This is a genomic window from Helicobacter sp. 23-1045, from assembly GCF_053654655.1.
Genome location: NZ_JBSIUR010000011.1, coordinates 1 through 41,448, shown reverse-complemented (window position 1 = coordinate 41,448; position 41,448 = coordinate 1). Strand labels below are relative to the sequence as shown.

At 41.2% G+C, this 41,448-nt stretch carries 40 protein-coding genes, 1 tRNA gene and 1 other RNA gene; 17 read left to right on the top strand and 25 right to left on the bottom strand.

Annotation, left to right across the window (positions count from 1 at the left end):
* Positions 1-272: 272 nt before the first annotated feature.
* The 6 genes from aroC to tpx are packed head-to-tail and all read right to left on the bottom strand — an operon-like array spanning position 273 to position 5,049.
* Positions 273-1,346: a chorismate synthase gene (gene aroC / locus ACWIUE_RS10000; protein ID WP_454136608.1), complete on the bottom strand. Its 1,074-nt coding sequence runs from the start codon at positions 1,344-1,346 to the stop codon at positions 273-275.
* On the bottom strand, positions 1,343-2,527 hold the full coding sequence (rnc, locus tag ACWIUE_RS09995) for a ribonuclease III (protein WP_454136607.1): 1,185 nt from the start codon (positions 2,525-2,527) through the stop codon (positions 1,343-1,345). The genes aroC and rnc overlap by 4 nt, the downstream gene beginning before the upstream one ends.
* On the bottom strand, positions 2,524-2,967 hold the full coding sequence (gene rnhA, locus ACWIUE_RS09990) for a ribonuclease HI (RefSeq protein ID WP_454136606.1): 444 nt from the start codon (positions 2,965-2,967) through the stop codon (positions 2,524-2,526). The genes rnc and rnhA overlap by 4 nt, the downstream gene beginning before the upstream one ends.
* Positions 2,964-3,986, bottom strand: coding sequence for a tetratricopeptide repeat protein (locus tag ACWIUE_RS09985; RefSeq protein WP_454136605.1), 1,023 nt, complete (start codon positions 3,984-3,986; stop codon positions 2,964-2,966). The genes rnhA and ACWIUE_RS09985 overlap by 4 nt, the downstream gene beginning before the upstream one ends.
* 46 nt (positions 3,987-4,032) lie before the next feature.
* Positions 4,033-4,542 (bottom strand): hypothetical protein, encoded by a 510-nt coding sequence (locus ACWIUE_RS09980; RefSeq protein ID WP_454136604.1) that lies wholly within the window; start codon positions 4,540-4,542, stop codon positions 4,033-4,035.
* 3 nt (positions 4,543-4,545) lie between these two features.
* The gene (tpx, locus tag ACWIUE_RS09975) at positions 4,546-5,049 is read right to left on the bottom strand and encodes a thiol peroxidase (protein WP_454136603.1); all 504 of its coding nucleotides are present in this window, start codon (positions 5,047-5,049) and stop codon (positions 4,546-4,548) included.
* A 99-nt stretch (positions 5,050-5,148) separates the two neighbouring features.
* Here tpx and ACWIUE_RS09970 point away from each other — a divergent pair, with 99 nt between their 5' ends.
* The gene (locus ACWIUE_RS09970) at positions 5,149-6,549 is read left to right on the top strand and encodes a PhoH family protein (protein ID WP_454136602.1); all 1,401 of its coding nucleotides are present in this window, start codon (positions 5,149-5,151) and stop codon (positions 6,547-6,549) included.
* Here ACWIUE_RS09970 and ACWIUE_RS09965 read toward each other — a convergent pair.
* Positions 6,496-6,723 carry a hypothetical protein gene (locus ACWIUE_RS09965; protein ID WP_454136601.1) on the bottom strand — a complete coding sequence of 76 codons (228 nt, stop codon included), beginning with the start codon at positions 6,721-6,723 and terminating at the stop codon, positions 6,496-6,498. The genes ACWIUE_RS09970 and ACWIUE_RS09965 overlap by 54 nt on opposite strands.
* A 78-nt stretch (positions 6,724-6,801) precedes the next feature.
* Between ACWIUE_RS09965 and ACWIUE_RS09960 the strand changes: the two genes are divergently transcribed.
* From ACWIUE_RS09960 to ACWIUE_RS09930, 7 genes are all read left to right on the top strand, one after another.
* Complete coding sequence (locus tag ACWIUE_RS09960; protein WP_454136600.1) at positions 6,802-8,187, top strand: glycosyltransferase family 8 protein; 1,386 nt, start codon at positions 6,802-6,804, stop codon at positions 8,185-8,187.
* A gap of 150 nt (positions 8,188-8,337) precedes the next feature.
* Entirely contained in the window at positions 8,338-11,169 is a 2,832-nt protein-coding gene (locus ACWIUE_RS09955) for a type I restriction endonuclease subunit R (RefSeq protein WP_454136599.1), read from the top strand.
* Positions 11,170-11,357: 188 nt separating this feature from the next.
* Positions 11,358-12,689, top strand: coding sequence for a restriction endonuclease subunit S (locus tag ACWIUE_RS09950; protein WP_454136598.1), 1,332 nt, complete (start codon positions 11,358-11,360; stop codon positions 12,687-12,689).
* On the top strand, positions 12,686-12,811 hold the full coding sequence (locus tag ACWIUE_RS09945) for a hypothetical protein (protein ID WP_454136597.1): 126 nt from the start codon (positions 12,686-12,688) through the stop codon (positions 12,809-12,811). The genes ACWIUE_RS09950 and ACWIUE_RS09945 overlap by 4 nt, the downstream gene beginning before the upstream one ends.
* A 95-nt stretch (positions 12,812-12,906) precedes the next feature.
* Positions 12,907-13,977 carry a Fic family protein gene (locus tag ACWIUE_RS09940; protein ID WP_454136596.1) on the top strand — a complete coding sequence of 357 codons (1,071 nt, stop codon included), beginning with the start codon at positions 12,907-12,909 and terminating at the stop codon, positions 13,975-13,977.
* 94 nt (positions 13,978-14,071) lie between these two features.
* Entirely contained in the window at positions 14,072-15,604 is a 1,533-nt protein-coding gene (locus ACWIUE_RS09935) for an N-6 DNA methylase (protein ID WP_454136595.1), read from the top strand.
* A 31-nt stretch (positions 15,605-15,635) separates the two neighbouring features.
* Complete coding sequence (locus ACWIUE_RS09930; RefSeq protein WP_454136594.1) at positions 15,636-15,785, top strand: hypothetical protein; 150 nt, start codon at positions 15,636-15,638, stop codon at positions 15,783-15,785.
* Here ACWIUE_RS09930 and pbpC read toward each other — a convergent pair.
* The 7 genes from pbpC to ACWIUE_RS09895 all read right to left on the bottom strand — a co-directional run bounded on the left by pbpC (position 15,717) and on the right by ACWIUE_RS09895 (position 23,662).
* Positions 15,717-18,680 (bottom strand): penicillin-binding protein 1C, encoded by a 2,964-nt coding sequence (pbpC, locus tag ACWIUE_RS09925; RefSeq protein ID WP_454136593.1) that lies wholly within the window; start codon positions 18,678-18,680, stop codon positions 15,717-15,719. The genes ACWIUE_RS09930 and pbpC overlap by 69 nt on opposite strands.
* Before the next feature lie 163 nt (positions 18,681-18,843).
* Positions 18,844-19,803, bottom strand: a complete 960-nt coding sequence (locus ACWIUE_RS09920) for a glycosyltransferase family 61 protein (protein ID WP_454136592.1) — start codon at positions 19,801-19,803, stop codon at positions 18,844-18,846.
* Positions 19,804-20,116: 313 nt separating this feature from the next.
* Positions 20,117-20,350, bottom strand: a complete 234-nt coding sequence (locus ACWIUE_RS09915; protein WP_454136590.1) for a hypothetical protein — start codon at positions 20,348-20,350, stop codon at positions 20,117-20,119.
* Positions 20,351-20,494: 144 nt separating this feature from the next.
* Positions 20,495-21,439, bottom strand: coding sequence for a thiamine pyrophosphate-dependent enzyme (locus ACWIUE_RS09910; RefSeq protein ID WP_454136589.1), 945 nt, complete (start codon positions 21,437-21,439; stop codon positions 20,495-20,497).
* Positions 21,440-21,456: 17 nt separating this feature from the next.
* Positions 21,457-22,680: a 2-oxoacid:ferredoxin oxidoreductase subunit alpha gene (locus ACWIUE_RS09905; protein WP_454136588.1), complete on the bottom strand. Its 1,224-nt coding sequence runs from the start codon at positions 22,678-22,680 to the stop codon at positions 21,457-21,459.
* Positions 22,680-23,090 carry a 4Fe-4S dicluster domain-containing protein gene (locus ACWIUE_RS09900; RefSeq protein WP_454136587.1) on the bottom strand — a complete coding sequence of 137 codons (411 nt, stop codon included), beginning with the start codon at positions 23,088-23,090 and terminating at the stop codon, positions 22,680-22,682. The genes ACWIUE_RS09905 and ACWIUE_RS09900 overlap by 1 nt, the downstream gene beginning before the upstream one ends.
* Before the next feature lie 11 nt (positions 23,091-23,101).
* Positions 23,102-23,662: a pyruvate flavodoxin oxidoreductase subunit gamma gene (locus ACWIUE_RS09895; RefSeq protein ID WP_454136586.1), complete on the bottom strand. Its 561-nt coding sequence runs from the start codon at positions 23,660-23,662 to the stop codon at positions 23,102-23,104.
* Between the two features lie 140 nt (positions 23,663-23,802).
* Between ACWIUE_RS09895 and ACWIUE_RS09890 the strand changes: the two genes are divergently transcribed.
* From ACWIUE_RS09890 to ACWIUE_RS09870, 5 genes are all read left to right on the top strand, one after another.
* The gene (locus tag ACWIUE_RS09890) at positions 23,803-24,654 is read left to right on the top strand and encodes a DNA ligase (protein ID WP_454136585.1); all 852 of its coding nucleotides are present in this window, start codon (positions 23,803-23,805) and stop codon (positions 24,652-24,654) included.
* The gene (locus ACWIUE_RS09885) at positions 24,608-25,006 is read left to right on the top strand and encodes a hypothetical protein (RefSeq protein ID WP_454136584.1); all 399 of its coding nucleotides are present in this window, start codon (positions 24,608-24,610) and stop codon (positions 25,004-25,006) included. Before ACWIUE_RS09890 ends, ACWIUE_RS09885 begins: the two co-directional genes overlap by 47 nt.
* Before the next feature lie 149 nt (positions 25,007-25,155).
* Positions 25,156-26,307, top strand: coding sequence for a hypothetical protein (locus tag ACWIUE_RS09880; RefSeq protein WP_454136583.1), 1,152 nt, complete (start codon positions 25,156-25,158; stop codon positions 26,305-26,307).
* 91 nt (positions 26,308-26,398) lie between these two features.
* An RNA gene (rnpB, locus tag ACWIUE_RS09875) (RNase P RNA component class A) lies at positions 26,399-26,916 on the top strand.
* Positions 26,917-27,017: 101 nt separating this feature from the next.
* Positions 27,018-27,881, top strand: coding sequence for a tetratricopeptide repeat protein (locus ACWIUE_RS09870; RefSeq protein WP_454136582.1), 864 nt, complete (start codon positions 27,018-27,020; stop codon positions 27,879-27,881).
* Here ACWIUE_RS09870 and ACWIUE_RS09865 read toward each other — a convergent pair.
* Positions 27,868-28,137 carry a hypothetical protein gene (locus ACWIUE_RS09865; protein ID WP_454136581.1) on the bottom strand — a complete coding sequence of 90 codons (270 nt, stop codon included), beginning with the start codon at positions 28,135-28,137 and terminating at the stop codon, positions 27,868-27,870. The two genes, ACWIUE_RS09870 and ACWIUE_RS09865, sit on opposite strands and share 14 nt — an antisense overlap.
* Between ACWIUE_RS09865 and ACWIUE_RS09860 the strand changes: the two genes are divergently transcribed.
* From ACWIUE_RS09860 to ACWIUE_RS09845, 4 genes are read left to right on the top strand one after another with little or no spacing between them, the layout of a single operon-like run.
* Positions 28,131-28,322: a hypothetical protein gene (locus ACWIUE_RS09860; protein ID WP_454136580.1), complete on the top strand. Its 192-nt coding sequence runs from the start codon at positions 28,131-28,133 to the stop codon at positions 28,320-28,322. The genes ACWIUE_RS09865 and ACWIUE_RS09860 overlap by 7 nt on opposite strands.
* 19 nt (positions 28,323-28,341) lie before the next feature.
* Positions 28,342-29,250, top strand: a complete 909-nt coding sequence (locus ACWIUE_RS09855; RefSeq protein ID WP_454136579.1) for a hypothetical protein — start codon at positions 28,342-28,344, stop codon at positions 29,248-29,250.
* A complete protein-coding gene (locus ACWIUE_RS09850) occupies positions 29,247-29,765 on the top strand; it encodes a hypothetical protein (RefSeq protein ID WP_454136578.1) in 519 nt (172 codons plus the stop codon). The genes ACWIUE_RS09855 and ACWIUE_RS09850 overlap by 4 nt, the downstream gene beginning before the upstream one ends.
* A complete protein-coding gene (locus ACWIUE_RS09845; RefSeq protein WP_454136577.1) occupies positions 29,762-30,325 on the top strand; it encodes a hypothetical protein in 564 nt (187 codons plus the stop codon). Before ACWIUE_RS09850 ends, ACWIUE_RS09845 begins: the two co-directional genes overlap by 4 nt.
* Before the next feature lie 9 nt (positions 30,326-30,334).
* Here the strand turns inward: ACWIUE_RS09845 and ACWIUE_RS09840 are convergent.
* From ACWIUE_RS09840 to ACWIUE_RS09795, 10 genes are all read right to left on the bottom strand, one after another.
* Positions 30,335-30,412: transfer RNA gene (locus tag ACWIUE_RS09840), tRNA-Met, on the bottom strand.
* Positions 30,413-30,587: 175 nt separating this feature from the next.
* Positions 30,588-31,319 carry a sugar phosphate nucleotidyltransferase gene (locus ACWIUE_RS09835; RefSeq protein ID WP_454136576.1) on the bottom strand — a complete coding sequence of 244 codons (732 nt, stop codon included), beginning with the start codon at positions 31,317-31,319 and terminating at the stop codon, positions 30,588-30,590.
* Positions 31,316-32,422: a 2-aminoethylphosphonate aminotransferase gene (locus ACWIUE_RS09830; RefSeq protein ID WP_454136575.1), complete on the bottom strand. Its 1,107-nt coding sequence runs from the start codon at positions 32,420-32,422 to the stop codon at positions 31,316-31,318. Before ACWIUE_RS09830 ends, ACWIUE_RS09835 begins: the two co-directional genes overlap by 4 nt.
* Position 32,423: 1 nt before the next feature.
* A complete protein-coding gene (gene aepY / locus ACWIUE_RS09825) occupies positions 32,424-33,518 on the bottom strand; it encodes a phosphonopyruvate decarboxylase (protein ID WP_454136574.1) in 1,095 nt (364 codons plus the stop codon).
* Complete coding sequence (gene aepX / locus ACWIUE_RS09820) at positions 33,505-34,422, bottom strand: phosphoenolpyruvate mutase (protein WP_454136573.1); 918 nt, start codon at positions 34,420-34,422, stop codon at positions 33,505-33,507. Before aepX ends, aepY begins: the two co-directional genes overlap by 14 nt.
* A gap of 4 nt (positions 34,423-34,426) precedes the next feature.
* Entirely contained in the window at positions 34,427-34,831 is a 405-nt protein-coding gene (locus ACWIUE_RS09815; protein ID WP_454136572.1) for an adenylyltransferase/cytidyltransferase family protein, read from the bottom strand.
* A 10-nt stretch (positions 34,832-34,841) separates the two neighbouring features.
* Entirely contained in the window at positions 34,842-36,110 is a 1,269-nt protein-coding gene (locus tag ACWIUE_RS09810) for a sulfatase-like hydrolase/transferase (RefSeq protein WP_454136571.1), read from the bottom strand.
* The gene (locus tag ACWIUE_RS09805) at positions 36,050-38,062 is read right to left on the bottom strand and encodes a YidC/Oxa1 family membrane protein insertase (protein WP_454136570.1); all 2,013 of its coding nucleotides are present in this window, start codon (positions 38,060-38,062) and stop codon (positions 36,050-36,052) included. The genes ACWIUE_RS09810 and ACWIUE_RS09805 overlap by 61 nt, the downstream gene beginning before the upstream one ends.
* Entirely contained in the window at positions 38,059-39,828 is a 1,770-nt protein-coding gene (locus ACWIUE_RS09800; RefSeq protein WP_454136569.1) for a CDP-glycerol glycerophosphotransferase family protein, read from the bottom strand. The genes ACWIUE_RS09805 and ACWIUE_RS09800 overlap by 4 nt, the downstream gene beginning before the upstream one ends.
* A 65-nt stretch (positions 39,829-39,893) precedes the next feature.
* The coding region (locus ACWIUE_RS09795; RefSeq protein ID WP_454136568.1) for a sulfatase-like hydrolase/transferase at positions 39,894-41,448 on the bottom strand (1,555 nt) is incomplete at its 5' end.

The window sequence follows — 41,448 nt, the reverse complement described above, 5'->3', positions numbered from 1 at the left end:
CAATCACTCGCATAATCCCCGCTTTTAATATGCAGACGCATTTCGCGGAGGACTATCAATGGAGCGGTTTGTGCGAATTTGTGAATATGGCAAATGCAAAAGTTGTCATCCAAAACGCCTACCACAAAATCGAGCGCGTGAGAGTGTGCTACATTATCACACTGAAATAGGGGAGATTCTGCGTTTTCACATATTTCGCAGAATCTAAAAATCGCAGAATCTCGCACGAAAATCGCAGAATCTTAAAGCAGATTCTGCGAAAAATCGCACTTTTATCGATAAATTTTTTTCAAATGCTCCATTTTGCTACTTGCATTTAGCAGTAGCATATCCGCCAAAATTAGCGCGAGTTGAGACTCTGCCACCACACTCCCGCGAATCGCAATGCAAGGGTCGTGCCGTCCTTTGAGATTTAGCGTAACTTCGCGCCCATTTTTATCAATCGTCCTTTGTGGTTGAAAAATGCTAGGCGTGGGCTTAAAATGCACTTTGATTACAATCTCATCGCCATTGCTAATGCCACCCAAAATCCCGCCACTATGATTGCTGACAAATCCGCGCTCATCGATAAAATCATTGTTTTGGCTACCTAAGCGCGCACTAGATTCGATACCACTGCCGATTTCTACCGCCTTTACGCCATTTAGCCCCATCATCATCGCACCTATCGCCGAATCCAACTTATAATAAAGCGGTTCGCCAAGCCCTTTTGGCACATTTTGCGCTGAAATTAGCGCAACGCCACCAATGCTGTCGTGATTTTCGCGCGCAGATTCAATCGCCTTTTTTTGCGCGTTTTCTACGCTTGAATCCAAACTAAAAATCTCGCTTTTTAGGGCATTTTCAAAGGATATTTTTTGCGCTAAAATCCCGCCGATTCCAAAAATCCCGCTTTGCACTTTTATATTAAATTCGCGCAATAGCATTTTAGCAAACGCCCCAGCAGCTACGCGCACCACGCTCTCCCTTGCACTGCTACGCCCACCACCGCGATAATCGCGCACTTCATATTTGTGATAGTATGTAAAATCCGCGTGGCTAGGGCGAAAAATGTCCTTTATATTTTCATAATCCTTGCTTTTTGTATTTTGATTTGCCACAATTAGCGCAAGTGGCGCACCTGTGGTGAAACCATCAAATTCGCCACTTAAAATCTCTGCGCAATCCGCTTCTTTTCGTTGTGTGGAGTAGAGATTTTGCCCACCCTTGCGCCGATTTAGCTCACTTTGTAGCAAATCCAAATCGACTTTTAGTCCCGCAGGTAATCCGTCAATTATGCACCCAATGGCGTGTCCGTGTGATTCGCCAAATGTGGTTACGCGAAGGCGCACTCCAAAGGTATTCACGAGCCACCCTTTCTTTGCTTTATGCGATTGTAGGCGATTTTGGCGCATTCTTGCTCTGCCTCTTTTTTGCTTTTGCCTGTGGCTTTGGCAAATTCTTGTGCGTTTATTAGCACCCGCATTGTGAATTTTTTGTTGTGGTCTGGTCCTTTTGAAGCAATCAAATCATATTCGGGCAAATCCCCGCAAATCGCCTGTGTCAGCTCTTGCAAAGCGGTTTTGTAATCCACAAAGAGACTCTCCAACTCCACGCCCTTATATTCGCCCTCCAAAAGTGCTAACGCCACGCCACGCGCACTCTCCAAGCCTCCATCAAGGTAAATCGCGCCGATTAACGCTTCAAAGGCGTCTGATAAAATCGATGGCTTCTTGCGCCCCTTGTTGCGCGACTCCGAGTGCGAGATAAAGAGATATGCGCCTAAATTTATGCGGTTTGCGAGATTTGCGAAGCTATTTTCATTCACTATCGCCGCACGAATGCGCGTCAAATCGCCCTCGTTGCACCGCACCAAGCTTTTGAATGCGTATTCGCCGATGATTAAGTCCATCACCGCATCGCCCAAAAACTCCAACCGCTCGTTATTTGTGCGCTTATCAAAGCTCTTGTGAGTGAGTGCTAGGCGCAGTAAATTTTCATCTTTGAAGTTATATTTGATTGCCTTTTGTAGGGCGAAAATGTCGCCTTGCGTGTAGGGATTTTTTAACTTTTGGGGCGTAGAATCTAATGTGTGCTTTGGCGCAGAATCTGTGATTTTTGATTTAGATTCTGCGTTTTGTGTGCGATTCGTAGAATCTTTCTTTTGTCCCCCCTCCCTTGCAAGTGGGGACTTGTTTGAATCTTCCCCCTCCCTTGCGGAGGGGGTTAGGGGGTGGGTTTTTTTTGCATTAGATTCAGCGAATTTTTGATTTTTTTTATTAGATTCTGCATTCGCAGAAACTACCCACCCCCTTAATCCCCCTCCGCAAGGGAGGGGGAGAGATTGAGATTTATCCTCTCGCATTTGGGATATGGGATTTTTAGATTCTGCGATTTTTTTGCGATTCGCAGAATCTTTTTTGTTTTTTTTGAGATTCTTCGCTACGCTATCGCTTCGCTCAATATGACAAGTTGAAGTGCGATTCGCAGAATCTTTCGCCGTATCCACCCTTTTTTTGCCTATTTTGTTTGTTTTGCCCATTCTCATAGCGTGTCCTTAATGTGAATCCCTTTGAATTTTTCTGCTTCGATTTTGGCGATTTTGTCGCATTCTTCATTTTGCGGATGTCCGCTGTGCCCCTTTACCCAAGTGGTTTTGACAGCGTGAATGCGCGAGTGTGAGATGTATTCGCGCCACAAATCGGGGTTTTTGACTTCTTTGAAATCCTTTGCAATCCACTTTTTTAGCCACAAGTTTATGCCATCGCACACATATTTTGAGTCGCTGACAATCTCCACTTCGCAGGGCTCTTTGAGTGCTTTTAGCCCTTCGATTACCGCTCTTAACTCCATTTGATTATTCGTAGTGTTTGCTTTGCCGCCGCTGATGGTTTTTTGCGCGCCATTGTAGTCTAAAATCGCGCACCACCCGCCAGCACCGGGATTTTCTAAACACGCCCCATCGCAAAAAATTATTACTTTTTTCATCGCTCAATTATCTCCAAAATTACCGACATTTCGCCTATTTCAGCGCAGTTTTGGCATCTATGTGATTCAAAGGGGAAGACAGCTTGGCAAGAAGTGCATTTGTATTTGAAACTCAAATCCGCCCTTTTGTGCGAGTGTTTGCGTAAGATTCGCAGTGCTTCTAGCTCGAAAATCTCGCACTCTACGCCATCATCGATAATCCCTTTGGCGCGATAAATATCGGCGATTTGCTTATTTGCATTTATCGCCCCGCTTTTGCTTGGCACTCGCCACAGCAAATCGATGAAATTATGCAAATTTTGCTCTGCATTTATAATCTCCCAAAACCGCCCTTCATTATGCGCCAAAAAATACTGCAATGCGAGCTTTTTCGCGCCATCATTCATCACCCGCAGAATCTCGCCTTCGCGCACGGCAGAGCTCATCAAGCTATCATTTATCAAAACTAGCATTTTTATGCAAGTCCTTGTCTTTTGCAGGGACTTTTCGCCCTTAATCTCTTCAATACAGCTCACCACTTCAAGCGCATTTGCGTATTCGCCAAGCGTCTCATAAGTTTGCATTAGAAGCGAAAGGGCGTTTGCGTTGCGTGGATTGTGTTTTAGGATTTCGATAAAAATATCTTTGGCGCGTTGCATAAATCCTGCCCTGTAATACGCCACTCCAAGCAACTCAAACACTTCGATTTTATCTTTCAAATCGCTAATCTTATCCAAAATCGCCAAATAGATTTTTATCGCGTCATCAAAATTGCCACTTTTGATGTAGATTTGCGCGATTAAAATTAGCGTTTGGTGTGGGACTTTGGATAGATTCAGGGCATTATTTAGATTGCTATCAATCTCATAAAAGTTGAAATTTTCGGCGAAATTTTTGAGTGCGTCCGCCTTTTCTTTTTGCTTGAATCGATTGCGTGTGTAGTCTGCAACCGCCACTAGCACGATGATAGAGACGATTATGATAATGCTAAAAAGCGGGTCTTTGTAGAAATCTACGAAAAATGAAATGAATTTATCCAAAGGCTACCTTTAAAATTTACTCCCGCCACTTGCGGGATAGCACAATTCAATCTCTCCCCTCCCCTTGCGGGAGGGGCTGGGGGGGGGTGGGGTAATTTGCTAAATTTTGCGATACTATTATTTTAAACATTTTACCTAATTTTAAGCATTTTACCCACCCCCTTAATCCCCCTCCGCAAGGGAGGGGGAAATACAATGTAAATCCCACACTCACGCGCTTGGGAAGGGGGAGAATTTGAGATTCTTCGCTACACTTCGTTCCGCTCAGAATGACAAATACTTTGGATTGCTTCGGCGAATCTACGATTCGCCTCGCAATGACGAAAGTCGCACTAGATTCTGCGATTTTCGTGTTTTTTTCAAATAGATTCTGCGATTCGCAGAATCTCAATCCGCAGGATTTGCGAACGAAGTGAAGCAACAATCGAAGTATTTTGCGGTATGGCTTTCGTAGTTTTTGGTGAATCGACACAAGGATAGCGGACTTAGCGTCCGTGCCTTGTGGCGATTCACCAAATCTGCGAAATCGCATACCCAAAGACAAATTGCCACCCAAAATCTATCGATTTTTTATTGCGTCTAGCGCGTCTTGATAATTCGGCTCATTTGTAATCTCTTCGCAAATCTCTTTATAAATGATTTTACCACTCTCATCCACCACAAACACAGCCCTTGCCAAAAGCCCGCTCAAAGGCGAATCATCAATCAAAACGCCATATTTTTCGCCAAACTCTTTGTTGCGAAAATCGCTTAGCGCCTTTACATTTTTAATGCCTTCAATCGAGCAAAACCGCCCCTGCGCGAAAGGCAAATCCATAGAAATCACAAAAACTTCGACATTTGGCAAGTTACCCGCTTCGGTGTTGAATCGCTTTGTTTGCACTTGGCACACAGGCGTATCAAGGCTTGGGACGACATTTAGGACTTGAATCTTATCCTTTTTGCCACCCACAAGCACATAGCCCAAATCATTGCCTTTTAGCTTCACACTTGGGGCAAAATCGCCGACTTTTACTTCATCGCCCACGAGTTTTACGGGGCTTCCTTTTAGTTTTACACTCATTTGAATTCTCCTTTAATCAAAAATATTTTACAATTCCATTTTTGGAACGCGAAATTATATTTAAATTTCGCATTTTTACGCTTAAAAGGGGGCAAATTTTTGGCAAGAATCACAAAAAAGAAACGCTACATTTTGGATACTTCAATCATTTTGGATGACATTGCGAATCTATCATTTATATCGCAAGGCGGGGAAAATGAAGTCTATATCTCCGAAATCGTGCTTTACGAATTGGATAAAAAAAAGGATTTGCAAAATGAGCTAGGATATTTTAGTAGAGAGTTTTTTCGTGCGCTTAATTCAAGTGCGACAGAAATCGCCAAAGGGCGCACCAAAAACGGCGATAATATTTATAAGATTTGCTTCAAAGACGCGGAGTTTGATATTTTTATTATTTATCGAAGTGCGTATAAAACGCAAAATTTGGAGTATTCGCTAAATGACAGCCGAATCTTGGAGGTTGCAAAGGATTATGATTTTATTTTGCTGACAAATGACATTGCATTAAAGATTCGTGCCATTTCGCAGGGTGTGCGCGCTGAATCAATGTTTCGCAATATGGTTGAAAATCCTAGCGATATAAATTTTGCCTTTGCGTTTAATTTGCATAAGGATTCATCGCCCCAATCTTTGTCGCAAAATGCGGATTTTAAAAAGCTAAAAGATTGGAGCATAATTGAGCTTTTGGAGCAGGACAATACGGATTCATCGCTTTATCTAACGGGCAAAAAGAAGTTTGGCTTTAAAATCGATGGCAAATTTGAAGAGCAAAATTTAGACGCTATAATCGAAGAAAACGCGCCCTACATTCGCCCCATAAATTTGGAGCAAAAGCTACTTTACGCAATGCTAATCCACCTAAAAAACAAAGTAAGCATCATCACAGGTAGCACAGGCAGCGGCAAAACGCTAATCTCACTTCAAGCAGGGCTAACGCTTGTAAAAAATGGCGCAGTTGAGGGCATAATCTATATGCGAAACACAATCACATCAAATGACAAAGAGGCAGAGTTAGGCTTTCGCAAGGGCGATGAGAGCCAAAAACTTAGCTACTTTATGTATCCGCTTTATAGCGCGATAAATTTCACCATCGACAAACTCCAAGAAAGCTCACTAGCCAAAAAAATCGAATATAGTGGCGATGTGAATACTATCGAAAAAAAGGACGCAACGGAGTATTTCATCAAAAAGCACAATATCGAAGTGATGGACATCGCACACGCTAGGGGTGTGAGTATTGCGCGAAAATTTGTCATCTTTGATGAGGCGCAAAATGCCTCCGATGCGACAATCAAACTCATAGGCACACGAATCGCACAGGATTGCAAAATCGCATTTTTGGGCGATTGGAAGCAAATTGACCATCCATATCTAAGCAAATTTCGCAATGGCGCAGTTACGCTACTCCAAAAGGCGCAAAATAGCGACTTTTTAAGCGGAATTCAGCTAAAAAATACGATTCGTAGCGAAATCGCCGAATGGTTTGAGGAAAATATGTAGATTCTGCGTTTTTCGTGCGAAGTGCAGAATCTCACAAAATTCGCAGAATCTAGCGCGTTTATTTTCTGTCATTGCGAGATTCACAACGCGCATCGAAGCAATCCAAAAATCAAAATAGAATCGCCACCCGCCGTCATTGCGAGGGCTTTTTTTGAAAAGCCCGAAGCAATCCAAACATTATCGCAAATCCCCAAAATTTTCACATTTTTCTGCTAAAATTCGCATTCACATAAATACACCCAAAGGACGCCAATGTTTCACATTTGCCTTTGTGCCAACGAGCCTTACGCCAAATACACCGCTGTGCTTATTTCTAGCATTGTGAAAAGCACGGATTGCACAAAATCTTTTAGCGATTTCTTTGCGCCACGAGAGAGAGAGAGAGAGAGAGAGAGTAATTCGCGCGAAATAGGCACTTTTACGCCCCAAATCGCATTAGAAAGCGCATTAGATTCTTATCCAAAGCAAAATTTTGAGCGTTTGAGCGAATCCCAAAAGCGCGAAGGCTACATTTTTCACATTTTTAGCGATTATTTTAGCGTAGATTCGCGCACCAAATTCACCGCCCTTGCACAAAAATTAAGCCAAATCTATCCTTGCGAGATTCACATTCATATCTGCGAATCTGCGCTTTTTAGCGGACTGCCCACGCTAAATGGCAATTATTTGACATATTTTCGCTTTTTTATCCTGCGCTTTATGCCAAAGGATTGTGAGATTTGCTTGTATTTGGATATTGATATGCTTGTGGTAGGTGATTTGCGCGAACTTTGGACGCTTAAAATGGGCGAATCGATTGTTGGCGTAGTAAAAGATTATATTTTAAATAATGCTATAAAAAAACGCCCCGCATTGCTACCTAAAACTACGGATTTGCCTAACATAAGATTTACAGGGTCACATTTTAATGCTGGATTTATGCTGATAAATTTGGAGGCTTGGGAGCGTGAAAATATTACGAAAAAATGCTTTGAAGTGATGAAAAATTATCATTTGGATATGCACGACCAAGATACACTAAATGCGGTGATTGTCGAACAAAATCGCCTAAAATTACCTTTTGCGTTTAATTGTCTGCCACGCGCTTTTTTGCAAAGTATTTGCAATGATGAATCGCAACATTTTAAGTTTGACTACACGCGTGAATCTATGAATTTATCACTAAAAAATCCTATGATTTTGCACTTTGCGGGGGAATACAAGGCGTGGAGCAATGCGTGGATTATGAATCAAAATGGGCGAATTTTAAGCGATTTGTGGTGGGAAGTGGCGTTAAATACGCCAAATTTTGATGAGATTTTGCGCGTGGATTTGGCGAATCTAAATGCGAGTATGGTTTATGAATCGCGCGTGGCGGTGTATTTGCTAGGATTCACGCAAAATTTTTGGGGATTTTTTGCCCTGCCTTTTGTGGCACAAAAAATCTTTGGCAAAAATGCGAACGAAGTTTTGACAACGCGTGAATTGCAAGATTCGCGCTCTTTAAATCCGTGTGATTATAATTTTGCCTTTGAGATTTTTGCACTCACACAAAAGTCGTGGCATAGGCGCAAAAAGGGCGATTTGCTAATTTTGCCATTTAAAGCGATGAAGCTAAAATACCGCCACAAACGCTATGGAATTGTAAGAATTGTGTAGATTCTACAAATCCACGCGAATTTAGCTTTTAGATTCACGCGTTTTGGATACTTCGCTTCGCTCAGTATGACGAAATAAATACGCAAATCCATATAGATTCAGCGCACAAATCCGCTATAATATCCATAAATTTTTTACTAAGTTGGGATTATGAAAAACGAAGCAAAGACGCGCATAAATATCGATGAGTTGCTACAATCCTGCGGATTTGTCCTGCAAGATAAGGCAGAATTTAACCGCTTTGCAAAAGCGCAAGGGCAGGACATTTCAGCCGTTGCCGTGCGTGAATTTACAATGAGTGATGGTAGCTACGCGGATTATCTACTTTTCATCGAGGGCAAAGCCTGTGGTGTCATCGAGGCAAAAAGAGAGGGCAAACCCACAAGTGGCGCACACGCCCAGAGCAAGCACTACGCCACGCATTTACCGACAAATCTAAAAGCGTGGGCAAATCCCCTGCCGTTTTTGTATGAGAGCAACGGAGGCGAGATATTTTTCACTGATTTACGCGAATCGCACACACAAGCAAAAAGAGCAAGGCGCGTTTTTGCCTTTCACACGCCAAAATCCCTGCTTGACAAACTCCAATCTAAAAGCACTCTGCGACAAAATCTAGCCACACTCCCACAAATCCCGCTAGATTCTACGCATTTGCGCCCCTGTCAAGCAGAGGCTATCACCGCGCTTGAAAACTCCCTAGCCCTAAACAAACCCCGCGCACTTATCCAAATGGCAACGGGTGCGGGCAAGACATTCACCGCGTGTAATTTCATAAGCCGACTTTTTATCCACGCAAACGCAGGGCGCATTCTCTTTCTTGTGGATAGAAACAATCTCGGCGAACAAGCAAAAAAAGAATTTGACAATTTCCGCATTCAAAATCGCAAATTTAGTGAAATCTACATTACAAACCACTTGCAAACAAACCACATTGACAAGGATTCAAAGCTAGTCATCACCACGATTCAGCGGCTTTATTCACTATTAAAAGGCGAGGCAGAATTTGATAGCAGCAACGAAGAGCATTCAGCGTTTGATTCGCACACCGCACAGCACACACCACCAAAAGAGCTAAAATACAACCCCGCTTTCCCCATAGATTTTTTTGACTTTATCATCGTAGATGAGTGCCATAGAAGCATTTATGGCGAGTGGCGACAAGTGCTAGAATACTTTGATGCCTTTATCATCGGGCTTTCTGCCACGCCTAGTAAACACACGCTAGGATTTTTCGCGCAAAATATGGTAAGTCAATATCCGCTTGAAAAAAGCATAATCGATGGCGTAAATGTGGGCTTTGAGATTTTCCGCATAGCCACAAAAATCAGCGAGAAAGGCGGGGTTATTCAAGCAAGTGATGGACATTTTGCCGTGCCAAAGCGCGACAAACGCACAAGAAAACTCATCTATGAAAGCATAGATGAGGATTTGGAGTATAAAAAAGCGGATTTAGACAAAAGCGTAGTCTCATTCAATCAAATCCACACCATTTTAGAATGCTACAAAAACTCCGTATTCACGCAACTTTTCCCCGAGAGAGCCAATACTTCTGCAAATAATGAAGCGTGGATTCCAAAGACGCTGATTTTTGCCAAAGATGACGCACACGCCGAAGAGATAGTCCGTATAGCGCGAGAAGTCTTTAACGCTGATAATGACTTTTGCCAAAAAATCACTTACAACATAGGCAAACAAAGCCCAAAAGAGCTGATTGCCGAGTTTCGCACAAGTCCAAAATTTCGCATAGCCGTAACGGTCGATATGATAGCCACAGGCACGGACATAAAGCCTCTAGAAGTGCTTATCTTTATGCGTGATGTCAAATCCAAGCTCTACTATGAGCAAATGCTAGGGCGTGGTGTGCGCACGGTTCATAAAGATAGTTTAAAAGAAGTTACGCCAAATGCAAATGGCAAAAATCATTTCTTTGTCATTGACGCGGTGGGCGTTACAGAGAGTCTCAAAACCATTTCTTCGCCATTAGAGCGCAAAAAGGGCGTGAGCTTTAAAAAATTGCTAGAATCTGTCGCAATGGGCGCAAATGATGAGGACACCATATCTAGCCTAGCCAATCGCCTAGCAAAACTTGCGCTAAATGCCACGCCACAAGACAATGAACTAGCAAGAAATTTAAGTGCGATAAATGATAAAAAAGGCAAAGATTTGCGCGAATTAGCGCGGGATTTGAGCGAGTGCATTGATAGCGATTTTTGTGCAGACAAAAGCGAGGCGCAGATAGAATCGATAAAAGACACCGCGCTTATGCCTTTTAACAACCCGCTTTTGCGCCAACATTTGCTTGAAATGGCAAGTAAAAACTTTATCTACATTGATGATATAAGCGTAGATGAAGTCATCACAGGCGAATTTTCAACAGACAACGCGCTTAAACAAATCCAAAATTTCAAAGATTTCATTGAAGCACACAAAGACGAGCTAGAAGCATTGCAAATCATCTACACACAAAGCTATGCCAAAAGGCATTTGACGCGAAATCTCATAAACGAACTACACGAAAAGCTAAGATTCGCAGGGCTAGGGATTGCAAGTCTGTGGAATGCCTACGCACTCACGCAAAAAGGACGCGTAAAGCCACTAAAAAATCAAGATTCAAGCCAAAATTCAAATGTAGCAAAGCTTACAAATCTCATTCAGCTTGTGCGATTCGAGCTAGGATTTGATAGTGAGTTGCGAAATTTTTGCTGTGTGGCAAATTCACGCTTTGAGCTATGGAAAGGTAGGCAAATCAAAAAGGGCATAGATTTTAGCGCGGAGCAACTAGAATTTCTAATCCACATAAAAGACTATATTATCGCAAATGCTTATTTGGCAAATGATGATTTGCAAGGGCTAAATGACGCTTGTGGCGATACAAACGGAGTCTTTGTCGCAAAAGCCCTTTTTGGCGATAGATTCGCCCCATTGCTAGATGAGCTAAATTTCGCACTTTTAAGCGGACTAAGCGACTTAAAAGCAGGGTGATACTTAAAAACACAAAAAGTAAAATGGGATTTTAGAAAGGTAAAAATGTTAGAATTATATTTTGATTTTATAAGCGTGGCAATTCACACAAATCGCCCCACGCTGTCATTGCGAGAATTGCTTACAATCCCTGTATCTACGCGCAAAGCATAGATTCGTGGCAATCCATAAATAAAAAAAGGAAACTAATGCAAACTGAAAATTTTTCAAATCTCCCAAAATCTTGGCAAATCAAACCCCTAAATTCTTTCGGCATTTTTATTCGTGGTGTTTCTTATAAAAAAGAACAATTACTCAAAGAAAAAACTTCAAATTCAGTGTTTTTGCTTCGTGCAAACAATATCCAAGAAAAATTAGATTTAGCGGATTTGCAAATCGTCCCAAAAGAACTTGCAAAGGGTAAAATTATCCAAGATAATGACATTGTATTTGCTATGAGTAGTGGCAGTAAGCATATTGTAGGCAAAAATATCATTTTAAAAAATTTGCAAGATTATTCTTTTGGTGCATTTTGCGGACTTTTTAGAATTACGAATCAAGCATTAAACCAGCATTATTTAGCTTACTTTTTGCAAAGCGATTTTTACAAAAAATACATTGTCAAATTTGCCAAAGGCACAAATATCAATAATTTAAGATTTGGCGATTTAGAAAATTTGCCTATCCCCCTGCCGCCACTTGATATTCAAAAGCGCATTGTGGCAAGGCTTGATGAAGCATTTGCGCGAATCGATAATGGCACAAAGCACCTAAAATCCGCTCAAAATAATATAACCAAATACAAGCAAAGCCTACTAAAATCCGCATTCAACGGCACACTGACAAAAGAGCCGTCATTGCGAGGGAGCAAAGCGACCGAAGCAACCCACTCTCATCGTCATTGCGAGTCCTTGCGACAGCAAGGCGAAGCAATCCACAAAAAAGATATAGATTGCCACGATTGGCTTACGCAAAATCTCGCAATGACAGATAAAGAATCATCAAATCTCCCGCAAGGCTGGACTATCAAAACACTTGGCGAAATTTGCGAATTTACCTATGGCAAAGGTTTAGAATACACAAAAAGAAAAGCTAGTGGTAAATATCCTGTTTATGCTGCAAATGGCATTAAAGATTATAGCGATGAATATATGATTCAAGAGCCATCAATTATTGTTGGCAGAAAAGGAAGTGTTGGAAGTTTGGTTTTAACAAATTCGCCTTGTTGGGTGCTTGATGTCTCATATTATATTACTTTTGACAAAGAAAAATATAATTTAATGTTTTTATACTATTTGCTTAAAACTTTAAATTTAAATCAATATGCTAGGGGTGTCAAACCCGGACTTAGTCGCAGTCAAGCCTATGAATTAAAAGTTAAAATTCCACCCTTACAAACCCAAAAGCAAATCGTAGAGATTTTAGAAAAGCATTTTAAAATCGCGGACAAAACAAGCGAATTTATAGAATCCGCCCTAAAAAACGCAAAGCAACTCAAATCAAGCCTACTCAAATCCGCCTTTGCAGGTGAGCTAGTGTGAATCCTTATTGTCATTGCGATGTGCGCGAACAAAGTGAGTGCAACGAAGCAATCCACAAGAAAACAATAGATTGCCACGATTTTGCTGCGCAAAATCTCACCAAAATGGATAGGACAAATTAGTTAATATGTTAAAAAAATTTGATTCTTTTAACATATCTAGCTATAATGTTAAAAATTTTAAGATTTTTTAACATATCAAAAAGAAAGTGGCTGTAATGAAAGAATTTATCCCTGATGAACTTCCGCTAAATATCCACATAAGCGCAAGTGGATATAAGCTACTTGTATCGGCTTCAAGGGCTTTAAGTGAGCTAAATGGCGTAGCAAAAACTATCCCAAATAGATATATACTCATAAATGCCCTAGCATTGCAAGAAGCAAAAGATTCTAGTGAGATAGAAAATATCATTACCACACACGATGAGCTGTTTTTAGCGAGTGTAGATGATAGCAAAATGACACAGGCGACAAAGGAAGTGCGGGATTATGCAAAGGCTTTGGAGATAGGATTTTGGCTTATTGCTAGAAATAATCTGTTTGTAAATTCGCATATTTTAGCGATTCAAAAAAAGCTAGAACGCAATAATGCAGGATTTAGACGACAAAGTGGCACAATGCTAAAAAATCCAGCTACAGGTGAAATAAAGCATATACCGCCACAAAAATACAATGACATAGTGCGCTTAATGGGAAATTTAGAAAAATATATTAACGATGATAGTTTGCAAGATTTTGACCCTTTAATCAAAATGGCAATCATACATTATCAATTTGAAAGCATACACCCATTTTATGATGGCAATGGCAGAAGCGGGAGAATCATAAATGTGCTTTATCTCGTGTATAAAGGACTTTTGGACTTACCTATACTTTATCTTAGTGGCTATATCGTGCGACATAAGGCAAGGTATTATGAGCTACTCCAAAAAGTGCGCAATGAGAGTGCGTGGGAAGAGTGGATAAGCTATATGCTTATAGGCATAGAGCAAACAGCAAAAGCGACAAATGAAACGATAAAAACTATCCAAAATCTTATGCAAAACACAAAAAACATACTACGACAAAATACGAGCTTTTATACAAAAGATTTTTTAGAAGCGTTGTTTATCCACCCATACACAAGGATAGAATCTGTAATGAAAACGCTTAACACCACAAGGCAAACTACTTCAAAATATCTCAAAATATGCGAAGAGTTGAAAATCTTGCGTTGCATAAAGATTGGCAAAAATCATTACTATGTCAATGTTGGACTTTGTGATATTTTTAGGAAAGGAATATGTTAGATTTTGGATTAGATTTTAACATATTGAAAAAATGTGTTAAAAATCTGGCAAATTTTTAACACAATAGAATTTAATCTCAACAAACGGAGGCAAAATGAACGCACAAAATCTAATCGCAAAGGTTTGGGACTACGCAAATATATTGCGCGATAGCGGTGTAAGCTACACAGACTATGTCGCACAGCTTAGCTACCTGCTTTTCTTAAAAATGGAGAGCGAAATCGCAAGCGTGAATCCTAGCGCAACTTCGCTAATCCCGCTTGAATTTCGCTGGGAGATTTTAAAAAAGCTTGATGGTTTGGAGTTAGAAGGCGCGTATAGCAGGGCATTAAGCGAACTATCCAAACAAGGCGGGATAGTCGGCACGATTTATCAAAAAGCGCAAAACAAAATCACCGAACCCGCCAAACTAAAAAGGCTCATAAGCCTAGTCGATGGGGAGACTTGGCTAGGGCTTAGTGTCGATGTCAAAGGCGCGATTTATGAGGGACTTTTGGCAAAAAACGCTACGGAGACAAAGGCTGGGGCGGGGCAGTATTTCACCCCGCGTGTGCTGTGTGAGAGTATCGTGCGACTTATGCGCCCTACACCGCAAATGTCCGTGTGCGACCCTGCGTGTGGGACGGGTGGATTTTTACTCGCGGCTTATGCGTATATGAAAGCGCAGAGTAAAGATAGCGAGATTTTGCGCGCATTGCGTGAGGATAAGCTCTATGGCAAGGATATAACGCCACTTGTGGTAAGCCTATGCGCTATGAATCTCTTTTTGCACGGGCTTGGCGTGGGGTTTGATAGCGTTAGGCAAACGGGCGCGGATTCTAGCTTATGCGCGAAAAAGGCGCAACGCCCATTAGTCGTGGAGGGCGATTCGCTTTTGGAGCTGGGCAATGTGCGATTTGATATAATTCTCACAAATCCGCCCTTTGGCAAAAAATCTAGCACCAAAATAATGGGCGAAGATGGGAGCGTGAAACGCGAGAGTGAAACATATACGAGGGAGGATTTTATCGCCACTACGAGCAACAAACAGCTAAATTTTTTGCAACACATTATGAGTCTGCTAAAAATCGGTGGCAAAGCCGCTGTGGTGCTACCTGATAATGTGCTTTTCGAGGGCGGGGCTGGGGAGCGAGTGCGTAAGCGACTTTTGAGTGAGTTTGATTTGCATACGATTTTGCGTCTGCCAACAGGGATATTTTACGCACAGGGCGTGAAAGCAAATGTGCTGTTTTTTGACAAATACGAACCTTTGAGCAAGGGGCTACGGACGCAAAAAGTGTGGGTGTATGACTTGCGAAGTAATGTCAATTTAAGTTTGGTTAGCAATCCTTTGAGCGCGGAGCATTTAAGCGACTTTGAGCGGTGCTTTTACGCGGGGGAGTTGCCTAGCGATTTTGGTGAATTGGATTTTGCAGATATTTTGTCTAGGCGCGTGGAGAGTGAGCGATTTAGGGCATTTAGCGCGGAGGAAATTTTGGCAAGGGATAAGGCAAATTTGGATATTTTTTGGCTAAAAGATGAGAGTTTGGGGGATTTGGAAGATTTGCCTGCTCCGCGTGAAATCGCTAATATGATAAAAAGCGACTTGCAAAGCGCGATAAGAGAGTTTGAAAGCATAGTGGTTTAGAATCTCTAAAATAGATTGCTTTGCGCGAATTATGATTCGCCTCGCAATGACGCGTGGTGGTAGATTCTGCGATTTTCGTGCGATTCGCAGAATCTCACAAAATTCGCAGAATCTAGCGCAGATTCTGCTCCACGCTGAAAATCACGCTATCGCTCTCGCCCTTGTCATTTATAATCGTTAGCGTGTGATTGCCCGAATCTATGTTTAACGCACGGACTTTTTGCGCACCAGAGCCGATAAACTCCCTATCCACATACCAAAAAACATTGCTATTATTTAGGTTTGCGATTCGCGCTAAAAGCGCGTTTTCGCCATCAAAGTCTTTTGTGGGCGTGATTTTTATGCCATTTTTTGGATATAAAATCTTTAAATTTCGTTTAAAGCGCGGATTTTTCGCTACGAAGTCTAACTCCAAATTCTGCTCTTTGTAAAAATCCAGCAAATTTATCGGCAGATTTAGCCGTGTAATCTCGTGTGCACCGATAAAATCCCCGCTTTGCGAATCCACTTCATTGCCATTTTTATCCACAAAGACATTTTTCAAAAATGGCGATTTTCGCAATGGACGGGCATTTTTAGGATATGGCACTTCACGCGATTTTATGCCCTTATAGCGCGAATCCCACGCGTAGCCCGTGATTTCATCGATTTTGATATTTTTTAGCGCGTCATTTGGCTCTGCAAACGCACCGCCCAAATCCCCCAAATCGCCCAAAATACTAAAAAGCAAATCACCCGCGATATTTACGCCAAAAAGGTTTGGATTCGCGCTCCCATCGAAATTCCCAGCCCACACGACAATGGTGTATTTTGGCGAAGTCCCAGCCGCCCAAGCGTCCTTGCGCCCGTAGCTTGTGCCAGATTTCCACGAAAAAATCTTTTGATTTTTGTAGTAATTTTCGATGCCAAGTCTGTCTAGCTTTGACATTGCTTGAAGTGTGAGAAAACTTGCACCTTGTGAGATAAATTGCTGATTTGTTGTAGAATCCGCCCCCATTTCGTCATTGTGAGATTCGGCGATAGTCGAATCGAAATAATCCACGCTAGATTCGTCATTCTGAGCGAGTGAAACGAGCGAAGAATCTCGCATAAAATTCGCAGAATCTGCCTTTATTTTGTCATTCTGAGATTGCGAAGCAATCGAAGAATCTCTATTTTTTTGAGATTTTTCGCTTCGCTCAAAATGACAAAGTTCATTAGATTCTGCGTTTTGTGTTTGATTCGCAGAATCTACGCTATTTTTTGGATTAGATTCGTTTGTTTCTTTTCGCAAAAGGGCTGCACCCCGCTCCCGCTCCCCCCGACTATTAAATTGTGTCCCCAAAAGCTGCCGCTTTTCGCTTTTAGGGGGAGAGCCTCGCTTTTCCGCTTCTAGCAAAAAATCGGCACTCGCACTACTGCTCGTTTGCTCCCGATTTTTTGCACCACGAAGCGGGCGAGTTTTGGGTGCTTCGCACGGATTATTTGGACTAGATTCTGCGTTCGCAGAATCTAGTAATGACAAATCATTTGAATTTATATATTTCAAATCCGCGAATCTGCCGTAATTTCCTAATCCTGCATAAATTTTCGCAATATCCTCCACGCTAAATTCCTTCGTCCCTAAAATCAGCGACAGCCCATACTGCTCGAAATTATTGCCACTAAAACCCAAAATATTTTGCAAATTATAGAAAAATCGCTCATATCCATAATCCTGCAAAAGCGCGACAAACGGCACATTTAGCGAACGAATGAGCGCGTTTTGCGCTGGGATAAAGCCGTAGAATTTTTTATTTGCATTTTGTGGCTTGAAATTTGCCCACAGCGTGGGCGCATCAACAAGTTTGGATTGCGGGACAATTAGCCCATTATCGATTGAAAGTGCGTAAAGCAGGGGTTTTAGCACAGAGCCGACACTGCGCTTTGCGATAATGCCATCAATTTGCCCAAAGCCATCAATATCAAAAAAATCCTGCGAACCGCCATAAGCCAAAACTTCCCTACTTTGCGTCCCTACGATAATCGCAGCGACATTTTGAATGCCTAAATTTTTTAGCTTTTGGTGGTAGTTTTTTAGCGCACTTTCAAGCCGAATCTGAAGCGTTTTATCAATCGTAGTGCGGATATTTGGCGAAGCATTGTTTTGCGAAATCATTTTTTGCGAATCTTGCAAATGATTCACACTAGATTCGCGCCCACCACGCAAATCATTTGCAAGGCGAAGCGATAAATGTGGCGCGATATTTTTCTCTCTCCAAATCTTTGGCAACCCCTCGCTTAATGCAAGTTTGAGATTGTCATCATCGATAAATCCTTGTGCGTTTAGCTTTTTTAGCAGATTGTCGCGCTTTTGCAATAATCGCGCAGTATTTTTTTGCAGGTGCATAAAGCCCGGCGCATTTGGCAAAACCGCCAAAAGTGCCGCCTGTCCCCACGACAAATTTTGTGGCGACTTGCCAAAATAATACAGCGCGGCGGTTTTCACGCCCACGATATTCCCGCCATACGGGGCATTATTAGCATACATTGACAAAATCTCATCTTTGCTATAAAGCCACTCTAATTTTAGGGCGAAAATTAGCTCTCTAAATTTATTGAAATAAGTGCGCGAATCGCCACGCATTAGCTTAATAGTCTGCATTGTGATAGTGCTTGCACCACTGCGATTTTTGTGCGTTAGATTATGCCAAAAACTCCGCACAAGCGCACTCAAATCAAAGCCAAAATGACTATAAAATCGCTTGTCCTCGAACGCCAAAATCGCGCGTGTCAGCTTCTCTCCCAAAGGCTCGGTGGTTTTTATGTGCCATTGTTGCGATTCGCTTAAAAACACGCTTAAAATCTCGCCATTTCTATCAAAAGTCGCCTTTGAATACCGCGCATTAAAGGGGTCACCTTGCGGATTAAAGCTAAAAAATAAAATCACACTATACGCAAAAATAAGCATAGTAGCGCAAAAAATGGCAAATCTAAATGGGTGCGTTTTAAAATTAAACGCTTGGGGGTGAAAAAATCTTGCGAGTTTTGTTAGGATTTTTAAATTTTGTAAAGTTTTCAAAAATTTTAAGTTTTTCAAGTGTTTCAAAGTTTTCAAATGTTTCAAGTGCGCCCTTTTTGCGTGAAATGATTTTGCGAAATGATTTTACGAAATAAAATGCGAATTTTAGCGAGATTCTGCGAAAAATATATTTAGATTCTACACCAAAGATTCTGCGTTTTATGCTAGATTCTGCGAATTTGCACGAAAATCGCAGAATCTACCCCAAATACGCCTCTAATTTATTTAACGCCATTTTTAGCGAGGTGGTGCAAATTATCGCATTGTCTTTTTGTGGATGCTCCCCTAACCTACTTTCAGTTACCATATAAAAATACTTCAATCCCCGCCCAATGCTTAAAATTCTAGGTCCGCCATCGTGGTAAAAACTAGGATAAATCTCAAATACACACGCACCCTTTTGCATAAAAAGCACATTTGCAAGCCCCGCAGAGTGCATTGAGGCGACTATTTTTGCGTTATTAAACATAGTAATTTGCTTATCAAAACTTAGCAAATCTGGTAAAATAATCTCATATCCAAAATCTGCAAAAATCTTTTCCACCTCTATGCTGTTTTCGATATTGCGATTAGAATTTTTGGGGCGTTTAAGGAAAATCTTGCGTTTTGGCGTGATTTTTGGGACTAAAAAATTATAGGCATCATAAATATATGGCGTTAGCGGGAAGCTTTTCGCCCAGCTAGTTTTATCACGATAATCCACCGCTTCCCACATAGGATACAGCGTAGGGACCACCAGCTCTTTGATATACAAAAGGCGATTTGGCTTTGGGGATAAAATCTTATCTTGTGGAATGTTTAATTTTTCCACAAAAAACCTTTGGAAACTCGTATCCTGTGGCAATATAAAATAATCAATATGCAGTTTTGAATCTAGGATTTGAAATAAATTCCCATTATGCTCGGCATTAAAATGAAAGATATTTTCACCCCAATAAATCACCGCCACACGCCCATTTATGTATTTAGCGCGTAATAAATGGCGATAGAAATTTAGCCATTTTAGCAAACACGATATGAAAAAATATAATTTTTTTAGTAAATTTTTGTGATTTGGCGCATTGAACTCGTGATTAAAATACAGCGTGTGCGAAGTTAGAATCTTGCGCTTTTTAGTCCAAATCAAATCTTTGTCGCTAAAAATATAACTCTTTGGCATTATTCGCACTTTTAGCGCAGGCGTGATACAAGTAAATGGACGGAAAAAGCGATGTGGTCGCCCAAAAATATCAAGGAAGAAAAAATTTGAATAATGATTGATTTTAGTGGGAGATTTAGGGAGATTCTGCGATTTTGGTGGGAGTGTTTTTGTATTTTTACTCAGCGGAGATTCGACTATGTGTTGCGCGTGATTTGAGTGATTTAGCGCAGAATCTGTGCTATTATGCGTAGAAACTAAATGCGACTTCGCAGAATCTAATTTGTTTTTTGCAGAATCTAACTTATCTTGCTTATTTGACGCAGAATCTAACTTATCTTGCGCAGTATCTAATCCCCCCCCCCATCGTATATATTTCTTTGGAAATTTGCTCTTTTAATATGCAATCTAGCTCCACCACATCGCCAAACTCAAAAATGCCATTTCCGCAAAATAAAATATTTTTTGTGGGATAAATCTCAATTTCTTTGCTTATTTCGCCACTTTGGATGGCGCATTCAAAGGTTGTGGTTTTGCTTTTTAAATATTTTAAAGCAAAATTTATCATTTAAATTTCCTAATTTTGAATTTTAAATCGCAGAATCTGTGCTAGATTCTGCGATTTTTGGCGAGATTCTGCGATTCACACGAAAAACGCAAGAATCGCATACAAAAGACACAAATTGTATCCACGCAAAAGGACAAATACGCCCTACACTCGCGCTTCTTCGCGTCTTTGCAAATATTCCCATTTTGCATTGACATCTTTTTGAATCTCATCGATAATATATTCATTTTCTTTTTTAAATAAATGTTTGAATCGCCCCTGTGCCGCGAGATAATCTCTCACAGGCAAAATATTTTTTGGGCGATAAGTGATATTTAGCTCACAGCCATTTATGATTTCAAATAGCGGAAACACAAGCGAATCCACCGCCAAATCGCTCACCTCAACGGTCTTATCAGAGTTGAATCGCCACTCAGTCGTGCAAGCACTCATCGCATTTATAAAAGTCGGTCCGTCCGTGTCGATTGCGCGTTTGATTTTTTTATTCATATCTTTCCATTTGTTTGGCGCAACTTGCGCGACATAGGGTGCGCCGTGCGCTGCCATAATCGACAACAAATCTTTTTTCTTTTCCTTTTTGCCATAGCTCACATCGCCAGCTGGCGAAGTCGAAGTGCTAGAACCAAGCGGTGTAGAGCCACTGCGCTGTCCGCCTGTGTTTGCATAGACTTCGTTATCAAGGCAAATGTAGGTTATGTCGTGTCCGCGCTCAAAGCACCCGCTAATCCACTGAAATCCTATGTCATAAGTGCTTCCATCACCGCCAAATGCGACAAATTTGGGCTTTTGCCCTGTGTATTTGCCCTTTTTGGCAAGTGCCTTATACATCGCTTCTGCCCCAGCTACCGCCGTGCTACCATTTTCAAAGCCGATATGAATCCAAGGCACATTCCAGCTCGTATAAGGATATACCGCCGTTGAAACCTCCAAGCACCCTGTCGAAGTGCCAAGCAAAAGCGGGGCTTCGGTAGCATTTAGCACTTCGCGCACAATCATTCCGTGCGCACAGCCCGGACAAAGCAAATGCGAACCCTCAAATCGCTCCGCCACATTTGAAAATTGCTTTAAATTTTTGATTTCTCTTGTCATTTTGAACCTCCCAAATTTTAGTTAAATCCCATTTTTTTGCCACGAAGCCCGATAAATTGCTGCGATGGGTGCGTGAGTTTGCCCGAATCGGCGTTTGCTTTTAGCTCATTATAGACTTCTACTAAATGCTTTTGCGTCAAATCCCTGCCACCAAGCCCGTAGATATAGTTTGAAATTATGGGGCGATTCGCGCTATATGCGCCATAGAGCGCCGCAGTGGTTTCATTAAAGAGCATTCCCATTGCCCCAGCGGGGAGACTTCTATCTAGCACTGCAATCGCCTTTGCATTTTTTAGCACATTGCCTAGCTCGGTGTATGGGAAGGGGCGCAGAGTGCGAATCGAAGCCACGCCTGTTTTTAGCCCATTTTTTCGCATAACGCCACTTGCTACACGCGCAGATTCGACACTTGTCCCAAGTGCTACGATGATTAGCTCGGCGTCATCGCAGTCATAGCTTTCTACTAAATTATATTTGCGCCCTGTGAGCTTTGCAAAATCCGCAAACACTTCGCTAATCACGCTTGATGAGTTCATAATCGCATTATGCAACTGCGCCTTATGCTCAAAATGCCAATCTTCCTCCGTTTGTGAGCCGTAAGTAACGGGTTTGCTAAAATCCAACATTGCGTTATGTGGCTTGTAGTCGCCGATGAATCTATACGCCTCTTCATCGCTTAATGGAGCGACATTTTGCGCAGTGTGAGAGCAGATAAATCCATCTTGATTCACAATCACAGGCACACGCACACGCATATCTTCGGCGATTTTAAAGCCCATTAGGTTAAAGTCATAGGCTTCTTGCGGATTGTAAGTGCAGAGATTTATCCAGCCTGTATCACGGCTTAGATACATATCGCTATGGTCGCCATTGACATTTAGCGGAGATGCCAAAGCGCGATTTACCAAATTTAGCAAAATCGGCAGTCGCATACCAGATGCCTGATAAAGCACCTCCACCATTAGCGCGAAGCCCTGTGAGCTTGTTGCAGTCGCCACACGCCCACCTGCTGCCGCTGCGCCCACGCACCCGCTCATCGCTGCGTGCTCGGATTCGACCATTACAAATTCGCCATCAATGTAGCCATTGCTCACAAAGCTACCATAATTTTGCACGATAGGCGTGGATGGCGTGATAGGATATGCCGCCACGACATCGATTTGGGCTTGACGCATCGCCTGAGATGCCGCCATATTGCCATCCCACACTTCGGTTTTTTGCAGATTCATAGTCTTTGCCATTATTCGCCCCCTTTTGCTTCTTTGTTTTTCGCTTGTTTTTCAGGCCATTTTTTTAGCACTTCATCATTGTCCTCAATGTCATTATACATTAGCAAGGATTTTGGATTGCTTGGGCAAACGCTTGAACACACGCCACAGCCTTTGCAGTGCGTATAATCCACGCCTTGCAGTTTGTCATTTCGCGCGATTATTGAGCTATCTGGGCAATATAGCCAGCAATTAAAGCAGTTTATGCAATGCTCTGCGTTAAATACGGGCTTCTCCACGCGCCAATGCGCTACACTTGCGGTGTATGAGTTGTTTTGCGTGTAGTTTCTGTCCTCTTGCTGTTTGTTGATATTATCGCCACCATCGGCAAACGGAAATAGCACCGAGCCGATTTCAAATTCATTCCAACCTTTATGCTCCATTTTCTCCCCCTTTACTTTACTTCGTTATATGCGCGAGTTATCGCTTCCATATTTTTGTCAATCACCGCTTGTGGCAATTTTTTGCCAAGCACTTTTTTAAAAGATTCCTTAAAAAATTCCAAATCCAACATTCCGCTAACCTTCATCAAAGCCCCCAACATCGGCGCATTTGGGATAGGTTTGCCAAGCGTTTCTTGTGAGATTTTTATGCAATCAAGCACAAAAATTTCTTTGCCTTTTAGCTCTGGTTTTCGCGCGATTAGCTCATCTTTGCTTAAATGCGTGGTGATGATATATTTTGTGCTATCCTTTTCAAACTCACAAATATTTGTGATAAAAGTAAGTCCCGGGTCGATGACTAGGACATAATCTGGATTCATAAACTTTTCGTGATTCAAAATCGCACTATCATCGATTCGATTATACGCAGTCATCGCCGCACCGCGCTTTGCTGAGCCATAAAAGGCAAATGCTTGGACTTGTTTGCCTGTCTGAGACACCACATCTGCCAAACCTTTCGCACCCGTTACCGCGCCCTGCCCAGCGCGAGAATGCCACCTAATTTCTAACATATTATCTCCCTTCGTTAAAAAATATGAAATGCGATTGTATAATTTCGCTACTTAAAAAAATATTTATTATATAAAATTTGGTATTTTGCATTGCGAAATGTGTTTCGTTTTGTGTAATTTTGTAATTTTTGGAGCGAAATATGAAAAAATTTCTTGTATTTTTGGCGATTTTTGGGCGGATTTTTGCGCTAGATTCTGCGGATTCGGATTTAAGATTTGCGAATTTAGATTCGCTAAAATTTCTAAAAAACGCAGAATCTTACGCTGTTAGCGAGAAATTTGATGGCGTTCGTGGCATTTGGGATGGACAGACAATGTTTAGCAAACGCGGCAAGAAATTCGCAATCCCGCCTTGTTTCGCGCAGAATCTAGCGGTTTTAGGTTTGCAAAAGGGCGAGTTTGTGGAGGGCGAACTTTGGATTGATTATGGTGAGTTTGAAAAAATCAGTGCTTTGATTCGGCAAAAAAGTCCTTCGTGCGCGGATTTTAAGCAAGTGAAATATTTGATTTTTAATGCGAAGTTGAATGAATCAAGCGATTTTTTGGCGAATCTATCGACAATTCAAAGCATTTTAGATTCGCATAAAATAGCGCAAATTAGGACAATAAAGCAATATAAATTTAGCGACACAAGCGAAGTGGGCGATTTTTTTAATGCAATAATCGCAAAGGGCGGTGAGGGCGTGATTTTACGAAACTCACACATCGCCTTAAAGTTAAAAGCAAGGCACGATGCCGAGTGCAAAATCATCGATTTCACGCGTGGCAAGGGGCGTTTGAGCGATAAAGTGGGGGCGATTGTGTGCGAGAGTTTGGCGGATAAAAATAGCGGGATTTCAAAAGGCACGATTTTTCGCATAGGCAGTGGTTTAAGCGATGAAATGCGCGCCAATCCGCCTAAAATAGGGACGATTATCACATATCAATTTAGTGGCATTAGCAAAAATGGAGTGCCAAAACATACGCGCTTTTTACGCATTTATGGGGATTAGGTGGGCAATTCGCCTTTGGGTATTCATTCCGCAGATTTGGCGAATCGCCACAAGGCACGGACACAAAGTCCGCTATCCTTGTGTCGATTCGCCAAAAACTACGAAAGCAACACCGCAAAATACTTCGATTGTTAGTAACGGCACACTAGATTCTACGATTTTCGTGCGAATCGCAGAATCTAAAATAGATTCGTCATTGCGAGCGAGCGAAGCGAAAACAACGAAGCGTCTGTGCGAAGCACCGACCCACACTTGCAAATCCACAATAAAAATTAAAAAAATAGATTGCCACGATTCTGCTTCGCAGAATCTCGCAATGACAGATTATTTTTTATTTTACCCACCCCCTTAATCCCCCTCCGCAAGGGAGGGGGAAATAAAAAGCAGATTCTGCGAATATTTTGCAATACTTTGCGTAAAATTTAAAATTTTATTGATAAAAGTAAAAAATTTTGCTTTAATTTTATCGCTTCATTAAATTTTAACATTCGGAGGTATAAAATGAAGAAGATTTTGATTAGTGCAGTGGCGGCAGGGGCGTTGCTTGGGCAACTTAGCGCGTTTGAAGTGCTAAAAGACGGGGAGAAAAGTTTAGAAGTCATCGGTATGGCAAAGGCTGTGGTGGGCTATGGATATAATTTCAGCAAAGCCACAGGGACAAAATTGCAAAGAGGCACATATCCTAGCGAGTTTATCTACGGCATTCAGGGGAACTCACGCATTGGATTAAAGGCGAGCTATGGAAATGTATTTGGCGCGGCGATTTTAGGTGCAGGGGAAGCCACTCTTTATGGCGACAAAAGTAACACAGGCGGTTTTCGTAATCTATATTTAGGATATGATTTTGGCGATGCAGGGAAAATCTTAGCTGGTAAAAATGAGCTAGTTACCACAATGGGCGGATTTTCAAGCTCTATCTTTGATACTGAAAGCGGACTTCAAGGATTTGGTGGCACAAGCACAAGCACAAGACGCTTTCAAGTCGCATATATGTTTGATGGTGTGACAGTCGCAGTTAGCGAAAATGATGTAAGTGATATCGATAAACTTGGCAATAAATCTGTCCCACGATTCTCCGTAGGATATGATTATAGCGCAGATGGACTAACTGCAAAAGTCGCAGCTTCTTACACTTATGCAAGTAGAAAGGCAACTGCACACATCGCATATTTCGCCGCTGGTGCAAAATATGATTTGGGTGGTAGCTATGTATCTGGTTTGATAAACTATGGGCTAAACTCGCAGTTAGTGGGTGAAAGCAAAATCAACAATCCTAGCTTATCTCGTGGCTATGGAAATGTTGCTGTTGCTGATGAAAAAGATTTCAAATTAGGTGGCACAAGCAATAATACTCATCTTGTCGGCGTAGCATTAGAGTATGGAATGAATATAAATGATGATTTAGGACTAAAAGTCGGTGCGGGGTATCAATACGCCACAAAAGCCACAAAAGCAGAAGCGAAAGTCGGCACAGGCATTTTGAACTCTTATAGCGCATTTGTGCAGTTGCCATATAATGTCGGCAAAGGATTTTCTATAATCCCACAAGTGGGCTATTTAGGCACTACAACTTCTAGCAAAGCTGACAACAAAACAACCTACACAAACAAAGGCAATGTGTTAGCAGAAGTGCTATTTAACTTGGTATTCTAAATCCGCTAAAACTTCGTTTCATTATGTGAGATTCTGCGGAATCTCGCATAAAACCGCTAAATTTTGATATAATTCACACTCCCCAAAGTGCAGGGTGTGGTGGGCGACTGATTTTGCGTGCGTTGCGCCAAAATAGGAAAGTCTGGACTACTGAGATTAGGATTCCATTTAACGAATGGCTACCGAAAGGTAAGGGAAAGTGCAACAGAAAGCAAACCGCCGAAGTTATGATTATGTCGCGCGGAAGTATTTTGAGTGGATTTCGTGGGTTGTGCCGAAAAATTCGAGCGAAAATAGAACTTAATGGTTCATTGAGCGAGAATTTTTCAAACTCCCGCAAAATCCGCCAAAAGACAATCGCGCCAAACTTTGGTAAGGGTGAAAGGGTGGGGCAAGAGCCCACCGAATTTTAAGCAATTAAAATTGCCGGCAAACCCAATCCGTAGCAAGAATGGCAGGTTAGAAATCTCGCATTTAAGCCATTCGCTGTGAGCGTCATTGTGAAATGCGCCATTAGATAAATAGTCGCTATGCGTGGCAATCTGCGCTATGGCAAACGCCAAACGCGCCACCACGCAACAGAATCCAGCTTACAGCCACACCTCCCTTTGGGGAAACTTTTATAGATTCTGCGCAGAATCTGCATTTTTTTGAAATCCTTTGGCATTATTTTTGCTTTTAAAAATCAAAATCCACATTTTGGAGCGAAAATGAAAAAAATCATCTTAATTTTGGCATTTGCAATCCCGCTTTTTAGCGCGAGTAGCGCGACAAACGCAGCTATCGCACTAGCGCAAAAAGGCAACTACGCAGAAGCCTTCAATCTTTTCAAAAAAGCCTGTGATGAAGTGGGCGATTCGGACGGGTGCTTGGGGCTTGGGCTAATGTATATGTATGCGATTGGCACAAATGGCGACAATCAAAAGGCGTTGCAATATTATCGCAAGGCGTGTAGTGGCGGAAATGCCCTTGCTTGCTCAAATCTCGCCTCCATTTATGACAATGGTAGCGAACAAATCCCGCAAGACAAGCTAATGGCAAGTGAGCTGTATATGGTGGGTTGCAGTGGTGGCGATGTTTTTGCGTGTAACAATTTGGGCTATATGTTTGCAAACGGCATTGGCGTGAAAAAAGACTACTTCAAAAGTCTGCAATATTACAAATTTGCTTGCGATTCGGGCAGTGCGCTTGGGTGCTATAATCTGGGACTTTTAAGCAATACTTACAATATTTTTGGGCTAAATAAGGACAAATTGGGATTGGTGGATTTGAATTTTGTGGCGTGCAATCAGGGCGATTTAATCGGCTGTGCGAATTTGGGCTATCTGTATGCCTCCGGCAAACACGGCGCACCAAAAAGCGCATTTAACGCCGTAAAATACCTAAATATCGCGTGTGAAGGCGGGATTTTAAGCTCGTGCAATAATTTGGGCGTGATGTATGAAAATGGCAATGGTGTGCGCCAAAACTATGAAAAGGCGTTAGAATTGTATGGAATCGCGTGTGATAGGGGATTGAATGGGGCGTGCGTGAATTATAAATACTTAAATCGAAAAATTTTCAGCGCACCTTGAAAAAAGCGCGTTGTCTTTTTGACGCTTTTGCGGGATTCTGCGCTCTCAACTGCTCGATGAACCCATCAGTTCTATCTCGCAGTTTCGAGCTTGAAAACCCACAAAATCGCCTAAAAATACTTCCGCGCGGGGCGTTTTTGAGTTTAGATTCTGCGATTTTTGTGTGAATCGCAGAATCTAGCAAAAATTCGCGAATTTCGCAGAATCTAAATAGAGATTCTTCGCTTCGTGCTTCGACTTCGCGCGAGAATGACAAAATGGATTGCCGCGTTCGCTACGCTCACTCGCAATGACGAGGAAATGGATTGCTTCGTTGTGGCTTCGCCACTGCCTCGCAATGACGGCGCGGGGGCAGATTCTGCGCTTCCAAATGTGTTTCCAAATGCGTTTCAAAAAAGGAATGCGGATTGCTTAAAATTACGCAATATTCGCAGAATCTAAACTCAAAAAGGACGCTAATTTGTTAGGATTTTTAGGCAGATTGTATCAAAAAGTCATCATTTCTATTGACATTGATTTGCAGATTTGCAGGGTTAAAATCGCCCACCCAAAGAATGCCGAGCATAATGAATCCAAAACATTTCGCACGGTAAATGGCGACTTGCCCATCGAGGCGGCAAAATACATTCGCCACATTCAAAATCGCTATCCATTTACCTATATTGCGACTATTTCGCGTGTGGCAAAGCAGGGATTGATAGAGGGCAATAAACTCAAAAAGTTCGAGGATTTCTCGCTCAATCCGCACAAACTGCTGATTATGCTACTTAATAAAAAGTGGTTTGTGTATATTGACAAGGATGAAATGGCGCACTTTAAGGGGAAGTTTAGCAAGGTGCGGGGGGCGGACTTTATCTTTTCGCCATTTTGCCTTGTGTATGAGAAAATCAAATCGCGCCTAGATTCTGCGAAAAAACTCTATATTTTGCAAGAAAATACCACCTGCACGCTTTTAATCGCGGATATTGAGGGCGTTTATTTTGGCAACTACATAATTTTTTCACAAGATTCTGCCAAAAGCGCAGAATCTAGCGAGGTTGTAAAGTTTGAGACGATTGAAGAGATAGATGATACAAATGAAAATATCATCATAAAAGACTTTGAAAAAGGCGATGAAGTGGCAAATCTAAGCGACTTAAATATCGCAAATACGCTCATTGCCACCATCAAAGAAACGCTAAATAATTTCTACAAAGATGAGCGATATGCAAGCGATTTTATCGAGGAACTGCTGATTTTGGATGCGTGCGGGATTAGCGACTACTCAATCACGCATTTGACGAATAATATAATGATGGAAACGCAGTTTTTGCGCGTGGATGCGTGCGATGAGATTGAGAAATTAGCAAAAATGGAGTTAAAGTTATGAAATATAGTTTCACCCACCCACTGCCAAAGTCCATCATCTCGCACCAAACGAAAATTTGGATTTTCTATATCGCAATAAGCGTGGGGATAATTTATGGTTATGGCGTATATTTGGATTATCAAATAAAGACGATAAAGTCCCACGCGCAACTCTCAAATACGCAAATTGACGGGCAGGATGAAAGCATTAGCGCGCTAAATAATACCCTAAATAAAATGCGCACCGAAATCAAACTCGAAGCGCAGAATCTCGCCCATAACAAAGACTTATCCGATGCGCTGATAAAGATTTTTGATTTAGTGCCAAATCAAATTACGATAAATTTTATGCGCTTAGATGAAAATTCCCTTATGCTAAAAGGCACAACGCCCACGCGGGAGGCGTATTCCTTTTTACTAGAAGCACCGCTTAGGGCGGTTTTTGACACGACTCGCGCGGACTTTTACGCACTGCCAAATGGGTGGTTTAACTTCACTTCAATTAGCAAAAATCAAAGTAATTTGGGGGCGAGATGAGGGATTTCATCGAAAGCATTGATTGGAGTAAAAATATCGTTTTTTTGCTTTTGTATGCGGGGATTTTGGTGGCGTGTGCTTCGCTTTATTTGCTGCCTGTGATGGATAGTTACAAATCCGCCGTTACGGAGTTGCGAAAGACGGATATTTTAAAAACGCAATTAGATTCTGCGATTAGCGCGCTGAAAGCGGAGCAAGAGGCGTTTTTAAGTGAGAATGCGGAGGTTTTCACAAAACTGCAAAAATCGCCCGATAAAAGCGAGATTACAAAATACGCAAATAAATACCTAAAAGATATAAAAATCGCAGAATCCACCGCAGAATCCACAGAAAACATAACAATCCACACTTTTAAAATCAGTGGCAAATCGCAGAATCTAGGCAAAATCAAAGACTTAACCGCAAATATCTCCACACTCCAAAATAGCGCGAAAATCGCCTTCCCGCTCACAATCCGCAAAGAAAAAAACACGCTTTTTGTAGAAATATCAGTGGAAGTTTATAGCAAAAAGGAAAGCGCACAAGATACGCAAAGTGAAAATTTGATGAGTAAAGAATGATTGCAAAAGTGGTGTCAAGGGGGAGACTTGAACTCCCGACCTCCGGCTTATGAGACCAGCGCTCTAAACCAGCTGAGCTACCCTGACTTTAAACCTGAAATGCGTTAAAATGTAAAAATTTGAAAAACCGCAATTATGCCCTAATTTTATATAAAAAGTCAATTAGATTCTGCGGATTTGATTTGATTTGCAGAATCTTGCAATAACAAAAAGCGCACTAGATTCTGCGAATCGCAGAATCTGGCGCAGAATCTACGCAATTTTACTCCCCTATCATTTCCCAAACTTCGCGAATGACTTTCTCATCTCCATCGCATAGCGCGATGATTTCATCTACGCTTAAATTTTTTTCAATCAACGCATCTTTTATTGAATCTATTTCAAAAACCACATTTGGAATTTTTGTTAGATAAATGGGGTGGGCGTGAATCAAATTATAGATTACATCCTCCCAAAAATAATTATCTTTTGCTTCTGGCAAATTTTCGCGCACTGCCCTTGCCATATCGCCACATAAATACATCATCCCCGTATCGCCATAACCGCTCGTAGAATCTTTTACCACCTTTATGATTTTGCCCTTCTCATCGCAAATATATCCGTCCTCTTTGCCTTTGGTGATTTGTTTAGCGATGATTTGCGAAACTCCGCTTTTGATATATTTAAAAATATTATCTTTTATAAAAATATCGCCGTTAATGATTAGCGCATCATCTAATATATCGCGCACCAAATTTAGCGAACTCGCACTATTTTTGTGCTCATACTCGCTAGAAATTACTTTTTTTAAATGATATTTCGCCACGAGATTATCAAATGCTTGGTGTTTATATCCTGTGATGATTATTATATCTTTTATGCCGTTTGTGTGAAAAAATTTGATATTTCGCTCTAAAAGTGTTTCGCCTTTTATTTTTAGCAAAGGTTTTGGAAACTTTAACGAGAGCGGATATAATCTAGTGCCTTTTCCAGCGGCAAGTATAATTCCTTTCATTGTGCTAAATAACCTATGTTTTTTAAATATCGCTCTAAAACCTTTAAAAAATCTGCTATGTCATTTTTATCAATAGCACCGATATTTGCAACCCTAAAAGTATCAAATGATGAAACTTTGCCCGGATAGATTGTGAAATTTCGCTCATAAAGATAATCGTGCATCGCATCAAAACTATATTTTGCGCATTTTGGTTCATAAATTGCGGTGATGATTTTGGATTGACAATTTTTATCTAACAACAATTTTAGATTTAATTTTTCGCAACCATTTATTAAAGTTTGCCAAGATTCTGTGTATCGCTTGTGGCGATTTTCAATGCCCTCTTCAAGCGTTTCGATTATCGCTTGTTTTAAAGCATATAGAGTTTGCACAGGTGGGGTGAATCGCATTTGCTTTGTTGTGGTAAAATATTTATATTGCGCATATAAATCCAAATAGAGACTTTTTGCCTTTGTGCCTTTTAAATTTTCAAGCGAATCTTTTTTGCAAATCACAAATACAACTCCTGCCATCCCTTGAATATTTTTATTTGAACTAGCGATTAGAAAATCAATATTTGATTTTTCCATATCTATGGGAATTCCAGCGTAAGAACTCATTGCATCCACCACGAACTTCGCGCCATATTTTTTAGAGAGTGCGCCAATGCGATTTATATCATTTAGTAATCCCGTGCCTGTTTCATTATGCACGGCGCAAATATAATCAAATCTATGATTGTTTAGGGTCATTTCCAAATCATCAAAATTTATGGGCTTTATAATATCGCTTTTAAACTCCGTAAAATCTGCGTTATATGTTCGCAGAATCTGTGCCATCCTTTCGCTGTAAGAACCATTATTTATAACCAAAATCTTTTTATTATCGCAAATGGAGGACAAAACCGCCTCCACTCCAGCACTGCCAGAACCACCAAAAAGAACACTTACAAAATCTTTATTATTTGCCACAAAATCCGTTAGCTTTTCGCTTATAAATTCCATCACTTCGCCAAATTCTTTTTCTCTCGGACAAATATCGCTTACCACTTGCGCCATTTTTACAGAATCGCTTGTAGTGGCGGGTCCGGGATTTAGTAAGATTTTTCGTTCTATTTTCATTTTAATTTTCCTTTACAAATTTCATAAACGCCATTTTATTTTCTTTTGGATTTTCCTTTGGGCGACCTAAATCTTTTCGATTGCCCTTTTTTACGCAAATTTCAAGTATTGAAGGGCAATTAGATTCTGCGAATTTCTCCCAAATATTTTCAATTTCATTTAGATTTTGTGCTTTAAAAAATTCATACCCGCAACCTTTGGCAATTTGTGCTAGATTCACACTATCCATAGCCGTCCGTTGTCCGCCCACCGAATCGTGTGCTTCATTGTTAAAAACAATGTGCTTAAAATTTGGCAGTTTTTTTGAGGCAATCACGGGCAACGCTCCCAAGTGCATCAAAAGCGCACCATCGCCATCAAAGCAAAAGATTCTGCGATTAGGTTTATTTAGCGCGATTCCAAAGGCAATCGATGAAGCGTGCCCCATAGACCCTACGACTAAAAAGTCCTTTTCGTGCGTTTTGCGATTTTCATACAATTCGCGTGAAATCATTCCCGTTGTGGAGACTACAATATCATCACTTCGCATTAAAGAAATGACCTTTTTTATCGCCTCTTCTCGTGGCAGTGAAAAATTATTCGCAGAATCTACCTTTTTGTAAGATTCAAATGTGCCTTTTTGGACCACAAAAGCAAAGGGTTTATTTGTGGCATTCATATATTTAAACGCACTGCCAATCTGCGCCAAATCTTGCAAAATCTCATATTTCACGCCCATCGCCTCCAATAGTGGCAAAGTTAGTTTGCCTTGCGTTTCGTGTTGCGGTTCATCTTTTACATTTGGTTCACCACGCCACCCGATAAGTAGAAGTGCTGGGATATTATAAACTTCGCTATCCATCAAAGATAGCAGGGGATTTACAATGTTACCAAGTCCAGAATTTTGCATATAAACTAGTGCGATTTTATTTGTCGCTAGATAATGCCCTGCTGCAAGTGCGAGCGCGTTGCCTTCATTTGCGGTAATGATATGATTTTTATCGCTAACGCTTTGCGAAACACAAGCACAAAAATCTTTTAGCAAACTATCTGGCACTCCGCAAAATAACTCTACGCCGTGTGCCACAAGCGATTGATAAAATTCATTTGCGTTCAATGACTTTGCCTCCCGGGATTAGATTGATAATATCTTTGATTGACATACAATATTGTTCATCTGCTTCTTTTGCCCTGTGGTGCGTTAAAATCGACTTTGCGACATTTACCATCGCAGGATATGCGGCACGAAGCATTTGATTTGCATAAATCACCACGCTAATGCCATTTTCGATGAGTTCTTTTTCGGTAATATGCGAGTAAGATGATGGCACGACAACTAGGGGTTTTTTATTTGGTAACGAAGCATAAATCCTTGCAAATTCTTTAATCTCATCAAAACTTTTTTTGCGAGAGTGAATCATAATGCCATCTGCCCCTGCTTCTAAATATGCTTTTGCGCGAGTTATGGCGTCATCCATACCTTTTTCTAAAATTAGCGATTCGATTCGTGCGATAATCATAAAATTTTTAGTGATTTGATTTGCCTTGCCAGAGGCGATTTTATCGCAGAAATTTTCAATACTATCTTGCTCTTGTGCTACTTCTGTGCCAAAAAGCGAGTTTTTCTTTAAGCCAATTTTATCTTCGATAATAATCGCACTAACGCCAAGTCGCTCTAATTCGCGCACCGTGAATACAAAATGCTCTGCTGGACCACCACTATCGCCATCATAAATAATTGGTTTTGTCGTTACATCTAAAATTTCGCTTAATGCAGCGATTCGCGTTGAAGCGTCTAAAAAGCCATTATCTGGTTTTGCTTTTGCGCTAGATTGTGTGAGAGATGAAATCCACAGCGCATCAAATTCGCACTCTACGCCATTATTTTCAATCATCGTTTGTTCTACAATTAACCCGCTCAAACCATTATGCGCCTCCATAACGCGCACAATATCTTTGGCATTTAGCAATCGATGAAGTCTTGCACTGCGAATCTCTGGCGTAACGCCAATTTCGCGCATTGCGTTATTGATAAGCGTTGATGAAATCCCTTGCGTGTAGGGGACTTCTATTAAAGCCCCCCCCCCATTTTGATAATGTCTCTATGACTTTTTGGCGAATTTCTGCTTGAAATCCCACCTTCCAATCATCGCCGTGAACCACAAAATCAGGTTTGATTTTTTCTAGATTCTGCGTGTAATCAAGCGTGTCTTGCATTACCACTTCGCTTACACCCTTAACTGACTCCATAATTATTTTTCGCTGTTCGTAATTCATATAAGGCAGTCGCCAAAACTTCGCCACCGCTTTATCAGTCAGCAGTCCAATGATGACTTCGCCATATTTTGCCGCTGTGGCGATGATATTTAAATGCCCCGGGTGGAGTAAATCCGCTCCCATACTCACATAAACTTTCTTTTTTTTCTCCATTTCGCCCCCTTTATTTCACATTCACAATGCCCTGCGTTTTGTCGCTGATATCCGTCCAATTTTTCGCTTCATAAATGCTATCGCTGACTTTATATGCCTTTGTGATATACCACGCATTTTTCTTGTGCTTTTGCAGCTGCCACGCAGAGGGAATTGTGTGGATTAACTCCCTATTTTGCGGATAATTTTGCAAGATATTTTGCCCCACATTTGGACATCCATTTGGCAGATTCGCACAAAAAATACTTGCTATATCAAAGTTTGCCATAAGGCGATTATCCACTTTTAGCGCACCACTCGCCCCAAAGTCCTTAAATAAAAATAGCGCGTCCGCGCGAGATGGGATAGGCATATTTACGCTATTGCCCCCGTGGTCGCTTATAACGAAAATCTGCGTATTATCATAAATCCCCGCATTTTTGAGATTCGCCACGAAATCGCTTAGATAGCGCAGGGCACACGCTTCTGTATCGTATTGCTGTGATGGATGCCCCTTTGCCTTGTGTGGATAGTCCTCCCACGCACTTTTGGTGCTGAAAAACTCGCATTTGTCGTCCTTAAAGTGCATTTGATATGGCGAATGTGTCATCATCGAGTGCAGATATTTAAAAGTAGGATTCGCAGAATCTACTCGCAAATTATGCGTAAATGCGTAAAAACTAGCACTATAATTTATCGATGCAAGCGCATTTAACAGACGCGAATCCTTGCTAAACAACCACCGCCCTTCGTTATAAACATCCGCGCGAAAATGCGTAGGCGCAATCTTAAAAAGTCCAAAGTTCAGCATTCTGCCAAGCATCGCGCCAAATGAATTGCTAGTATCCACATTTTGCAGTAATTTTTGCGTGTAAATGTAGTAATTCTTAAACGCGCCATCATCGGCATCGATAGCAAAAACGCCATTATTTAGCGCAAGTGCATTTGTTTTCGTGCCGACAAATGCCATTAGCGAAGTTTGAAATCCACCACGCGCAAAGGCATTTGCGCTATCTGCAAACGCAGAATCTATTTGTGCTGCGAGATTCTGCGCTCGCTTATTCATATTATAAACCGCGTAATACTCGCCACCAATTAGCGTAGCGATGGAATGCACCGTGCTATTTGTCGATGAAATCGCATTTGGATAAAGCGTCCATCCGTCTAACTGCGCCTTAAAATGCGAAAACTGCTCGAAAAGAAATGGCGTGTGCGAACCGCTAAATGCGTCTAAAACAATCACCACGATATTTTTGCCATTTTTGGAGTATGAAAAAAGCGGAGATTCTGCGTAGGGCAAAGGGGCGATATTTTCGATTTGGGGGGGGCAGAAATAAGTGCGTTTTGTGGCGATTCTGCGCTAGATTCTGCGTTTTTAGTGAAATTCGCAGAATCTACGATTTGTTCCCCCTCCCTTGCGGAGTTTGAATCCAAAAATTCCCCCTCCCTTGCGGAGGGGGTTAGGGGGTGGGTATTTGATTCTAACCTTTTATTTGCAATTTGCACCGCATTCACGCCACTTACGATAAATAAAGTCGCTAAAATTACCTGCATTGCACGCTTTAACTTTGTAAGCGCAAACGCCGTTAATGCAATGCCAAGCGACAAAACCATTATAAATTCAACGATTTGCCACGCACTTTTTTGTGGCGCAATTTGCAAAATAAAATGGTCCATCGCCCCATAATCGCCCACAAACACGAAACTATACGCAATCCCGCTAAACAAAATCACACTCAAAATAAACGCCACAAAGTTGCTAAACCGCCTTGCGATGAAACTTAACATATAAATCGCGCTAAATGAAATCAGCAGAAACGCCCCAAATAGCGCACTAAGCATTGCCTTTGTCTGCGAACTCTCAAACTGCGAAACATCGCTATTATAAAGCGCGTAGGGATTAAAAACGCAGATTAGAAACGAAATGCAAATGACGGCGTAAATGGCGGTTTGGCGATAGATTTTGGCATTTGCCTCGCGATAACTTTGAAAGCGCGAAATTACGCAAAGCAAAAGATACACGCCAAAAATAGCCCCCAAAATCGCGAAATAATAGATAAAGAGATTTTTAACAAAAGGCGTGTTATCCATCGTAAAATGCGCCACTCCAAGAAAATCGCCGTTTTTCAAATTTAGCGGTTTGTCGCTTAAAAACTGCAAATTGCGCTGATGATTGCCAAGCAGAGTCATCGCGCTAGAATCAATGCTTTTATCCCACGCAACGCCGATGATTTCAATGTCGCTAGTCATCGATTTAGAGCGCAAAAAGGGATTTAGCGCGTAGTGCATTTTCGCCTCGCCATTTTCTAGCGTGAGTTTTGCGCTGTGCGGGGCAGAGAGTTTGAGTGTGCCAAATGCAAGTAAAATCACTATTAAAAGCGCAGTTAGCGCAATGATAGATTTAAAAAGTCCCTTGCGGTGCGTGAAAAAGGTGGTGGATTTTATTTTGTTAGATTCTGCGAATTTATGTGAGATTCTGCGATTCACAGAATCTGCGTCATTTTCCGTCATTGCGAGATTCTGCGAAGCAGAATCGTGGCAATCCATATTTATTTGTTTCGCAGAATCTGCGGAATGATTATTAAAGAGCGAATTGCTAGAATTGCTACGCCATTTTGCCCACAATGCCCGTAACAACGAAAACGCCATATTTGTCGTCCAATATAATACTAACGCACTAGGCATTTGATAAAGTAGCACCAAAAAGATAAGCGAAATCACCGCACCTTGAATCTTCGCACCCCTATCTTTTGCCACAATCCACACATTTATAAGCGAAATAATTGTCATCAAAATGGGGAGCAAATGCACACCAAGCACATTGTCAGGCGCACTTAAATCAGCAATCCAAAGGAATGAAACGCCATTTAGCATTTCAGCATTTTTAATCACAAAATACATCGCATAAAAAAATGGTATTTGCACCGCCAATCCGCCCAAAGCACTCAAAGCATAAATAGGGTGGTAGTGATTTTGGCGATAGAGCGTTTGGGTAAAGGCAAAGAGTTTTGCTTTTTTATAAACGCTTTTCCACGCCTTTATGCGCGAATCTAGTCGCTTTTTGCGCTCCGCCTCAAACTCTGCTTTTTTGTCAGTTAGATTAAAGATTTTTAGCAAAAAGATATTTACCAAAAGACCTAAAATAATTATGCTAAATCCATAGGATTTTATCGCCATAAAGAGATTTGCAAGTATGAATCCAAGCACAGATTCAAGTGGAAAAATGAAAATGTAATATAGAAGTTCGCTCATTTTGCGTCCTTTTTGGGGGATTTTGCGATTTTTGTGCGATTCGCAGAATCTGCTCCCCCCTCCCGTGCGGATGGCAAATTCAAAACTCCCCCCTCCCTTGCGGAGGGGGCTAGGGGGTGGGTATTTTTTATTTTAGATTTTGCGAATTTGCGCAAGATTCTGCGATTCGCAGAATCTGCGATATTTTCCGTCATTGCGAGATTCTGCGAAGCAGAATCGTGGCAATCCAAATTTATTTGATTCGCAGAATTTGTTATATTTTCGCCATTTTTTTTATTAGATTCTGCGTTTGCAGAATCTACCCACCCCCTTTGTCCCCCTCCGCAAGGGAGGGGGAAATTTTGAGATTCTGCGTTTTGCAATAATTTATCCACCGCTAAAATTTGTTTATGCGTATAAATCTCTTCGCCCAAAGATTCTTCTAAAATGCGTTTGTGAATTTTGATGAGTTCGATTGCTGTGCGTTCCCCGCCACAACCTTGATAATGCCAAAGCAATTCTTTGTATTTGGCGCGATTTTGCGCTTGTAATTTATCTTTTAGCGTAGAATCTATAATGTCTTTTATGTTGCCAAAGTCGCTTGGCGCAATGCTTGTGCTAATCTCACGAAGTGCATTTGCTACCCACGGGGTTTTATGACTTGTATCCTCCAAATCATAGCCGATGACATTAAAGTGAAATTCTGCTGTGATAATAGGCTTACTAAACAGCGCGAGATAATCAAATAGCACACCTGAAAAATCGCCGATGATTAGACTAGATTGCGCAAATGCGTGGATATTATCCGTCCTATTGTCCCATTTTAGATTCTCATAATGTGAAGTTTGCGCGTGGAGCGAATCTAGCATTTCTTTTTCGCTGATATAGCTTTGCGGGTGAGGGCGAATGATAATGTGATAGCCTGAATCTAAAAGTGGTTTTAACAGATTCATTCCATATTTTGAGAGAAGTGCTTCGCGCCCCCAGCTTGGCGCAACCAAAATAATAGGGTAGTGCGTTTGTTTATCTTGTGATTGTGTTTCACGCAAATCTTTCACTTTCTCTGCCAAATAATCCAAATACGGACAACCAACGATTGCTACTTGCTTGTGCTTTAAGCCACGAATCTTTTCTACTTCGCGCAAAAAGTCCGTGTGAATGGGCGAATTTGTAAAAACACTATCAAAATAATCTAACGCAAAAATTTCATAATTATCAATATGTGGGAGCGAGTGCAAAATGTGGCAATAATGCTTCACGCCCTTACTTCGCTTCAACTGCAAAACATCAAGCTGTGGCGTAGTCATTAGACAAATATCCGCTTCAAGCGAATTTAGACGCGCAAAGGCTTTATTATCCGCGCCAATGCACTCAATATGCCCGAAATTGCTTTGAAATTCAAGCATCGGGTCGCGCTCATCGCTCGTATAATAAGTGTATGGGTAATGTAACCTTTCAAAAGCGTCAATTATGGGCTTAAAAAGCGAATAATATCGCTTGTCCTCCGCATAAATAACGATAGAATTTTGTGGGATTTGCGCTAAAAACGCAGAATCTGCGGTAGATTCTGCGTTTTTTGCTAGATTCTGCGACTTTTTGCGACTTAAAATCCTTCTACTGCCCCCCCCCATTTTGATTTTATAAAACGCACCTTTTAGAAAATACAGCAACGAAGCAAAAATCGCCACAATAGAGCTTAATAAAAGCGAACCCGTCCCCGGGTCCAAATATGCGTTTAGATTCTGCGAAAAAAGCAAGATTGCAAAAATTAATGGCAAAAATGGCAAAATATGTCCTTTTTTAAGATTTTTGAAATTTAAAAAACCGAAATTGTAGCATAAAAATTTTAATTTCACTCCAACTTTATTTCCTCCCAATTCTCCGCTTTGTAAATATCATTTCGCACACGATACGCCTTCTCTAAAATCCACTTATCACTTTTATGCTTCTCTAACTGCCAAAATTTTGGCATTGTGTGGATTAACTCCCTATTTTGCGGATAATTTTGCAAAATATTTGGCGCGACATTTGGACATCCATTTGGCAAATTCTCGCAAAAAATACTTGCAATATCATAGTTTGCCATCAAACGATTATCCACCTTCAACTCCCCACTCGCGCCAAAATCTTTGAATAAAAACAGCGCATCGGGGCGAGATGAAATAGGAATATTAATGCTATCAAATCCGCTGTGGTCGCTCACTACAAAAATCTGCGTATTATCATAAATCCCCGCATCTTTGAGCGATTTTATGAAATGCGAGAGATATTGTAACGCGCAAATTTCCGTATCAAAATGCTGAAAATATAGCGGTTGCAAATCCTTGCTTGTATTCATCTTTGCCTTGTGCGGATAGTCATCCCACGCAGTTTTGTCGCTAAAAAACCCGCATTTTTCGCCATCAAAATACATTCCATAGGGCAAATGCGTCATCATCGAGTGAAAATATTTAAATGTCGCCTTCGCAGAATCTACCTTCAAAATATGCGTAGCAGCGTAAAAAGTCGATGTGAAGTTTATCGCTTCAAGCGTATTTGTGACTTTTGGATTGCCCTTATTTAACCACAAACCATCATTATAAATTCTAGGGCGGAAAAATAGTTCAGGCGAAAAGCGGAAAATGCCAAAACTCAAAAGTTGTATTATTTGCGTGTATTTCGCAGAATCTCGCGCATTTGCAATCGCCAAAATCAACTCCCTATTTCTATCAATATAAAATCCGTGAAATTGATTTGCACTCGCATCGATGGCAAAAATGTGATTATTTGCGATATTTTTCGCACTTGTGCCGACAACAGGCATCATCGCCACGCTAAATCCATTCTCCCCAAAGATATTTCCAATCGCGCTAAACGCAGAATCTATTTGCTCTGCGAGATTCTGCGCCCTTTTATTCATATTATAAACCGCGTAATATTCCCCGCCAATAAGCGTTGCGGTGCTATGGATGGTGGAATTTGTCGTAGAAATCGCATTTGGAAAAAGTGTAAATCCATCTAACTGCGCTCTAAACTGCGGAAACTGCTCCAAAATAAAAGGCGTATGCGAACCGCTAAACATATCAAGCACCAAAACCACGATATTTTTGTCCGTTTTGGAGTATGAAAAAAGTTCATTTTGATAGGGTTTAGTATCAAGCATTTTTGCCTCTTTTGGAGTGTGCGAAATCGTGGCGATTTTATAAGCATTTAGCGCACTTAACACAAATAAAGTTAGCAATAAAATTTTCAAAACGCCACCTAATTTTTTTAAAAATACGCCCACGAAAATCACACTTCCAATCGCTGTGGCGATGAAAAATAGGTGTTTTTGCACTCTTAAATCTGGATTTTTAAAATTTAATTTTTGCAAAATAAATCTATCCATCGCTCCGTAATCGCCCACCAGCACGAAGCAATAAATAAAT

Excerpts from the sequence above, each read along its gene's own strand:
- ACWIUE_RS09930 (WP_454136594.1), top strand. The coding sequence starts at position 15,636 with ATGATTCGCCTCGCAATGACGCGTGGTGGTAGATTCTGCGATTTTCGT.
- ACWIUE_RS09845 (WP_454136577.1), top strand. The coding sequence starts at position 29,762 with ATGAGGGATTTCATCGAAAGCATTGATTGGAGTAAAAATATCGTTTTT.
- ACWIUE_RS09895 (WP_454136586.1), bottom strand. The coding sequence starts at position 23,662 with ATGTTAGAAATTAGGTGGCATTCTCGCGCTGGGCAGGGCGCGGTAACG.
- ACWIUE_RS09910 (WP_454136589.1), bottom strand. The coding sequence starts at position 21,439 with ATGACAAGAGAAATCAAAAATTTAAAGCAATTTTCAAATGTGGCGGAG.
- ACWIUE_RS09890 (WP_454136585.1), top strand. The coding sequence starts at position 23,803 with ATGAAAAAATTTCTTGTATTTTTGGCGATTTTTGGGCGGATTTTTGCG.
- ACWIUE_RS09920 (WP_454136592.1), bottom strand. The coding sequence starts at position 19,803 with ATGCCAAAGAGTTATATTTTTAGCGACAAAGATTTGATTTGGACTAAA.
- ACWIUE_RS09935 (WP_454136595.1), top strand. The coding sequence starts at position 14,072 with ATGAACGCACAAAATCTAATCGCAAAGGTTTGGGACTACGCAAATATA.
- ACWIUE_RS09915 (WP_454136590.1), bottom strand. The coding sequence starts at position 20,350 with ATGATAAATTTTGCTTTAAAATATTTAAAAAGCAAAACCACAACCTTT.
- ACWIUE_RS09955 (WP_454136599.1), top strand. The coding sequence starts at position 8,338 with ATGAAAAACGAAGCAAAGACGCGCATAAATATCGATGAGTTGCTACAA.
- tpx (WP_454136603.1), bottom strand. The coding sequence starts at position 5,049 with ATGAGTGTAAAACTAAAAGGAAGCCCCGTAAAACTCGTGGGCGATGAA.
- rnc (WP_454136607.1), bottom strand. The coding sequence starts at position 2,527 with ATGAGAATGGGCAAAACAAACAAAATAGGCAAAAAAAGGGTGGATACG.
- aepX (WP_454136573.1), bottom strand. The coding sequence starts at position 34,422 with ATGCGCGAAATTGGCGTTACGCCAGAGATTCGCAGTGCAAGACTTCAT.
- ACWIUE_RS09860 (WP_454136580.1), top strand. The coding sequence starts at position 28,131 with ATGACAAAATGGATTGCCGCGTTCGCTACGCTCACTCGCAATGACGAG.
- ACWIUE_RS09835 (WP_454136576.1), bottom strand. The coding sequence starts at position 31,319 with ATGAAAGGAATTATACTTGCCGCTGGAAAAGGCACTAGATTATATCCG.
- ACWIUE_RS09805 (WP_454136570.1), bottom strand. The coding sequence starts at position 38,062 with ATGAGCGAACTTCTATATTACATTTTCATTTTTCCACTTGAATCTGTG.
- ACWIUE_RS09900 (WP_454136587.1), bottom strand. The coding sequence starts at position 23,090 with ATGGAGCATAAAGGTTGGAATGAATTTGAAATCGGCTCGGTGCTATTT.
- ACWIUE_RS09905 (WP_454136588.1), bottom strand. The coding sequence starts at position 22,680 with ATGGCAAAGACTATGAATCTGCAAAAAACCGAAGTGTGGGATGGCAAT.
- ACWIUE_RS09880 (WP_454136583.1), top strand. The coding sequence starts at position 25,156 with ATGAAGAAGATTTTGATTAGTGCAGTGGCGGCAGGGGCGTTGCTTGGG.
- ACWIUE_RS09870 (WP_454136582.1), top strand. The coding sequence starts at position 27,018 with ATGAAAAAAATCATCTTAATTTTGGCATTTGCAATCCCGCTTTTTAGC.
- ACWIUE_RS09830 (WP_454136575.1), bottom strand. The coding sequence starts at position 32,422 with ATGAAAATAGAACGAAAAATCTTACTAAATCCCGGACCCGCCACTACA.
- ACWIUE_RS09885 (WP_454136584.1), top strand. The coding sequence starts at position 24,608 with ATGGAGTGCCAAAACATACGCGCTTTTTACGCATTTATGGGGATTAGG.
- ACWIUE_RS09815 (WP_454136572.1), bottom strand. The coding sequence starts at position 34,831 with ATGGAGAAAAAAAAGAAAGTTTATGTGAGTATGGGAGCGGATTTACTC.
- ACWIUE_RS09960 (WP_454136600.1), top strand. The coding sequence starts at position 6,802 with ATGTTTCACATTTGCCTTTGTGCCAACGAGCCTTACGCCAAATACACC.
- ACWIUE_RS09850 (WP_454136578.1), top strand. The coding sequence starts at position 29,247 with ATGAAATATAGTTTCACCCACCCACTGCCAAAGTCCATCATCTCGCAC.
- ACWIUE_RS09940 (WP_454136596.1), top strand. The coding sequence starts at position 12,907 with ATGAAAGAATTTATCCCTGATGAACTTCCGCTAAATATCCACATAAGC.
- ACWIUE_RS09950 (WP_454136598.1), top strand. The coding sequence starts at position 11,358 with ATGCAAACTGAAAATTTTTCAAATCTCCCAAAATCTTGGCAAATCAAA.
- rnhA (WP_454136606.1), bottom strand. The coding sequence starts at position 2,967 with ATGAAAAAAGTAATAATTTTTTGCGATGGGGCGTGTTTAGAAAATCCC.